The organism is Helicobacter pylori SA213A, assembly GCF_000476275.1.
GTDB classification, from domain to species: domain Bacteria; phylum Campylobacterota; class Campylobacteria; order Campylobacterales; family Helicobacteraceae; genus Helicobacter; species Helicobacter pylori_CL.
On the sequence record NZ_CBOM010000014.1, the window covers coordinates 1 to 42,518 of the forward strand.

Annotated in this window: 37 protein-coding genes, 3 tRNA genes and 1 pseudogene; 14 read left to right on the plus strand and 27 right to left on the minus strand. The window is 39.3% G+C overall.

Annotated elements, in window-relative coordinates; all coding sequences use genetic code 11:
• The first annotated feature begins 91 nt into the window (after nucleotides 1–91).
• Complete coding sequence (gene uvrB / locus QT74_RS05650) at nucleotides 92–2,068, plus strand: excinuclease ABC subunit UvrB (RefSeq protein ID WP_033765346.1); 1,977 nt, start codon at nucleotides 92–94, stop codon at nucleotides 2,066–2,068.
• A gap of 10 nt (nucleotides 2,069–2,078) precedes the next feature.
• Here the strand turns inward: uvrB and QT74_RS05655 are convergent, their stop codons facing one another.
• The 6 genes from QT74_RS05655 to QT74_RS05680 all read right to left on the minus strand — a co-directional run bounded on the left by QT74_RS05655 (nucleotide 2,079) and on the right by QT74_RS05680 (nucleotide 7,568).
• Nucleotides 2,079–2,912, minus strand: coding sequence for an outer membrane protein (locus tag QT74_RS05655; protein WP_033765294.1), 834 nt, complete (start codon nucleotides 2,910–2,912; stop codon nucleotides 2,079–2,081).
• 65 nt (nucleotides 2,913–2,977) lie between these two features.
• Nucleotides 2,978–4,300, minus strand: coding sequence for an adenylosuccinate lyase (purB, locus tag QT74_RS05660; RefSeq protein ID WP_033765296.1), 1,323 nt, complete (start codon nucleotides 4,298–4,300; stop codon nucleotides 2,978–2,980).
• 109 nt (nucleotides 4,301–4,409) lie between these two features.
• On the minus strand, nucleotides 4,410–5,354 hold the full coding sequence (locus tag QT74_RS05665; RefSeq protein ID WP_001922036.1) for a thiamine pyrophosphate-dependent enzyme: 945 nt from the start codon (nucleotides 5,352–5,354) through the stop codon (nucleotides 4,410–4,412).
• A 12-nt stretch (nucleotides 5,355–5,366) separates the two neighbouring features.
• Nucleotides 5,367–6,590 carry a 2-oxoacid:ferredoxin oxidoreductase subunit alpha gene (locus QT74_RS05670; protein ID WP_033765300.1) on the minus strand — a complete coding sequence of 408 codons (1,224 nt, stop codon included), beginning with the start codon at nucleotides 6,588–6,590 and terminating at the stop codon, nucleotides 5,367–5,369.
• A 9-nt stretch (nucleotides 6,591–6,599) separates the two neighbouring features.
• Nucleotides 6,600–6,992 carry a 4Fe-4S dicluster-binding protein gene (locus tag QT74_RS05675; RefSeq protein ID WP_000656174.1) on the minus strand — a complete coding sequence of 131 codons (393 nt, stop codon included), beginning with the start codon at nucleotides 6,990–6,992 and terminating at the stop codon, nucleotides 6,600–6,602.
• Between the two features lie 15 nt (nucleotides 6,993–7,007).
• The gene (locus tag QT74_RS05680) at nucleotides 7,008–7,568 is read right to left on the minus strand and encodes a pyruvate flavodoxin oxidoreductase subunit gamma (protein WP_000486469.1); all 561 of its coding nucleotides are present in this window, start codon (nucleotides 7,566–7,568) and stop codon (nucleotides 7,008–7,010) included.
• A gap of 289 nt (nucleotides 7,569–7,857) precedes the next feature.
• On the opposite strand from QT74_RS05680, the gene QT74_RS05685 reads away from it, so the two are divergent.
• Nucleotides 7,858–8,520 carry an outer membrane protein gene (locus QT74_RS05685; protein WP_033765302.1) on the plus strand — a complete coding sequence of 221 codons (663 nt, stop codon included), beginning with the start codon at nucleotides 7,858–7,860 and terminating at the stop codon, nucleotides 8,518–8,520.
• Nucleotides 8,521–8,526: 6 nt separating this feature from the next.
• Here the strand turns inward: QT74_RS05685 and QT74_RS05690 are convergent, their stop codons facing one another.
• A complete protein-coding gene (locus QT74_RS05690) occupies nucleotides 8,527–9,834 on the minus strand; it encodes a hypothetical protein (RefSeq protein ID WP_033765348.1) in 1,308 nt (435 codons plus the stop codon).
• A 176-nt stretch (nucleotides 9,835–10,010) separates the two neighbouring features.
• Between QT74_RS05690 and QT74_RS05695 the strand changes: the two genes are divergently transcribed.
• Together QT74_RS05695 and QT74_RS05700 are read left to right on the plus strand one after the other, a co-directional pair.
• Nucleotides 10,011–11,201, plus strand: coding sequence for a glycosyltransferase family 8 protein (locus tag QT74_RS05695; RefSeq protein ID WP_033765304.1), 1,191 nt, complete (start codon nucleotides 10,011–10,013; stop codon nucleotides 11,199–11,201).
• A 134-nt stretch (nucleotides 11,202–11,335) separates the two neighbouring features.
• Complete coding sequence (locus QT74_RS05700) at nucleotides 11,336–12,502, plus strand: glycosyltransferase (protein ID WP_033765306.1); 1,167 nt, start codon at nucleotides 11,336–11,338, stop codon at nucleotides 12,500–12,502.
• 11 nt (nucleotides 12,503–12,513) lie between these two features.
• Here the strand turns inward: QT74_RS05700 and QT74_RS05705 are convergent, their stop codons facing one another.
• The 4 genes from QT74_RS05705 to QT74_RS05720 all read right to left on the minus strand — a co-directional run bounded on the left by QT74_RS05705 (nucleotide 12,514) and on the right by QT74_RS05720 (nucleotide 16,691).
• Entirely contained in the window at nucleotides 12,514–13,560 is a 1,047-nt protein-coding gene (locus QT74_RS05705) for an NAD(P)-dependent alcohol dehydrogenase (RefSeq protein ID WP_033765308.1), read from the minus strand.
• 161 nt (nucleotides 13,561–13,721) lie between these two features.
• Nucleotides 13,722–14,732, minus strand: a complete 1,011-nt coding sequence (locus QT74_RS05710) for a glucokinase (RefSeq protein WP_033765310.1) — start codon at nucleotides 14,730–14,732, stop codon at nucleotides 13,722–13,724.
• The gene (gene pgl / locus QT74_RS05715) at nucleotides 14,719–15,402 is read right to left on the minus strand and encodes a 6-phosphogluconolactonase (RefSeq protein WP_033765312.1); all 684 of its coding nucleotides are present in this window, start codon (nucleotides 15,400–15,402) and stop codon (nucleotides 14,719–14,721) included. The genes QT74_RS05710 and pgl overlap by 14 nt, the downstream gene beginning before the upstream one ends.
• 11 nt (nucleotides 15,403–15,413) lie before the next feature.
• The gene (locus tag QT74_RS05720; RefSeq protein WP_033765314.1) at nucleotides 15,414–16,691 is read right to left on the minus strand and encodes a glucose-6-phosphate dehydrogenase; all 1,278 of its coding nucleotides are present in this window, start codon (nucleotides 16,689–16,691) and stop codon (nucleotides 15,414–15,416) included.
• 65 nt (nucleotides 16,692–16,756) lie between these two features.
• On the opposite strand from QT74_RS05720, the gene edd reads away from it, so the two are divergent.
• The 3 genes from edd (at nucleotide 16,757) to hcpC (ending at nucleotide 20,161) form a co-directional block, all read left to right on the plus strand.
• Nucleotides 16,757–18,583, plus strand: coding sequence for a phosphogluconate dehydratase (edd, locus tag QT74_RS05725; RefSeq protein ID WP_033765316.1), 1,827 nt, complete (start codon nucleotides 16,757–16,759; stop codon nucleotides 18,581–18,583).
• A gap of 10 nt (nucleotides 18,584–18,593) precedes the next feature.
• Nucleotides 18,594–19,214, plus strand: a complete 621-nt coding sequence (locus QT74_RS05730; RefSeq protein ID WP_033765318.1) for a bifunctional 4-hydroxy-2-oxoglutarate aldolase/2-dehydro-3-deoxy-phosphogluconate aldolase — start codon at nucleotides 18,594–18,596, stop codon at nucleotides 19,212–19,214.
• Between the two features lie 74 nt (nucleotides 19,215–19,288).
• Nucleotides 19,289–20,161, plus strand: coding sequence for a Sel1-like repeat protein HcpC (hcpC, locus tag QT74_RS05735; protein WP_033765320.1), 873 nt, complete (start codon nucleotides 19,289–19,291; stop codon nucleotides 20,159–20,161).
• A 232-nt stretch (nucleotides 20,162–20,393) separates the two neighbouring features.
• Here hcpC and QT74_RS05740 read toward each other — a convergent pair whose 3' ends face one another.
• The 4 genes from QT74_RS05740 to QT74_RS05755 form a co-directional block, all read right to left on the minus strand.
• A complete protein-coding gene (locus QT74_RS05740) occupies nucleotides 20,394–21,146 on the minus strand; it encodes an SDR family oxidoreductase (protein ID WP_033765321.1) in 753 nt (250 codons plus the stop codon).
• Nucleotides 21,147–21,163: 17 nt separating this feature from the next.
• A complete protein-coding gene (locus tag QT74_RS05745; RefSeq protein ID WP_033765323.1) occupies nucleotides 21,164–22,699 on the minus strand; it encodes a hypothetical protein in 1,536 nt (511 codons plus the stop codon).
• A gap of 432 nt (nucleotides 22,700–23,131) precedes the next feature.
• Nucleotides 23,132–23,207: transfer RNA gene (locus tag QT74_RS05750), tRNA-Ala, on the minus strand.
• A gap of 16 nt (nucleotides 23,208–23,223) precedes the next feature.
• A tRNA-Ile gene (locus tag QT74_RS05755) sits at nucleotides 23,224–23,300 on the minus strand.
• A gap of 118 nt (nucleotides 23,301–23,418) precedes the next feature.
• Here QT74_RS05755 and galE point away from each other — a divergent pair.
• Nucleotides 23,419–24,453 (plus strand): UDP-glucose 4-epimerase GalE, encoded by a 1,035-nt coding sequence (gene galE / locus QT74_RS05760; protein ID WP_033765324.1) that lies wholly within the window; start codon nucleotides 23,419–23,421, stop codon nucleotides 24,451–24,453.
• On the opposite strand, the gene truA is transcribed toward galE, so the two are convergent.
• Genes truA through QT74_RS05780 form a run of 4 tightly spaced genes read right to left on the minus strand, consistent with a single transcriptional unit; the run spans nucleotide 24,447 to nucleotide 27,900 of the window.
• On the minus strand, nucleotides 24,447–25,175 hold the full coding sequence (gene truA, locus QT74_RS05765; RefSeq protein ID WP_033765325.1) for a tRNA pseudouridine(38-40) synthase TruA: 729 nt from the start codon (nucleotides 25,173–25,175) through the stop codon (nucleotides 24,447–24,449). The genes galE and truA overlap by 7 nt on opposite strands.
• Nucleotides 25,176–26,213 carry an LptF/LptG family permease gene (locus tag QT74_RS05770; RefSeq protein WP_033614652.1) on the minus strand — a complete coding sequence of 346 codons (1,038 nt, stop codon included), beginning with the start codon at nucleotides 26,211–26,213 and terminating at the stop codon, nucleotides 25,176–25,178.
• Between the two features lie 22 nt (nucleotides 26,214–26,235).
• Nucleotides 26,236–26,865, minus strand: a complete 630-nt coding sequence (pcm, locus tag QT74_RS05775; RefSeq protein WP_033746188.1) for a protein-L-isoaspartate O-methyltransferase — start codon at nucleotides 26,863–26,865, stop codon at nucleotides 26,236–26,238.
• A 9-nt stretch (nucleotides 26,866–26,874) separates the two neighbouring features.
• Complete coding sequence (locus QT74_RS05780) at nucleotides 26,875–27,900, minus strand: ribonucleotide-diphosphate reductase subunit beta (RefSeq protein ID WP_033765326.1); 1,026 nt, start codon at nucleotides 27,898–27,900, stop codon at nucleotides 26,875–26,877.
• Nucleotides 27,901–28,100: 200 nt separating this feature from the next.
• Here QT74_RS05780 and QT74_RS05785 point away from each other — a divergent pair.
• Nucleotides 28,101–28,185 (plus strand) — tRNA-Leu (locus QT74_RS05785).
• Nucleotides 28,186–28,210: 25 nt separating this feature from the next.
• Here QT74_RS05785 and pseC read toward each other — a convergent pair.
• The 6 genes and pseudogenes from pseC to accB all read right to left on the minus strand — a co-directional run bounded on the left by pseC (nucleotide 28,211) and on the right by accB (nucleotide 33,476).
• The gene (pseC, locus tag QT74_RS05790) at nucleotides 28,211–29,347 is read right to left on the minus strand and encodes a UDP-4-amino-4,6-dideoxy-N-acetyl-beta-L-altrosamine transaminase (RefSeq protein WP_033765327.1); all 1,137 of its coding nucleotides are present in this window, start codon (nucleotides 29,345–29,347) and stop codon (nucleotides 28,211–28,213) included.
• Entirely contained in the window at nucleotides 29,344–29,937 is a 594-nt protein-coding gene (locus tag QT74_RS05795) for a hypothetical protein (RefSeq protein WP_033765350.1), read from the minus strand. Before QT74_RS05795 ends, pseC begins: the two co-directional genes overlap by 4 nt.
• Nucleotides 29,938–30,030: 93 nt before the next feature.
• Nucleotides 30,031–30,578 (minus strand): annotated as a pseudogene (locus QT74_RS05800) (restriction endonuclease).
• A complete protein-coding gene (locus QT74_RS05805) occupies nucleotides 30,578–31,540 on the minus strand; it encodes a restriction endonuclease (RefSeq protein WP_033765330.1) in 963 nt (320 codons plus the stop codon). Before QT74_RS05805 ends, QT74_RS05800 begins: the two are co-directional and overlap by 1 nt.
• A 92-nt stretch (nucleotides 31,541–31,632) precedes the next feature.
• Nucleotides 31,633–33,000, minus strand: a complete 1,368-nt coding sequence (locus QT74_RS05810; RefSeq protein ID WP_033765332.1) for an acetyl-CoA carboxylase biotin carboxylase subunit — start codon at nucleotides 32,998–33,000, stop codon at nucleotides 31,633–31,635.
• A gap of 5 nt (nucleotides 33,001–33,005) precedes the next feature.
• Entirely contained in the window at nucleotides 33,006–33,476 is a 471-nt protein-coding gene (gene accB / locus QT74_RS05815; RefSeq protein ID WP_033765333.1) for an acetyl-CoA carboxylase biotin carboxyl carrier protein, read from the minus strand.
• A gap of 128 nt (nucleotides 33,477–33,604) precedes the next feature.
• On the opposite strand from accB, the gene dcd reads away from it, so the two are divergent.
• Together dcd and QT74_RS05825 are read left to right on the plus strand one after the other, a co-directional pair.
• Complete coding sequence (dcd, locus tag QT74_RS05820) at nucleotides 33,605–34,171, plus strand: dCTP deaminase (RefSeq protein WP_033765334.1); 567 nt, start codon at nucleotides 33,605–33,607, stop codon at nucleotides 34,169–34,171.
• A gap of 158 nt (nucleotides 34,172–34,329) precedes the next feature.
• The gene (locus QT74_RS05825) at nucleotides 34,330–36,438 is read left to right on the plus strand and encodes a porin family protein (protein ID WP_033765336.1); all 2,109 of its coding nucleotides are present in this window, start codon (nucleotides 34,330–34,332) and stop codon (nucleotides 36,436–36,438) included.
• A 103-nt stretch (nucleotides 36,439–36,541) separates the two neighbouring features.
• Here the strand turns inward: QT74_RS05825 and QT74_RS05830 are convergent, their stop codons facing one another.
• Together QT74_RS05830 and QT74_RS05835 are read right to left on the minus strand one after the other, a co-directional pair.
• The gene (locus QT74_RS05830) at nucleotides 36,542–37,222 is read right to left on the minus strand and encodes a 16S rRNA (uracil(1498)-N(3))-methyltransferase (protein WP_033765338.1); all 681 of its coding nucleotides are present in this window, start codon (nucleotides 37,220–37,222) and stop codon (nucleotides 36,542–36,544) included.
• Nucleotides 37,223–37,654 (minus strand): hypothetical protein, encoded by a 432-nt coding sequence (locus QT74_RS05835; RefSeq protein WP_001933780.1) that lies wholly within the window; start codon nucleotides 37,652–37,654, stop codon nucleotides 37,223–37,225. It lies immediately after the preceding gene.
• Nucleotides 37,655–37,709: 55 nt separating this feature from the next.
• Here QT74_RS05835 and hemH point away from each other — a divergent pair, with 55 nt between their 5' ends.
• The 3 genes from hemH (at nucleotide 37,710) to ccsA (ending at nucleotide 42,276) form a co-directional block, all read left to right on the plus strand.
• On the plus strand, nucleotides 37,710–38,717 hold the full coding sequence (hemH, locus tag QT74_RS05840; RefSeq protein WP_033765340.1) for a ferrochelatase: 1,008 nt from the start codon (nucleotides 37,710–37,712) through the stop codon (nucleotides 38,715–38,717).
• Between the two features lie 73 nt (nucleotides 38,718–38,790).
• The gene (locus tag QT74_RS05845) at nucleotides 38,791–39,456 is read left to right on the plus strand and encodes a SoxW family protein (RefSeq protein WP_033765342.1); all 666 of its coding nucleotides are present in this window, start codon (nucleotides 38,791–38,793) and stop codon (nucleotides 39,454–39,456) included.
• A gap of 9 nt (nucleotides 39,457–39,465) precedes the next feature.
• Nucleotides 39,466–42,276, plus strand: a complete 2,811-nt coding sequence (gene ccsA / locus QT74_RS05850) for a cytochrome c biogenesis protein CcsA (RefSeq protein ID WP_033765344.1) — start codon at nucleotides 39,466–39,468, stop codon at nucleotides 42,274–42,276.
• Nucleotides 42,277–42,518 lie beyond the last annotated feature (242 nt).

A 42,518-nucleotide genomic window follows, 5' to 3' on the forward strand; every position in this document is an offset into this window, starting at 1 on the left:
CCAATCATTATCAAAACATTGATTTTTTTGAGATTGAATAAGGCGTGTTAAAAAACCACTATAATACCCCTAAAAAATGCGAGTTTTAAAGATGCCTTTATTTGATTTAAAAAGCCCTTACCCACCAGCAGGCGATCAGCCCCAAGCTATAGAGGCCTTAACGAAAAGCTTGAAAAATAACAACCATTATCAAACTCTAGTGGGGGTTACAGGAAGCGGTAAGACTTACACGATGGCTAATGTCATCGCTCAAACCAATAAACCCACTTTGATCATGAGCCATAATAAGACCTTATGTGCACAGCTTTATAGCGAGTTTAAGGCGTTTTTCCCGCATAATAGGGTGGAGTATTTTATCTCCCACTTTGATTACTACCAGCCTGAAAGCTATATCCCTAGGAGGGATTTATTTATTGAAAAAGACAGCTCTATTAACGATGACTTGGAGCGTTTGAGATTGAGCGCGACCACCTCGCTTTTAGGTTATGATGATGTGATCGTGATAGCGAGCGTTTCGGCTAATTATGGTTTGGGTAACCCTGAAGAATATTTAAAAGTCATGGAAAAAATCAAAGTGGGCGAGAAGCGTGCTTACAAGAGCTTTTTATTAAAGCTAGTGGAAATGGGTTATAGCCGTAATGAAGTGGTGTTTGATAGGGGGAGCTTTAGAGCGACGGGGGAGTGCGTGGATATTTTCCCTGCTTATAATGACGCTGAATTTATTAGGATTGAATTTTTTGGCGATGAGATAGAAAGGATTGCTGTCTTTGACGCTTTAGAAAAAAATGAAATCAAGCGCTTGGATTCTGTCATGCTTTATGCAGCCAGTCAGTTTGCCGTAGGGAGTGAGAGATTAAATATAGCCATTAAAAGCATTGAAGATGAACTCGCTCTAAGATTGAAATTTTTTAAAGAGCAGGATAAAATGCTTGAATACAACCGCCTCAAACAACGCACCGAGCATGATTTAGAAATGATTAGCGCGACCGGTGTGTGTAAGGGCATTGAAAATTACGCGCGCCATTTTACAGGCAAAGCCCCCAATGAAACGCCTTTTTGTTTGTTTGATTATTTAGGGATTTTTGAGCGGGAGTTTTTAGTCATTGTGGATGAAAGCCATGTGAGTTTGCCGCAGTTTGGGGGGATGTATGCAGGGGATATGAGCAGGAAAAGCGTTTTAGTGGAATATGGTTTTAGATTGCCTAGCGCTTTAGACAACCGCCCTTTAAAATTTGATGAATTTATCCATAAAAATTGCCAATTCCTTTTTGTGTCCGCTACGCCCAATAAGCTCGAATTAGAGCTTTCCAAAAAGAATGTCGCTGAGCAAATCATTCGCCCTACAGGGCTTTTAGACCCTAAATTTGAAGTGCGAGACAGCGATAAACAAGTCCAGGATTTATTTGATGAAATCAAGTTAGTGGTGGCCAGAGATGAAAGGGTGCTTATCACCACGCTCACTAAAAAAATGGCAGAAGAATTGTGTAAATATTATGCTGAATGGGGCTTGAAGGTGCGTTACATGCATAGTGAAATTGATGCGATTGAAAGAAATCACATCATCCGCTCTTTAAGGCTTAAGGAATTTGACATTTTAATAGGGATCAATCTTTTAAGAGAAGGGCTGGATTTGCCTGAAGTCTCTTTAGTAGCGATCATGGATGCAGATAAAGAAGGGTTTTTAAGGAGCGAAACAAGTCTCATTCAAACCATGGGGCGAGCCGCTAGAAACGCTAATGGCAAGGTTTTATTATACGCTAAAAAGATCACTCAAAGCATGCAAAAAGCCTTTGAGATCACTAGTTACAGGCGCGCTAAACAAGAAGAGTTTAATAAAATTCATAATATTACTCCCAAAACCGTTACTCGCGCTTTAGAAGAGGAGCTGAAATTAAGAGACGATGAGATTAGAATCGCTAAAGCCTTAAAAAAGGACAAAATCCCTAAAAGCGAAAGGGAAAAAATCATTAAAGAACTGGATAAAAAAATGCGAGAATGCGCAAAAAATTTGGATTTTGAAGAAGCGATGCGTTTGAGAGACGAAATCGCTAAATTAAGAACGCTTTAAAAACTATCGCTTAAAAACTATAGGTGTAGTTGAAATAAACCGAGTAATTGCGCCTGAAATCAACTTGGTATAACAAGCTGTTGATCCCGTATTCTAAAAATCGTAAAACCTTTAGGACATCTTCACTATTATTGCTAATGTTATTCATGGAATAATAATGGTTAAAATAATAAGTGGGGATTTTAATCCCAAAGCCAAACTGGTTGCGCTTATTCCCCAAACGAACCCCTAAATTTACCAAAAATTGGAAACCATTTGGATCCACTTTCCCGCCAAAAGTGTCTAAAAGAAGGGCTTGATACAATAACGCATCGCTCAATTTGCCATACACTCCAGCAAAAGCAATCCCCAGATTGAACCCGGCAAAAAACTTATCCCCATTATAAGCGTTAAGCAATAAATCCATATAAGTGCCGTAAGTGGAAATGATAATAGACTGCGATTCTTTTGGACCATAAAGAGAAGCGCTCAAATCATAAAATAACCCCCACCTGAAGCCAAACCACTTCGTTTCTTCATGCTTACCCACCCATTTATAGCCTACCTGAACGCCAAAACCATTAGACACATACGAATTTTTAAAAACAGGGCTTAAGCCATCGCTAAAAATAATCTGGCTCTTATTGAATTGTTGGGATAAATTCAAGTTGCTGTAGTTGTGCTGAATGCTCCCTAACTGATACCCAAACCCCAAATAAAACGCCGATCTATCCGCATAGCGTTTGATGGGCGAAACCACCTTTTTATTAAAAAAAGTGTAATCCCCTTTAGTCAAAACATCTTTAAAACTATCCGCATGCAAGGCATAAGAAAGCCCTAAAACTAAATATAACGCTCGTTTCAAAAAACCCCTTAAAACTTCAATTTTTTAGCGCTTATTTTATAGTTTTGTTTTTGTAAAAACGCGCCTTATCCAAACACCCTTTTAAAAATCGCCCCCACATTTTTAGTGTAATAGCTGTAATCAAAACATGCTTTGATTTCATCCTCGCTCAAATATTTTTTCAAGCGTTCATCGTTGAGTAGGGCGTTTAAAAACAAATTTTCATCAGCGTTTTTAAAAGCGCCTTGTTGCAAAACCTCCCATATTTTCATCGCATTTTCTTGCACGATAGAATAGCTTTCTTCTCTGCTCAAACCTTTTTTAGGCAATTCCAATAACACCCGTTGCGAAAAGACTAGCCCCCCACTCAAAGCTAAATTTTTAAGCATGTTTTTAGGATAAACTACCAGATTTTCAATCACGCTATTTAGGCGGCTGAGCATAAAATCGCTCGTGATAAACAGATCGGGCAATGCAAAACGCTCCACAGAGCTATGGCTCATGTCCCTTTCATGCCATAAGGCGACATTTTCTAGCATGGGGGTCGTAAAAGAGCGAATCACCCTGCAAAGCCCGGTGATATTCTCGCTCAATATGGGGTTTCTTTTATGGGGCATCGCAGAGCTTCCTTTTTGCCCTGTTGAAAAAGATTCTTCCACTTCATAGACTTCACTGCGTTGCAAATGGCGGATATTGACAGCGATTTTTTCACAACTGCTCGCCAAAAGAGCCAGATCGCATGCAAGCCTAGCGTAGCGGTCTCTTTGAATGACTTGATTGCTGATATTAGCGGTTTTTAAGCCTAAAAACTCGCACGCTAATTCTTCTAATTCTAAGGGGGCGTGCGCGAAATTCCCCATAGCCCCACTGATCGCTCCCACGCTGATAAATTCCATTGTTAAATCTAAGGCTTTTAAATGCCGTTTGATTTCATCAGCAAAAAGGGCTAACACTAAGCCAAAAGTAATGGGTTCGCCAAACACCCCATGGCTTCTGCCCACCATTAGCGTGTCTTTATGCTCTAAAGCCCTGTTTTTAAGGGTTTCATAAAGGTTTTTAACGCCTTTTTGAATGAGCTTTAAGCTTTTGGTCATCAATAACGCCATAGCCGTATCAATGCAATCGCTAGAAGTGATCCCATAATGAAAAAAGCGGGATTCTTCGCCCAAGCTTTCAGCCACGCAAGTAGTGAAAGCGATTAAATCATGCTTATTGGTTTTTTCAATTTCTTTGATGCGCTCAAGATTGAATGCCGCTTTTGTGCAGATTTTTTCACAATCGCTATCTTGGATTTGCCCAAGCTTGTTCCACGCCTTAACGACAGCTTTTTCCACTTCTAGATAGGTTTCAAATTTGGTTTGCTCATTCCATAGGGCTTTCATTTCTTCATTCGCATAGCGTTCTAACACCGACAATCCTTAAAATCAAAATGGGATTTATGTTACTTTAAAGGGGTTTAAAGAATCAAGGGGAAAAATCGCACAAGACGCCAAAAAGCCCCTTGATTTAATGGAAGGGTTATACTTTAGCTTCTTCTCTGCGTTGCAAGTATTCCCAACGATCATTCACATCTTTTTGCAATTCTTCAATGATGTGTTCGTTTTCCTTTTTGAAAAGGTGTTTGAAACGTTTTTGCGCCCCTAAATAATCCCTTACAGGAATGATATTTCTTGGGCGGTAAGTGATTTTCAATTCCCTGCCATTAAAAATTTCAAATAAGGGGAACATCAAGCTATCCACAGCCATATCCGCTAATTCAATGGTTTTATTGGATTCAAATTTCCATTCAGTCGTGCATGGGCTAAGAGCGTTGATGAAGCAAGGCCCTTCAGTGTCTAGCGCGGTTTTAATCTTTTTGTTCATGTCTTTCCATTTGTTAGGCGAGAGTTGCGCCACATAAGGGACTCCATGGCTTGCCATGATATTGACGATGTCTTTTTTCTTTTCTTTTTTACCAAAGCTCACCGATCCTGCTGGCGTGGTAGAAGTGCTAGCCCCTAATGGCGTAGAGCCGCTTCTTTGACCGCCGGTATTGGCGTAGTTTTCATTATCTAAGCAAATGTAAGTCATGTCATGTCCTCTTTCCATGCAACCGCTGATGAATTGAAGACCAATATCATAACTAGCCCCATCGCCTCCAAACGCCACAAATTTTGGTTTTTGACCTTGATAGCGGCCCTTATTCACTAGCGCTTTATACATCGCTTCCACCCCTGAAATCGCTGTAGAGCCATTTTCAAAACCAATATGGATCCAAGGCACATCCCATGAAGTGTGCGGATACACAGCCGAGCATACCTCTAAACAACCGGTAGAGTTACCTAAAACAATAGGCCCATCTACGGCGTTTAGAACTTCGCGCACGATAATGCCATGCCCACAACCTGGGCAAAGCAAGTGCGAGCCTTGGAATTTTTCAGCGCTTTGGCTAAAACCTTTGAGTGTTTTGACTTCTTTTACCATGATATTTCCTTTTTAAAAAAAGCTCATTTTAGGGCCACGCAAGCCTACGAATTGTTGGGTAGGGTGCGTGAGCGTGCCTTTAAGAGCGTCTTCATTGATTTCTTCAAAAATCTCGCATAAATGTGCGATCGTCATATCCCTTTCGCCTAAACCATAGATATAGTTAGACACTACGGGGTGTTTAGTCCCTTGGGTTTGATACACCGCGCTTGTAACTTCATTAAACATCGCCCCCATAGCGCCGGCTGGAGAGCTTTTATCTAAAATCGCTAAAGCTTTAAGATTTTTCAAATCCTGCCCCAATCTTTCATAAGGGAAAGGGCGCAAGGAATGGATGGTCGCCACGCCGGCCTTAATGCCTTTTTTACGCATTTCTTTAGCCGCTACGATGGCGGATTCATAAGTAGTCCCTAACGCAAAAATAGCGATCTCAGCGTCTTCTAGCTGGAAAGTTTTGGTTAAATGGTATTGCCTGCCTGTCAGTTTAGCGAAATCATTAAACACTTCTTCAATCACAGAAGGCGCGCTCATGATCGCATGGTGGAGTTGGGCTTTATGTTCATAATGCCATTCTTCTTCAGCTTGCGCGCCATAGCTTACCGGTTTGTCAAAATCCAAAAGGGAATGTTTGGTTTGGTATTCGCCTACGAATTGATAAGCCACTGCATCGCTCAAAGGGCGGACATTTTGCACGGTGTGTGAGCATAAAAACCCGTCTTGATTGACAATAGTAGGCACGCGCACCTTTTGGTGCTCTGCGATTTTAAACGCCATTAAAGTGAAATCATAAGCTTCTTGAGGGTTGCATGTGCATAAACTGATCCAGCCTGAATCCCTACTCAAATACATATCAGAATGATCGCCATGGATATTCAAAGGGGCTGCTAAAGCGCGATTGACTAAATTCAAAACGATAGGCAAACGCATGCCAGAAGCTTGGTATAAAACCTCTACCATTAGCGCCAAACCTTGAGAGCTAGTTGCAGTGCTGACTCTCCCTCCAGCTGCCGCAGCTCCCACGCATGCGCTCATGGCGGCATGCTCAGATTCCACTAAAACGAATTCGCCATCAACATAGCCATTATCCTTAAACGAGCCATAATTTTGCACAATGGGCGTTGATGGGGTGATAGGATAGGCTGCAATGACATCAATTTGAGCCTGTCTTAAAGCGTTAGAACTAGCGGTATTGCCATCCCACACTTCTATCTCTTGCAATTCAATACTTCTTGCCATATTTTTTCCTTATGATTTTTTCTTTTCTTGTTTTTGCGGCCATTGAGTGAGAGCGGTGGCAGGCTCAATTTGCTCTTCAAACATCCATAGCGATTTAGGGTTGGTGGGGCAGACATCCACGCACACGCCACAGCCTTTACAATGGGAATAATCCACGCCTTTTAACTTGCCCTCTCTTGAAAGAATAGCAGCGTCTGGGCAATAAACCCAACAATTAAAGCAATTGATGCAAATATTATTGTTATGCACAGGCTTGGCCACGCGCCAATGAGCCACTGAAGTGGTGAAGTAGCTTTGCTCGGTGTAATGGCGCTCATCGTTGTGTTTTTCCATTTCGCTTTGTGCGTTTTTTTCAAAAGGGAAGAGCACCGCTCCCATTTCAAATTCATTCCAATCTTTCATCTTTAATCCTTAATGTTATTGAACTTCTTCATAAGCTCTTTGGATAGCGAGCATGTTAGCGTCAATGACTTCTTGCGTGAGTTTTTTGCCTAAAACTTTCTTAAAAGCTTCTTTAAAAGCCTCAATTTCAAGCATGCCAGACACTTTCATTAAAGCCCCTAACATGGGCGTGTTAGGGATGGGGCGTTTTAAGGTTTCCATAGAGATTTTTAAACAATCCACTAAAAACACCTTACGGGTTTTTAATTCAGGTTTTTTTTCAAACAATTCTTCTTTACTGAGATAGCTAGTGATGATATAAGTCGTGTCTTCTTTTTCATTAGCGAAGATGTTTTCAATGAAAACCAAACCAGGGTCAATCACTAGCACATAATCAGGCTGCATGAAGCGTTCATGGTTTAAAATAGGCTCATCATCAACGCGGTTATAAGCCATCATAGCAGCCCCCCTTTTAGCTGAACCATAAGAAGCGAACGCTTGCACTTCTTTGCCTGTTTTTGAAATCACATCAGCCAACCCTTTAGCACCGGTGATGGCGCCTTGACCAGCTCGTGCATGCCATCTAATTTGAAACATGGTAATATGTCTCCTTAATATCGTATAAAATAAATTGAATTTAGCCTAAATATTATACAAGAAAAACTATTAATGTGTCTTATAACAATAATCTTTTTAGGAATTTTTATAGGAAAATGGGGGCATACCTACAAGAATTATGGCTATTTTATGGCCATTTATTCTAAAAAGATAGGCGTTCTTAATAAAAATCACTAATATTTATTTTAAACTTTGTTATTATTAGGGCGTGATTTGATCTTAATCTATTAGGGCAAGTGTGGGGCAGGATAACATAAGGAATTGGGTTATGGATAAAACAATGGTTAAAATATTGATAGGCATGGCGTTATTATCATCGCTTCAAGCCGCGGAGGCAGAGCTTGATGAAAAATCAAAAAAACCTAAATTTGCGGATAGGAATACATTTTATTTAGGGGTTGGGTATCAACTTAGCGCGATCAACACATCTTTTAGCACCGAGTCTGTAGATAAATCGTATTTCATGACCGGCAATGGCTTTGGTGTGGTGTTAGGGGGGAAATTTGTGGCTAAAACGCAAGCTGTAGAGCATGTGGGTTTTCGTTACGGGTTGTTTTATGATCAGACTTTTTCTTCTCACAAATCCTATATTTCTACCTATGGTTTGGAATTTAGCGGTTTGTGGGACGCTTTCAATTCGCCAAAGATGTTTTTAGGGTTAGAGTTTGGCTTAGGCATCGCTGGGGCGACTTACATGCCAGGAGGAGCTATGCATGGGATTATCGCTCAAAATTTAGGCAAAGAAAATTCGCTTTTCCAATTGCTTGTGAAAGTGGGTTTTCGTTTTGGCTTTTTCCACAATGAAATCACTTTCGGGTTGAAATTCCCTTTCATTCCTAACAAAAGAACTGAAATCATTGATGGCTTGAGCGCGACTACTTTATGGCACCGCTTACCGGTAGCTTATTTCAATTATATCTATAATTTTTAGATATGGTTATTTAGAGGTTTTAGATTTGACAAAATCAATTAACTCTCGTGTGTCTATGGTTAGGGTTAAGAATTGCTGATAAGTAGTGATCCACTTGCCCCCTTTCCCATACAAATGATACCCATCGCCCCCACCTAAAAAGTTAAAAAACGCATCCGCTCGCACGCTTATCCATTTATTTTTATAAACATAATAAAGCCCTATCATGTCAAAATTAGGGGCTCTATACCATGGCAACCCGGTATAAAGGGATTGGCCATAAGTGGCATAAAAGTGCATTTGGGGTTTGTTGGAAAAATAATACCTGTTAAAAATCCCAAAGCCTTTGTATTGCACTTGGGCGTAAAATTCCCCCCCAAAGCTGTTATAAAATTGAGCGTTTTTACACTCGCTAGCGTAACGCACGCAATAATGGGTTTGAGACGATTGCGTGCCAAAAGTCATAAAGATGTTATCCATATAAGGCATGAGGTTTTTAAAATCCGCTTTAAGATAAGCGTGGTAATAAACCCTATCCAAAATAGTAGGATTAGAGTATTTCCCTATTTCTCCCCCTTGTGGGTTATCTTTTTGACTGAAATAAGGGTAGCCATTAGGCCATTGTGGGGTTGCATCGCCTGGTTTAAAGTAGGAATTCCCGCCATAAGGGTAATTATCTCCCATGCTGTGAGAGCTAGCGTTATGAAAGATCACAAGTTGTCCCCCTAAACCTAAATACCCTTTAAGAAACTGAAATTCTGAAGAAACAAAATATAAAAACTGGCTGAAGTCGTAATTTTTCTTTTTGGGCTGGTTGTTCCAATTGCGCCCCCCATACCAATCAACAACGCCCTCAAACCACCCATTCCACCAGCGATTAGGATCATAAGCCGGTTTGAATTGGAACGCTCCTCCCCTAAAAGTAGGATCAATAAACCAAAAAAGTTTTTTAAAAGCGCTCAAAGGGTAATGCCCTATTTGGTAGCTTCGTGGCACAATCCCTAAAAAAAATCTCAAATTTTTTCCTATGTATTGGTAATACATCGTAACCCCCCAAGAATAAGGGAAGTAGCTATAATGCGTGTGTAAATTTTGAATGAACCACGCTCCAAACATTAAGGCTTGTCTTTTGTCTAACTGGACGCCAATTTGAGGCATGAGACGGACTTTCATGTTGGTTAGGCTATTCCAATAAGGGTTGTTGTTTGGGGCAACTAAGTTGTAATTAAAGCTCATGAACTTCAAGTCATAGACAAAACTAGCCGCTTTCATTAAAGGCGCTATTAAACAACCTGAAAACAACAACGCGCCAAGAGATTTTTTCAAGAAAATCAAATTAAACACAGCCCCTTTCATCATCTTTTAAAATTGTAGCATTTAAAGATAAAATGCAAAGAGTGAATTTTAGATTAATTTTCATTAAATGGCATAAAAATAAGAGTTAGAGCCTTTCAAATGCGGTTTTTTTTTTTTGGATAAAATAGCTTCAAAAAAGGGGTGTTTCATTTTCTATGACTTCAGATTCAAATCATTCTTTCAAAGAGCAAGATTTTCATATTCCTATCGCTTTTGCATTTGATAAGAATTACCTTATTCCCGCAGGCGCATGCATTTATTCCTTGTTAGAAAGTATCGCTAAAGCCAGTAAAAAAGCGCGTTACACTCTATACGCTTTAGTGGTGGGCTTGAACGAAGAAGATACAGCGAAACTCCACCAAATTGCAGAGCCTTTTAAAGAATTTGCTACTCTGGAAGTGAGGGATATTGAGCCTTTTTTAGACGCTATCCCTAACCCTTTTGATGAGGATTTTACCAAGCGTTTTTCTAAAATGGTGTTAGTGAAGTATTTTTTGGCGGATTTATTCCCCAAATATTCTAAAATGGTGTGGAGCGATGTGGATGTTATCTTTTGCAAAGAATTTAGCGATGATTTTTTAAACATTAAAGAAGATGATGAGAATTATTTTCATGGGGTTTTGGAAGTTGAAAAGAACCACTTAATGGAAGGGTTTTTGTTTTGCAATTTAGATTACCAACGCAAGAAAGATTTTACCTTAAAAATGCATGAGCTTTTAAAAGGGAATAAGGCTAAAGAGGAATTGGATTTTACGAAATGGTGTTGGCCTAACATGAAGGCTTTAGGGATTGAGTATTGCGTTTTCCCTTGGTATTACACGATCAAAGATTTTTCTAATGCATACTTGAACGAGAATTATAAAAAAACCATTTTAGAAGCGCGAAAGAACCCTATCATTATCCACTATGACGCTTGGTGGGGGGCCGTGAAGCCTTGGGATTACCCTTTTGGTTTGAAAGCGGATTTATGGCTGAACGCTTTGGCTAAAACCCCTTTTATGAACGATTACACCAAACAAATACATATTAATGAGAGCTTTTACACCACAAAAATGGCCCAACAACATTATTTTTCTCCAACAAAGTCTTCAAAAGACATTCTGTTTAAAACGCCGTATTTGTTTTTCAAGTCGTATTTGTTTGTTGTGTTTAAAGAAAGAAAAATCCATTCAAGAATTTTTGAATTAATCTGCATTTTAGTGAAAAGATCTTTCAAAAAGCTTGTTTATTGGGTGTTTTTTATGCCTAAAGCGTTAGCTAAAAGGGTGGTTAGTAAGATCCTTAGGATTTTAGGACTCCATGGGATTGTGAAAAAAATCCTAATCAAGCTTTTAAAAAAGGGCTAGGATAAAAGATTTAACACCTTTTTTAAATTAATTTCCATTAAAAACAACATAAAAACCAAAAAACAAAACCCTTTCAAATGCGGTTTTTTTTTTTTGGATAAAATAGCTTCAAAAAAGGGGTGTTTAATTTTATTATGACTTCGGTTTTAAATCATTCTTTCAAAGAGCAAGATTTTCATATTCCTATCGCTTTTGCATTTGATAAGAATTACCTTATTCCCGCAGGTGCATGCATTTATTCCTTGTTAGAAAGTATCGCTAAAGCCAATAAAAAAGCGCGTTACACTCTATACGCTTTAGTGGTGGGCTTGAATGAAGAAGATACAGCGAAACTCCACCAAATTGCAGAGCCTTTTAAAGAATTTGTTGCTTTAGAAGTGAGAAATATTGAGCCTTTTTTAGACGCTATCCCTAACCCTTTTGATGAGGATTTCACCAAGCGTTTTTCTAAAATGGTGTTAGTGAAGTATTTTTTGGCGGATTTATTCCCCAAATATTCTAAAATGGTGTGGAGCGATGTGGATGTTATCTTTTGCAAAGAATTTAGCGATGATTTCTTAAACATTAAAGAAGATGATGAGAATTATTTTCATGGGGTTTATGACAAAATATACCCGTATGAAGGCTTTTTTTATTGCAACTTAACTTACCAGCGAAAAAATCAATTTTGTAAAAAAATATTAGAAATCATACGCACGCAAAAAATAGATAAAGAACCGCAATTGACAGAATTTTGTCGTTCAAAGATCGCGCCATTAAAAATAGAGTATTGCATTTTCCCACACTACTATAGTCTTTCTGAAGAGCATTTAAAGGGTGTGGTCAATGAAATCTATCACAACACCATTAAACAAGCCCTAAGAGAACCTATCGTTATACAATATGACTCTCATCCTTATTTTCAAATAAAACCTTGGACATATCCTTTTGGTTTAAAGGCGGATTTATGGCTAAACGCTTTGGCTAAAACCCCTTTTATGAACGATTGGTCTTATTTGATCACAGGGGGTGGGGAAATAGGTGGAGAAAAATGGCACTACTACCATAGCGTTGTTGCATACCATTACTACTTCCCTTTGTGGAAAGTAGAAGAGCAGATTGCCCACGACGCTCTTAAGACATTTTTAAAACATTATTTTTTGCACATTCATGAAATGCCTAAAAATGCAAAGCGAAGACTATTCAAATATTGTGTTTCAATACCAATCAAGAGCCTTATTAGCAAAACCCTTAAAATTCTAAAACTCCATGCATTAGCAAAAAATACCCTAATCAAACTCAAGCTCTTAAAAAAGAGCTAAAATAAAAGCCTTTAGTCAAACGATTTTTTCATATCAATCACATAGCGGAATTTCGCTTTCCCATGGGTTAGGTTGTGATAAGCCGTGTCAATATCCTTGCCTAAGATCAAATCTATTTCAGGGTAAATATTGTGTTTGATAGAAAAATCCATCATTTCTTGGGTTTCTTTAATGCCCCCAATCAATGAGCCATAAACCTTGCGATTGCCTAAATGGATAAAATCAAAAACGCTAAGCACTGGAGCGACTTCTACAGGGGGGAGCCCCACAAGGGCTAATTCGCCACTATAAGTTAAGAGCTTGAGGTAGTCTTTTAAATCGTAATGGGTAGGAATGGTTGAAATGATAAAATCCAATTCTTCTTTGCATTGTTTGGGGTCCGTGTAGAAATGTTTGACCCCCATGCTTAAAGCGTCCTGCTTTTTGTGTTCGTTTCTTGCAAAAACGCTCACTTCAGCCCCCATAGCCACAGCGTATTTAACCGCCATGCTTCCTAGCCCACCAAACCCAGCGACGCCCACTTTTGTGCCTTTAGTAACCTTAGAAAATTTTAAGGGCGAATAAGTGGTGATGCCCGCGCAAAGCAAGGGGGCTACTTTTTCTAAAGGAGCGTTTTTATCCACGCTAATCACATAGTTTTCATCCACGACAATGTTATTAGAGTATCCGCCCATGTGGGGTTCGTTGTCATGGAAAGAATCCAAACAATCGTAAGTAAATACCACTTTGGTGCAAAATTGCTCTTGGTGTTCTTTACAGGGCTTACACGACTTACATGAATTGACAAAACAGCCCACGCCCACCACATCGCCAACCTTAAATTTCTTAACTTCCTTACCCACTTCTTTGATGACCCCAGCAATTTCATGCCCAGGAACCATAGGATAAATGCCTTCTTTCCATTCGCTATAAGCGCTATGAATATCGCTATGACAAATCCCCGCATAAAGAATGTCAATCAACACATCTTTAGGGCCTACAGCATGGCGGCTAAAATCATGGGGCTTGAAATGCCCGTCTTTAGAAAAAATAGCAAAACCTTTAGATGGAACTCTCATTAAAACTCCTTGTTTGATTAAAATACCGCTATTGTATCGTTTTTATGGTTTGCTTATGTTTCTATAGGTTTAACTAATTTTATAGCTGTTGGTTATATGGTATCGTTGTTTGGCGCGTTTAAACGCACCCCTTAATATAAGCCGCCTCTATCTTAACGCTACTATATCTTATCATGCAGTAAATAATTCTCTAACGCAATGCCTGCCCCATCAAGTCCGGGAGTTTTTTTCATCACGACATGCACAGGGATAGAAGCGAGAAACGCTCCCATGCGCCCTTTCGTTTCAAAACGCGTTCTAAAGGGCGAAGTTTTAAAATAATCAATGAATCGTGGGATAATCCCCCCACACAAATACACGCCCCCTCTAGCCCCCAAAGTGAGAGCCACATCAGCAGCGAGCGTGCCTAGCATGGAGCAAAAAGTGTCCAAGGTCAATCGGCATATAGGGTAATCCCCATTCAAAGCGCGTTCGCTAATGATTTGCGGGGTTAATTCAGCCTTGCTTAACTTCGCCACTTTTTCTAAACCTTTGCGCTTAGACAGGGCTTCATAAATCAACACTAGGCCACTACCGCTTAAAAACCTTTCCGCACTCACATGGTTGAATTTAGAGCGAGCGTATTGCCACACTAAAATTTCTAAATCATCAAAAGGGGCAAAGCTCACATGCCCCCCTTCGCCGGGTAAGACTTTCAAAGAGCCATCGCTATTTTGGATAAGAGTGCTTACCCCAAGCCCGGTTCCTGGCCCTAAAATCGCTTTAGGGGCGTTGATTTCGCACTTAATCCCGCCTATTTGAGCCAAATCGTTTTCTTGCATCGCGCTAATGGCATAGGCTTGCGCGACAAAATCATTGATGACAAGCAATTTTTTTAAAGTCAAACATTGCCGTGTCGTTTCAATAGAAAAAGTCCAATGGTTGTTCGTCATTTGGACAAAATCCCCCATAATAGGCGTAGCCACAGCAAAAGAGCCATAAATAGGGTGCAGTTTAAGGCTTTCTTTGCATTTAGAAAGGTAAAATCGCACCGCATCGCTCAAGCTCTCAAAATCTTCGCACCGCAAGACTTCAATGCATTCAATCTGTCGTGGGGCGACTTCCAAACCAAAGCGCGCGTTCGTGCCGCCAATATCGGCTAATAGTCTTGGGTAAGTTTCAGTTTTTGGCATAAAACACCTCCGTGGTAACTTTTTTAGAATGTAAAATCCGAGCGATCGGCAGAGAATAGGGGGCGTTTTCTTTTAAAGCTTTTTCTAAAACCTCCCTTTTTTCTACCCCGCTAATGCTTAAGAAAAGTTTTTCGCAATTTTCTAAGGCGTTAACAGACATGCTCAAGCGCTCATAAGGAGCGTTAATTGGCTTAGTCAAAACGATATTTTCTTTTTCTTCGTTTAAAAAAGCGCTCGTTTCGGGAAAAAGGCTAGCCGTATGCCCGTCAGTCCCCATGCCCAAAATGGCTAAATGGGGCTGTTTGAAATGCTGGTTAGCAAAATGAAAAAGCGCGTTTGTATCGCTAGAAATCTTTTTGGGCAAAAGCGGGGTGAAAGAAGCTTTTAAGGCGTTATTTTGCAACAAGTAATCATGCAATAATTTAGTGTTGCTATCCTTGTGGCTTGTGTCTATAATGCGTTCATCTACCAAACTGATTAAACACTCATGCCATTTGAGATTCAAGACGCTCAATTTTTGCAACAAACCAATGGGCGAACGGCCCCCAGAAAAAGCGATAGAAACTTGATGATGCTTTTTTAAGGCGTTGTTAAAAAATTCTTTAAAACGCTCTATTAAAGCCTTGTGGCAATCTTCTAAACTTTCAAATTCAAACAATTGATAACCCATGAAAATCCCTTTTACTGATAGAGTGGTTTTAAAAATTCTGATTCGTTGAGATTATGGCTTTCATAGGAATGTAAGGGCGTGGCGTTATTCATAAAACCTTCTATGAGCGTGTCAATAAACACCCATGACGCTTCTAATTCCAATTGGTGGGCGAAATTATTGTGGTTATTTTGTATCGCATCATAGAGCAATTTAGCGTAGGGCTGTAAAAATTCTTGTTTGTTATGGGTTTCTAAAATAAGGGGGTTTTGATTGTCTTTTAGGGTGAGGGTGATTTTATCTTGAGAGAGGAAAAATTCTAGCGTATTAGTGGCATTAAAATGGATTTTCACGCTCGCTTGGTTGCGGGGCATTTTTTTAGCGTGCTTAAGGTAGAAAGGCACGCCTTTAAATTTAGGCGTATCCAAAAAGGCTTTAATAGCGACAAAAGTTTCTGTCTGGCTCTCTTTATTAACCTTATTTTCATCTCTATAGCCTTGATACTGGGCCCGAATAACCTGTTTTTTAAAGTCTTTAGGGGGTTGTAAGGTTTTTAAAACTTTGATTTTTTCTTTTCTCAAATCCTTTAAATCGTTGGGTAAATCTGTAGCGATAAGGGATAAAACTTGCAAGAGGTGGTTTTGAACCATATCCCTTAAAGCCCCGATTTTATCGTAAAATTCGCCCCTTTCTTCCACCCCCAAAGTCTCATACACGCAGATTTCAACCGCGCTGATTTGATCCCATAAAATGTTTAAGATAGGGTTATTCAAGCGCAATTCAAGGATATTTTGAACGCCCTTTTTCCCTAAATAATGATCGATTCTAAAGATTTGTTCTTCTTTAAAAAAAGCGCTAATGCTTTGGAAAATCTCTTGACAAGTCTTTAAATCATGCCCTAAAGGCTTTTCTAAAATCAAGCGAGTGTTGGCGTGATTGAGTGCGTTTTGGGCCAAATTTTGAGCGGTCGTTGCAAAAAAACTAGGCGAGATAGAAAAGTAGAAGATCAAGGGCTTATTTTTTGTAGCGATTTTACTCAATTCTTCAAAGTCTTTAGGGTTATCCAAACGGACGCGCAAATAACTGATATGGGCTAAAAATTCCTCACCCTTTTCTCTTGAATGCAACTGCGTTTTTTCACAAAGGAGCGCTAAAAATTCTTCATTGGATAGTTCCTTACGCCCCGATGCGATAATTCTAGAATCTTTTTTAAAACCATAATGGGTATAAATTTCATAGAGCGAAACGAAGAGCTTTCGCATGGCTAAATCCCCAGTCGCACCAAAAAGAACCAAATCAAAATCCAACATCAATAACCCTTTTAGAGTGTTTTTAAGTTATTATTATATATTAAATCTTAATTGAAGGGGTGTTCATGCCTAAGCATTCTTTAGAACAAATCAAAGAAAAAATTACAGAGCGTAGCAAAAAAACCAGAGAGTTTTATTTAGAAAATATCTTTAACCCTAAAAACCAGCCCAAGATTGAGAGTTTGGGTTGCGCGAATATTGCGCATGTTACTGCGAGCATGCCAGAGCATTTAAAGATGCCTTTAGGTTCGCATAAAAGAAAGCATTTTGCGATTATCACGGCTTATAATGACATGCTTTCAGCCCACCAACCTTTTAAAAATTACCCTGATTTGATTAAAAAAGAGTTGCAAGAGCATAACGCTTATGCGAGCGTCGCTAGTGGCGTGCCAGCGATGTGTGATGGTATCACGCAGGGTTATGATGGCATGGAATTGAGCTTATTCAGTAGAGATGTGATTGCCTTAAGCACCGCCGTGGGGTTAAGCCATAATGTTTTTGACGGGGCGTTTTTTTTAGGCGTGTGCGATAAAATCGTGCCAGGCTTGCTTATAGGAGCGTTAAGTTTTGGGAATTTAGCGAGCGTGTTTGTGCCAAGTGGGCCTATGGTGAGCGGAATAGAAAATTATAAAAAAGCCAAAGCGCGCCAAGATTTTGCACTAGGAAAAATCAACAGAGAAGAGCTTTTAAAAGTGGAAATGCAAAGCTATCATGATGTGGGCACTTGCACTTTTTATGGCACGGCTAATTCCAATCAAATGATGATGGAGTTTATGGGGTTGCATGTGGCTAATTCTAGTTTTATCAACCCTAACAACCCCTTACGAAAGGTTTTAGTAGAAGAGAGCGCGAAAAGATTAGCGAGCGGGAAAGTCCTGCCTTTAGCCAAACTCATTGATGAAAAAAGCATTCTTAACGCTCTTATAGGTTTGATGGCAACAGGAGGTTCTACTAACCACACTTTGCATTTGATCGCTATCGCTAGATCTTGCGGGGTGATTCTCAATTGGGACGATTTTGACGCAGTTTCTAACCTCATACCCCTTTTAGCTAAAGTCTATCCTAACGGATCAGCGGATGTGAACGCTTTTGAAGCCTGTGGGGGATTAGCGTTTGTGATCAAGGAATTGTTAAAAGAGGGGCTTTTATTTGAAGACACTCATACCATCATGGATACAGAAACGCAAAAAGGCATGCAAAATTACACCAAAACCCCCTTTTTAGAAAACGACCACTTGGTGTATAAAGACGCTGTTAATCATAGCCTGAATACGGATATTTTACGCCCTGTTAGCGAGCCTTTCGCCGCTAATGGGGGGCTTAAAATCTTAAAGGGTAATTTAGGGCGGGCCGTGATTAAAATCTCAGCCATTAAAGATGAGCACAGGAAAGTTAAGGCTAGAGCGATTGTTTTTAAAACCCAAAGCGAATTTTTAGAACGCTTTAAAAATAAAGAATTAGAAAGGGACTTTGTGGCGGTCTTGCCTTTCCAAGGGCCTAAATCTAACGGCATGCCAGAATTGCACAAACTCACCACGAATTTAGGGGCTTTGCAGGATATGGGCTATAAGGTCGCACTCGTTACAGATGGGCGCATGAGCGGGGCGAGTGGGAAAGTGCCTAGCGCGATCCATTTAAGCCCTGAGGGAGCGTTGAATGGGGCGATCATTAAGATTAAAGATGGCGATTGGATAGAATTAGACGCTCCTAATAACGCCCTGAATGTGCTTGAAAAGGATTTTGAAAATAGGGGCATCAACCCCTTGTTTTTAGAAACCTTAGAAAATTTAGAAAAGCCTACTTTTGGGCTTGGTAGGGAATTATTTACAAGCTTGAGATTGAATGTTAATACGGCTGAAGAGGGCGGCATGAGTTTTGGTATAAAGGTATAAAGGAGATAAAATGCAAGATAAAATAATAGAGGTTTTACAAATCAGCCCCATTGTCCCTGTGGTGGTGATTGAGGATTTAAACGACGCTGTGCCTTTAGCGCAAAGCCTGATAGAGGGGGGTATTCCAATCATAGAAGTTACTTTGCGATCCAGTTGCGCTTTAGAGGCCATAGAGCTTATCGCTAAGAATGTGCCAGAAATGCACGTGGGTGCTGGCACGATTTTAAATCTTACTCAATTAGAGCAAGCGCAAAATAGAGGGGCAGAGTTTTTGATTAGCCCGGGCCTTACGCCTAGCCTTTTAGAACACGCAAAGAAAAAAGGCATGCCCCTAATACCTGGGGTTTCTAGCAGTAGTGAAGTCATGCAAGCCTTAGAATTGGGCTATAACGCTTTGAAATTTTTCCCGGCAGAGTATTGCGGGGGCGTTAAGCTTTTAAACGCTTTTAACGGCCCTTTTAAAGAGGTGAAATTTTGCCCCACTGGGGGGATTAGTGCAGATAACATGCGTTCTTATTTGAATTTAGAAAATGTTTTGTGCGTGGGGGGGAGCTGGCTTACCCCTAAAGATTTGATTCAAAACAAAGAGTGGGATAAGATCACAGAAATTTGCAAGCGGGCGTTAGCTTAAGATAACAAAGAGATCATGGCATTTTGTATTTGCTTAATAACACTATAATAAAATTTTTAATAAGGAGATACATCATGTTAGAAAATGTCAAAAAGTCCTTTTTTAGGGTTTTGTGCTTGGGTGCGTTGTGTTTAGGGGGGCTAATGGCAGAGCAAGATCCTAAAGAGCTTGTAGGTTTGGGTGCAAAGAGCTACAAAGAGCAAGATTTCACTCAGGCTAAGAAATATTTTGAAAAAGCTTGCGATTTGAAAGAAAATAGCGGGTGCTTTAATTTGGGGGTGCTTTATTATCAAGGGCATGGGGTGGAAAAGAATTTGAAAAAAGCCGCCTCCTTTTACGCTAAGGCTTGCGATTTAAATTACAGCAATGGGTGTCATTTGCTAGGGAATTTATATTACAGCGGGCAAGGCGTGTCTCAGAACACCAATAAAGCCCTACAATACTACTCTAAAGCGTGCGATTTGAAATACGCTGAAGGGTGCGCGAGCTTAGGGGGGATTTATCATGATGGTAAAGTGGTAACTAGGGATTTTAAAAAAGCGGTGGAATATTTCGCTAAAGCGTGCGATTTAAACGATGGCGATGGTTGCACGATATTAGGGAGCTTGTATGATGCAGGCAGAGGCACGCCTAAAGACTTGAAAAAGGCGCTCGCTTCGTATGACAAAGCTTGCGACTTAAAAGACAGCCCAGGGTGCTTTAACGCAGGGAATATGTATCATCATGGCGATGGCGTGGTAAAGAATTTTAAAGAGGCTCTCGCTCGTTATTCTAAGGCATGCGAGTTGGAAAATGGCGGAGGGTGTTTCAATTTAGGGGCTATGCAATACAATGGCGAAGGCGTAACAAGGAATGAAAGACAAGCCATAGAAAACTTTAAAAAAGGCTGTAAATTGGGTGCTAAAGGGGCGTGCGATATCCTCAAGCAGCTTAAGATCAAAGTTTAGTTTGAATAAGGCTTGATCAAACGGCTTTAAAAAGCGAACTTTTGGGGGTTAGGGGATTTAAAAGGAGGTTTTAGAGGAGTAGGGGAGAATAATTTCAAAATACTTCCTATCCCCTTAAGATAATGAGCTTAAAATAAAGCAACCGAAATTCTTTTTTTTAAAACTTAAAGAGTCGTTAAAGTTTAAAAAACCTTAAGTATTTAACTAAAACAAAGCCTTTATTTAAAACCCCTTAAGGGTTTTTATGGGTGGGTAGGGGAGCGAAAGTTTGGCTTGTGGGCATGATTTCTATGCGGTTGATATTGACATGCAAGGGTTGTTCATAAATCCATAGCACGATGTTAGCAATATCTTGTGGTTTGAGGTAAAGGGTGTTTTCATAGACGGATTGGGCTTTGATTTTATCGCCTTTAAAACGCACCATGCTGAATTCGGTTTCGCCGCACAAACCGGGTTCAACATTACTCACTCTGATGTTAGTGCCAGCCAAATCCGCTCGCAAATTTAAAGAAAATTGCTTCACAAACGCCTTGCTCGCTCCATAGACATTCCCGCCAGGATAGGGGTAAGTGCCAGCGATAGAGCCAAGATTGATGATAGTCCCTTGGTCATGCTCTATCATAGAGGGCAAGATCAAACGAGTGAGATGCAACAACCCCTTGATATTCGTGTCTATCATGATTTCCCAATCGTCTAACTCGCATTCATAAGCCTTGTTTAAGCCTAGCGCTAAGCCGGCGTTATTGATTAAAGCGTCAATGCGATCCGTCATGGAGAAAATAGCCTCTAGCGCTCGCTTAGTTTCAAGCTTGTTTTGAAGATCAAAACACAAGGGAATGAAACGCTTGGGGTAAGCGAGTTGTAATTCTTGCAAATTCTCTTTTCGCCTCCCTGTGCCAAAAACCACATGGCTTTTTTGTAAAAACGCTTTAGCGATTTCTAACCCAAACCCTGAAGTCGCCCCGCTAACTAAAATGTGCGCCATTTCTGTCCTTTAAAATTTTAAAAAAGCCCCTTAAGCCCTTTTTCAAGCTTTTCTTTGAGCTTATCATCTTTAAATAAATGATCTAAACCTTTTTTAAGGGTGTCATTTTTTAAGATTTCTTTCAAGCCTTGTTGCAGGTTTTGCTGAATGGCTTTTTCGTTTAAAATGAGGGAAAATTTTGGCTGGTGCATGTTGCCTTGAAGTTTCATTTTAAAGATGAATTTTAAGATTTCCGCATCCATGAGCATGTCCATTTGTTTGGTGTTTAAATCCAACAAGCCGTTATGGATTTTCAATTGGGTTTTGGGGCTTTTTAAACTCAAATCAGAGAGCAGGCGTTGCTGGTTGATTTGGCTTACTAGATTGGCATCGTTATAGATTTCTTTCGTAATATCAAATTTAGAAATGGAGTAGAGGAAATCGCTGAATGCATTTTTGAGGAATCTTGCGTTTTTTAGGTGGGCTTTCAATACGCCTTGCTTGGCGCTAAGGTCATAATCCAAGTTAGCGTCTGCAACGGATTGGAAAAATTTAGGGTAATGGAATAAGTCTAGGACTTTTAAAGTGGAAATATTGGAAAAACGGGCTTTCAAATCTTTATTTAAAAGCGTGAAATCCAGCGCGCCGTCCAGTAAATTTGAATGGCCGCTGACTTTTAAAAGTTTGGGGCTTTGCTCTATAGTGCCTTTTAAAGTCAAGCTCCCTTTTAGGGGGTGGTTAATCATATTTTGGAGTTTGGCTAGATTGGGTATTTCTAAAGTGTAGGGGGCGTTGAGTTTTAAAACAGAGAAAAGATATTCGCTTTTTAGGGCTGTAAAATTAACTAAAGGGCTGGTTAGGGTGGTATCGCTGATGGCTTTGTTTTCTTTAAAATCGCTTGAGTGCGAGAGGTTGAAGATAAGCGTGTCTTTAAGGTTTAAATGAAACATTTGATTGATTAGGGCGTTATTGATTAAAGCGTTATGGGCTGTTAGGATCAAATGCCCCTCTAAGGGCTTTAGAGAGTTAAAATCCGCTTGTAAGGACACTTTTGCGTTCGCATAAGCGGGGCGGTTGATTAAATAAAGCAAATCTTCTAAATTGGCATCTTTTGCATTCAAATTTAAATGAGAAAGCTTGAAATCATCTAAAAGGGCGTTGTAGGCAGTGTGGGATTGAGCGACATTAGAGACGCCTTGAATCACGAGAGCTTTTCTATGCCCTTTAATGTTCCCAGAAGTAATAATAGCCCCCCTTAAAGGGTAGGGTATCAAATCCTTAAAAGAGCGTAAATTTTTAATATCTATATGGTAATTCAAATTTACGCTTTGCTTTAAAAGCGAGAAATCCCCCTTAAGAATGAGCGTGGAATCATCGTTGGCTTGAGCTTTAAAATCTAAAGAGTTGAATCTCAATTTAAAGGTTTTAACGCTCAAGTAACGCTCGTTCGGGTTGATTTTTTTCTCTATATACGAAGCGATGATCTTATTCCCCCATTCTGTAAAAAGGATAAGATAGGTTGTTAAAAGGCCGATTAAAAGAAGCGCGAGTAGGGTATAAAGAAGTTTTTTCATGTTTGTTTGTCCTTGGAGCAAATTGAATAGAATATATTAGCTTGTTTTGTAAGGGTTTCTAACATTTTTTCCACGCTCTAACGAAAGGCTTGAATTGAGCCAATAAAGAAAGAATGAAGTGCTCAAAACCCACAATTTAGTAACAACACGCTTACAATCATTGAAAAACCCAAAACCCTAAAATTTTAAGCCCCCTAGAACAAATATAAGCCGATAAAGCCGCCAAAGATAGAAAGCGAAAAGTTATAAAGCAAAAGAGATTTTGCGCAATATAAAGAACAAAGCAAATAAAAAATCTCAATCCAACTCAATCTTCCATCAAGGAGCTTTAAATTAAAAGACTTGCGGCGTTAAACAAGGACGATCCAATCGTTTAGGATTTCTCAACCAAACATGATGGATAAAAAGAAAAAAATTCAAGGAGAAAAACAATGGTGGAGAATAGCGGGATCGAACCGCTGACCTCCTGCGTGCAAAGCAGGCGCTCTCCCAGCTGAGCTAATTCCCCAAAGATTGTGAAAGAATGGTGGGCTTAGGAGGAGTTGAACCTCCGACCTCACCCTTATCAGGGGTGCGCTCTAACCACCTGAGCTATAAGCCCTTAATAATCAAAACTAAAGATAAGATTATAGATTAAACTTCCTTAAAAAATCCTTAAATGATAAATGGGATTAAGATGTTATAATACTCGTTATTTTTTCATTTCAAAAGGGGTTTTTATGGCATTATTACTCACAGGAGCGTGCGGTTATATAGGCTCGCATACCGCAAGGGCGTTTTTAGAAAAAACCAAAGAAAATATCATTATTGTAGATGACTTAAGCACCGGTTTTTTAGAGCATATCAAAGCGTTAGAGCGTTACTACCCTAATAGGGTTGTGTTTATTCAAGCGAATTTGAATGAAACGCACAAATTAGACGCCTTTTTGAATAAGCAACAGCTAAAAGACCCCATTGAAGCCATTTTGCACTTTGGGGCTAAAATCTCAGTAGAAGAATCCACGCGTTTGCCTTTAGAATACTACACCAACAACACGCTCAACACTTTAGAGCTTGTCAAACTTTGCTTAAAACATGCAATCAAGCGTTTTATTTTTTCTTCCACGGCCGTGGTTTATGGCGAGTCTCATTCAAGCCTGAATGAAGAAAGCCCCCTAAACCCTATTAATCCTTATGGAGCGTCTAAAATGATGAGTGAAAGGATTTTATTAGACGCTTCTAAAGTGGCGGATTTTAACTGCGTTATCTTGCGCTATTTCAATGTGGCTGGGGCATGCATGCACAATGATTATTCCACGCGCTACACTTTGGGTCAGCGCACGCTCAACGCCACGCATTTGATCAAAATCGCATGCGAATGCGCGGTGGGGAAAAGGAAAAAAATGGGGATTTTTGGCACCGATTACCCTACAAGAGATGGCACATGCATTAGGGATTATATCCATGTAGATGATTTGGCTAACGCGCATTTAGCGAGCTATCACACTCTTTTAGAAAAAAATAAGAGCGAAATTTATAATGTCGGCTACAATCAAGGCCATAGCGTGAAAGAAGTGATTAATAAGGTTAAAGAGATCTCAAACAACGATTTTTTAGTGGAAATTTTAGACAAACGACAAGGCGATCCAGCAAGCCTTATTGCCAATAACGCTAAAATCTTGCAAAACACCCCTTTCAAACCCCTTTATAACAACCTAGACACCATCATCAAAAGCGCCCTAGCGTGGGAAGAACACCTTTTAAAATTTCAATAATACACCCTGTGCAAATACAAGCCATTAGCCATTATGGGCGTTCTTATGGCGGCTTGAATGTTATGGATTTGTGCTGTAATTGCAGCGAGCGTGATTTTTTCTAGTGAATATTGAACGCATGTTTGAATGATCAAGCGCACGCTAGATCGTAAAAACGCATCGCCGATGATTTTAAACACCACGCACTCATGCCCCATGATAGAAGTTTGATAAGCAAAAGCGTTAAAAATGATGCGTTTAGGGTTGGTTAGCGCCCCGCCTTCTTTTTTAAACATGGAAAAATCATGCTTGCCTATGAATTGCTTTAAAGCGGTATTTAACAAATCTAATGATCCAAAATCCCCACAAGCGATATAAGGCGCTAAAAAGGGCGTTTTTAAATTCTTCGTTAAAAGGTAGCGATACGCTCTTTTTTGAGCGTCAAAACGAGCATGGAAATTTTTTTCTTCTAATTTTTTTAAGACAATATGCGGGGCGAGTTTAGGGGCTAGATAAGAGAATAACCTATCAGCATTCCAATGTTTTGGAGCGCAAAAAGACAGCACTTGATTGTTGGCATGCACGCCTTTATCCGTGCGCCCAGCTGCAACCACTGCACTTTTAATCCCTAGCAAATTGAGAGCGCTTTCAATTTTATCTTGCACGCCGAGTTTGTTAGGCTGTTTGGCATAGCCTGAAAAATACGCCCCATCATAAGCGATAGTAGCCTTAAAACAACGCATTCAATAACGCTTTAAAATGAATTTTCTAAACAATAAATAAGAGACAAACGCCCAAATAAAAGGGAAGAAAAAGGTCATCAAAAACAAATCCGTAGAAATCACATGCACCATTAAAAAATAAATCCCAACCGCCCCAAGGACATAGAAATAACTCCAATTCGTTTTGAATCGTGGGTTAGCGATGCCAAATAAGGGGATTAAAAACACGCTCGCTAAAGGGAATAAGGAAACCAAAATCGCTTGAGAAAAACGGCGTTTTTGATTTTTATTAGCGTTTTTGCCAAAGGCTTTTTTCCAATAGCCTAAATAATCCGTGCCTTGCAAATAAGCCGCATCATTAGAATTGAAAGACTTGAGCTTGTTGCGCAAATGCAATTCTTCAAAATCAATTTTGCGCATTTTATCGCCTTGAGTGAAATACGCATGACCGCTGTATAAGTTCAATTCAAACACGCCGTTTTTATTGTTAATGTTGCCTTTTTGAGCCAAAATAAAGCTTTCTTGAGAGAGGCTTTTGTTGGAAAAAAGCACTAAATTATCATAAGAATTGTTTTCAGCCTTATCCACATACACGAGCCAATCGCCTAATTTTTGCCCAAATTCACCCGCTCTGATGTTAATATCAATCTTGTCCTTTTTTTGGCGCAAAAACCCGTAATAAGCGCTCTTGGAAGTGGGGATTAAAATGAGCGAAAACACCAATAAAATCGCGCTCACCAAAATACTCAATGGCACAAACGCTTTAGCCATTTTTTTAGGCGAAACCCCTAAAGAAAAAAAGACTAATAATTCATGATCATAGCTAAGCCTTGAAAGCCCCAAAGCGCAAGCCGCAAAAAAAGTGATCGGCAAAATAAAAAAAATCGTTCCTGGCAAAGAATACAAAAAGAGTTGCACTAAATCCAAAAAGCTCACTTTAATCACGAGCGTTACGCTTGCAATACTGATTAAAAGCACGATAGAAGAGATGAAAAACAGCACTAAAAAGAAAGAAAAAAAGACTTGCGAAACCGCCATGAAAAGATAGTGCTTAACCATTTTTTTAATCTTTTTCCACTCTTTATTGCACCCCATCTACAACAGGCACAAACGAGCATTTTTCTAGCACTTTTTGGACGCGCAAGGCGTTATTTTGTTTCACAAAGCGTTTGATCACTTGCTCGTTATTTTCTTGAATGGGTGCAACTAAAATCCCGCCTTCTTCAAGCTGATCAATGAGCGCTTGCGGGATATTTTTAGCGCAAGCAGAGAATAAAATCCTATCATAGGGGGCGTATTGCTCCCAGCCCTTGTTCCCATCAGCAAATTTGACATGAACATTTTCTAAACCCAAATTTTTAAGGCGCAAACGCGCTTCTATATACAGGCTTTCAATCCTTTCAACGCTAAAAACGCGCCTAAAGATTTGAGAAAGCACCGCCGCTTGATAGCCGCTTCCGCAGCCAATTTCTAGCACGCTATCCACATGATCAATTTCTAAATATTGCGTCATTTTGGCCACGGTTAGGGGCGAAGAAATGTATTGTTGCGCTTGCATGGAAAGGGCGTTCAAAGTGTAGGCAAAATGCTTGAAAGGGGCTGGCACAAAAACCTCTCTTTCAATGTTTTCCATGGCCTCTCTCACTTTGGGGTGCAAATGAAAACGCTTATTGATTTCTTCGCACATCAAATGGTTTTTGATACTATTCAAACAAACCCCTTAAAAATCATCAAAACTCACGCTCCCTTTAGCGTAATTGCTCACCCTAGCTTCAAAGAAATTGGAGCGTTGCTCATTGAAACTTGAAAAGCTCTCTACCCATTTAATGGGGTGTTGGACGCCATAAATTTTAGCGATACCCACTTTACTCAAACGGCTATCCGCTAAAAACTGGATGTATTGCTCAATCAAGCTTGAAGTGAGCCCTAAAATCTTGCCTTGCGTGATATAATCCCCCCATGAGGCTTCAATTTCTACCGCTTTTTTAAACATTTCTATGACTTCATCAATCAATTGCGGCGTGAATAAATCCGCTCTTTCATTCCTTAAAGCGTTGATCATGTTTTGGAATAAAATCAAATGCGTTACCTCATCTCTTTGGATAAAACGAATCATTTGCGCCGATCCGAGCATTTTACCGCTCCTAGCTAAAGTGTAAAAATAGCTAAACCCGCTATAAAAATAAATCCCCTCTAAAATCTGGTTAGCAAAAAGCGCTTTGAGAATGTTTTCTTCTGTGGGGTTTTTGGCTAATTCCATATACACTTGCGCGATATAGTCATTCTTGCTTTTTAATTGCATATCGTTACGCCACATGTCATAAATTTCTTCAGTATTCGCGCTAATGCTTTCTACCATCACCGCATACGCATGGCTGTGTAAGGCTTCTTCATAAGCTTGGCGCACCAAGCACAAATTGATTTCGGGGCTGGTGATAAAGGGATTGATATTATCAATTAAATTATTGGTTTGCAAGCTATCCATAAAAATGAGTTGCGCTAAAGCTCTGTCATAGCCGATCTTTTCTTCTGCGCTTAATTTCAAATAATCTCTTTTGTCATCGTTCATGCTCACTTCTTCAGCAAACCAGGTGTTAGCGAGCATTGTTTTCCACAAATGATCCGCCCATTGATACTTGATTTTATTCAAATCAAACATGCTTGTAGGATTACCCCCAAAAATCTTTCTTTCATTCACACTTTCTGTAGAATCGGGGTTGTAAATTTTTTTGCGTGAAACTTCCATTGTGTTCCTTAATTTCCTTAAAACTATCTCAATGATATAGTCTCGTTAGAATACCTTAAAAGAATTTAAAACTCCCTAAAGCCAGAAAAAACTCCAAATTTATAAAAAACTTCAATTTTTCAGTATTTTTAAAGGATTAAACAGCTAAAATACTGCCTCTGTATTTTCTACTCTTATGTGCATGCGATGGCGTGCGGTGCGCGGAAGTGGCGAAATTGGTAGACGCACTAGACTTAGGATCTAGCGCCGCAAGGCATGAAGGTTCGATTCCTTTCTTCCGCACCATTCTTAATGATTAAGACTTGAAGCCCTAAATGGAACTTATTCTATTAAAACCCTCAAAAGTTTTTAAAACGCCATGAGCGATCGCTTTGGCGTTCTCTAAATTTAAATTCGCATGACAAGGCAAGGAAATTTCAGCGTTATAAAAATCCTCCGCACTTTTTAATGGGGCTGTGTTAAAGAGCTGTTGGTATAACTGGTATTGATAAATGGGCTTGTAATGCACTTGGGCTAAAATACCAAGCTTGTGCAAATTTTCTAAAATGGCTCTTTTGTTGGTAAAAAATTTTTGGTGGATTAAAATAGGATAAAGGTGGTTGGAGCTTTGATGTTTTAAAGAAAGGTGCAAGGGGGTGAAATAAGGGTTATCTTTAAAAATCCTATCATAAACTAGAGCGATTTCTTCTCTTTTTTGCATCAAAAGAGAGGCTTTTTTAAGCTGGCTCAAACCCAAAGCGCTCTGGATTTCATTCAAACGGAAGTTATGCCCTACGCTTTTGACTTCGCCTTCAAAAAAATCTTTTTTGAGCATGCCATGAGAGCGAAACAATTTCATTTTTTCATGCAATTCGCTATCGTTAGTAACGACCGCTCCCCCCTCAGCCGTAGTGATAGGCTTAATGGCATGGAAACTAAACACGCTCGCTAACGCAAAGCTCCCTACTTTTTTGTTTTGATATTCGCTCCCTAGAGCATGCGAGCTGTCAGAAAGAAAACTCAAAGAATGTTTTTTGCAAAGCTCTTGAATGCTTCCTATTTCTACGCTTTTACCGGCATAATCCACGCTCACTATGGCTTTGGTTTTTTTAGTAATGAGCTTTTCTAGGGCCAATTCATCTATATTGCCATCGTTTTTGACTCCAGCAAACACGGGTCTATAACCGCTTTCTAAAAGCATGTTAGCCGTCGCTACAAAGCTTATAGGGGTGGTGATTATTTCATTACAATGAGCGTTAAAATCGCTAAAATTCCTATAGAGCGTTAAAAGGGCTGAAGTCGCACTGTTAAACACTAACGCATGCTTAACGCCCAAAAACTCGCACAAAGCTTCTTCAAATAACAGAGAGCGTTTGCCTTGCGTGAGCTGTTTAGAATTTAAAACCTCTAAAACAGCCTTTTTATCTTCTTCGTCTAAACAAGGCTCGCTATAAGCAAACTCTTTCAAGCGAGCAAGTCTTGCAAGCGAGATGGGGTGATCTTGCTTGTGTCATGGACATCTTGGAATTTTTGAGCGTTCAGTCTCGTTTTATCTAAGGTGTTATATTCCTTGTTCAAATGATTCGTTTCAGCGAGCTGTTTTTTCCACTGGTGCAAAGAGTTTTGAATGTTTTCTTTCTCACTTTCTAATGATTTTGAAAATTTTTCCAAAGCCTTCGTGTCGTCAATGTCAATATTGCCAGGGAGTTTCAAACTATCGTTGCCTGATTTTTGATTGAAAGAATCAATCGCTTTGTCCAAACGGCTTTTAAAATGCTCAAAATCGCTTCGATCTTTTTCATTGTTATGAGCGTAAGCTTTAGAAATCCCCACCAATTCCTTAGCGTCTTTATCCATGCCTTTTAAGCTTTTGAGGCGGCTTTCTAAATCCCCTATGGCTAGGTTATCATGCTTAGCTTGTTTGGCCAATTTGATTTTTTCATCATTCTCTGAAAGATTTTGAATTTCCTTATTTTCTTCTTTTCTTGCGTGCGAACCAACCCTGTGGTAATCCCTTACCATCAAAGACGGGTTATAATGATTTGAAATCTTAGACATCTTATCCTCCACTTCATTGGATTTTCTTAAAGACAAGATAAGCAAACTCTATTCCTAAAAACATTTTGATCCACTCAATTCTATCTAAAAATATTAATCTAACTCTAAAATTCTTTCTAACTCTTTGATGAGGCTTGTAATTTCTTTCAATTCTTTAATATTGAGAGTGAGCTTATAATTGACTTGATTATCAGGATTCATTGACACCAATTGCTTTTTAAACTCATTTTGTTTCATAAAGTATTTTCTTTCTTTATGAATGTAATTGATTTCATCCTTTTTAAAAATTCTATAAAGCAATTGGTCTTCGCACACTCCTAAGCAAATCAAAAAATCATAGTTATATCGTGGGTTTATGCCATTGAACTGAAAAGTGTTGTTAGTTCTGCCTTTTCGCGCTGTTTTAACTTCAAAGGACACACCGCTTTTTGTCATAATATCGTATTCATCATGAATAATGCCATCATTGATCACTTCATCTATAGCGTTAAGCACACTTTTTAAAAACTCTTCACCAATTTGCCCTATAGCGTTGGCTTCAAAATCTCTAATTTTTGAAAAAATAGCGTTGTAATCTTGTCCTAAATTCAATTCTTTATGTTTTTTTCAATAATTTTTAAAAAAGTTTGTTCTAAGTCCATCAATTATCCTTTAAACCATCCAAATGATCATATAAGGCTTGAAAAATATGGCTTTTGCCTAAATGATAGCAAGAATTAGTCGCTAAACTTGCGTATTTTGTCCAATCAATCTCTTTGAATAGTTTTTTTAATTTAGCGTTTAAAACCTTGTCAGCACTAGTAAATACCACAGCAATACCAGATTGATACTTAACTTCCTCAAAGTTCTCTACAATTTGTGTGCTTTTATAAAAAGTTGATGAAATGTAAAAAGACGCTTTTTGATTAAAAATCCACTCTTTACCGCATTCTCTGTTTTTAGCTAATGAAACCGTGAAAACCTTGATATATTCGCCAAAGGGTTCTTTATGGCGATTCTTATACCAAGAAAATTCACTTTTTTTATTTTGATACTTTTTGCTCCAAATTTGAAACACGCAATGCACATCCACTTCTTTATTTTTAAAGTCTATAAACGCATTTTTTTCTAAGCGTTCGCTATAAAGCAGATTCAAACCTTTCACACGATACTTAATAGAGCCTTTTCCTTGACTTTCAAAAAACATGGGCAAGATAAAACACACAAAATCACAATTTCTAGCATGGTTGATAAATTCTAACGCCATAACCCCACGATGCCCAAAAGGAGGGTTGCCCAAGCAAATCACTTTTTGATGCGTGGGCAGTTTATAATTTAAAAAATCGCATTGAATAAATTCATCTCTTTTGGGTTCAATGTCTATACCAATGCGTCTATTTTTAGGAAACAAGTCATAAAACACCCCATCGCCTGCACTTGGCTCTAAAAAAATAAAGCCATCTAGATTTTCGTATTTTTTAATCACTTCACAAGCTTTTTGAAAGCACTTTAAAGCCACGCTAGGCTTAGTGAAATACTGATCTAGAACATTGCTAGAATTTTCTTTCATCTCATTGCCATTGACATAGCGTTTAGGGGTAACTTCTTTAAACAAGGTTTGCATGAAAAAACTTTACTATAAAATCATAAAATTTAATGCTGACTTTTTCTGATCGCTTAAAACCCTTAAACTATGCTTAAAAAAATCCTTAAAACTTAAAAATTTTCTTCTAAATACTTCGTGTGGATTTTTGCTTGCCTGAAATCCGCATTTTCAAGCATTTCAAGGTGGAAAGGAATGGTCGTTTTAATGCCTTCTACTTTAAATTCCTTTAAAGCCCTTTTCATCTTAGCGATCGCTCTTTCTCTGTTTTCACCCCACACAATGAGCTTGCCAATCATAGAATCATAGTGCGTAGGCACGACATAATTGGCATGCGCGTGCGAATCAAGGCGCACATTCACCCCACCAGGGGCGATCCATTCGGTGATTTTACCCGGGCTTGGGTAGAATTTTTTAGGATCTTCTGCCGTGATTCGGCATTCTATCGCATGCCCTTTGAGAGAAAAGCTTTCTTGCTTGGGCAATTTTTCGCCTTGAGCGATTCTAATCATCCACTCAATGAGGTTTAACCCGCTCACCATTTCGCTAATGGTGTGTTCCACTTGCAAACGAGTGTTCATCTCCATGAAATAAAAATCTTTCATGTTAGAATCAAGCAAAAATTCAAAAGTCCCAGCCCCCACATAGCCGATATATTTAGCGGCCTTGATCGCTGTTTCTAGCAAACGCTCACGCACACCCTCTTCTAAAACCACCGCCGGGGTTTCTTCAATGAGCTTTTGCTGGCGTCTTTGCACCGAGCAATCCCTTTCGCCCACATGAATGACATTGCCGTGCTTATCGGCTAAAATTTGGACTTCAATGTGCTTAGGCTTGTTGATGAATTTTTCTAAATACACGCTCCCATCGCCAAACGCGCTCAAAGCTTCCGTTTCTGCGGCTAAATAAAGATTTTTTAATTTGGATTTATCTTCTACGACGCGCATGCCTCTCCCGCCCCCACCAGCGGCCGCTTTAATGATGACAGGGTAGCCGATTTTATCAGCGATTTCTTCAGCTTCTTGATAGCTTTTAAGTAGCCCTTCACTGCCCTCAATCACAGGCATGCCGGCTTCTTTCATCACGCTTTTGGCTTTGGATTTATCGCTCATTAAAGCCATGACTTTCGCGCTCGGACCAATAAATTCCAAAGAATGGTGCGAGCAAATCTCTACAAAATTCTGGTTTTCACTCAAAAACCCATACCCGGGGAAAATTGCATCCGCTTCAAACAATTCCGCCGCACTAATGATCGCAGGGATATTCAAGTAACTCTCGCTGGATTTGGCCCCCCCTATACACACTTTTGCACTAGCCGTATTGAGGTAGTGGGCGTCCTTATCAGCGATAGAATAAATGGCTATGGATTCTTTACCCATTTCTTGAATGGTTTGGATCGCTCTTAAAGCGATCTCGCCTCTATTAGCGATCAAAATGCGTGAAAGCTCTTTTTTCTCTACCTTTTTATTTTCTTTATTCATGGGTTTTAAAGCTTTTCCACTTTGATGAGTTTCGTGCCGTATTCTACCGGTTGAGCGTCTCCCACTTCAACAGAAACCACCTTGCAAGGGTATTCCACTTCAATTTCATTCATGATTTTCATCGCTTCTACAATACCCACGATTTGCCCTTTTTTAAGCGTATCGCCGGCTTTGACATAAGGCTCAGCCCCAGGCGAGGGCGCATGATAAAAAGTGCCTACCATAGGCGAAAGCACGAAATCTTCTTTTTTATCCACAATAGGGGTGCATACCATAGGCACAGGGGTTTGGACGCTTGGCATGCTCGCTTCTACCATAATGGGAGCTGGAGAATGGGCGGGATTTAACGCACTTTTTTTCGCATAAGCGGATTCTTTATCCAAAATCAACTCAAAATGCTCATGCTTTAATTTCAAATGCCCTAAATCAGAAGCTTTAAATTCTTTGATCAACTCTTCAATTTCAGAAAGGTTCATAACGATTTATTCCTTATATTGTTTTAAAATATGCCACAAAACATAATCTTACTAACCATAAGCGTTTTTAGCAAAAAATTATTGTTATAATAACATAATTATTAACAAACTTTAAAGGCTTTGTGCGTATGGGATTAAAAGCGGATTCTTGGATTAAAAAAATGAGTTTAGAGCATGGCATGATTAGCCCTTTTTGCGAAAAGCAAGTCGGTAAGAATGTGATCAGCTATGGTTTGAGCAGTTACGGGTATGATATTAGAGTGGGGAGCGAGTTCATGCTCTTTGATAACAAAAACGCTTTGATTGACCCTAAAAACTTTGACCCTAACAACGCAACCAAAATTGATGCGAGTAAAGAAGGTTTTTTTATCTTGCCCGCTAACGCATTCGCCCTAGCCCATACGATAGAGTATTTTAAAATGCCTAAAGACACCTTAGCGATTTGTTTAGGCAAAAGCACTTATGCTAGGTGCGGGATCATTGTGAATGTTACGCCTTTTGAGCCGGAATTTGAAGGCTATATCACGATTGAAATTTCTAACACCACCAACTTACCGGCTAAAGTCTATGCCAATGAGGGGATCGCGCAAGTGGTGTTTTTACAAGGCGATGAAATGTGCGAGCAAAGCTATAAAGACAGAGGCGGTAAGTATCAAGGGCAAGTGGGCATCACTTTACCTAAAATTTTAAGGTGATTTGAAGAAAGATAAAAGCGCTTATCCTTTGGGCGTTGTTTATTTTTTAATACAAACAATACCGCAATTTCTCAAAAATGTATTATAATACGAAACTTCAGTTTGATTGAGTTACACACTCTTTGAGAACAAAACGCTAAATTATTTAGGAAATTACCATGCTAAGATTCGTTAGTAAAACGATTTGCTTGTCTTTAATCGGCTTGTTCAACCCTTTAGAAGCTTTTCAAAAACACCAAAAAGACGGCTTTTTTATAGAAGCCGGGTTTGAAACCGGGTTATTAGAAGGCGTGCAAACTAAAGAAGAAGCAACAGCTCAAAACGCCCAAAAAATCCAAAAAAACCCCCTAACCCACCCACAAACTAACGAACAACCCAAAGAACAAAACAAAAGCGACACGGCCACCCCCCAAAGCGTTTATGGGAGATACTACATACCCCAAAGCACCATTTTAAAAAACGCAACGGCTTTATTCACCACGGACAATATAGAAAATGGCTTAACTTTTTATTCTCAAAACCCTGTGTATGCGAATATGGTTAATGGGAGAGTAACCATACAAAACTTTCTGCCTTATAATTTAAACAATGTTGAACTGAGTTTTAAAGACGCTCAAGGCAAGGTGGTCAATTTAGGCGTGATAGAGACTATCCCCAAAGATTCTCAAATCATTCTGCCTGCAAGCTTGTTTAATGATTCAGAATTTGAACAAGCTGATAGCTTTAATTACCAACAACTTCAAGCCACTGCCACACAATTTTCTGACGCTAACACGCAAAGTTTGTTTGAAAAGCTCAGCAAGATCACAACCAATGTAACGATGAGTTATCAAAACGCCGATACCAACAATTTTAAAGGTAATTGCAATGATTGTGTGTCAGATTTCACCCCACAAACCGCAGAAGAATTGACCAATTTAATGTTAGATATGATTGCGGTGTTTGACTCCAAATCGTGGGAAGAAGCCGTTTTAAACGCTCCTTTCCAATTTTCTAACAGCCCATCAGAGTGCGGTTCTGACTTTCCTAAATGCGTGAATCCTTTCAATAACGGGCGTGTCGCTCCCATCTATGAAAAATACGTGCTAACCCCACAATCCGTTATAGATGCGTTTAGAAGAGCGATCAATCTTGAAGTGAATATCCTAAAATCAGGGTTTGTAGGGCTAGGGTATGAACTTGATGAAGGCGATGGCAATTTAGCGATAATGGCTTCTGCATTAAACCCTGAAAAATTATTTGGCAAGAACTTAGACAAAATTGATCTCAATGAATTAAGAGACATTATCCATGAATTTAGCCACACTAAAGGCTATACGCATAATGGGAACATGACTTATCAAAGGGTGCGCTTGTGTCAAGAAAACGGCGGAGCTACACAAGAATGTGAGGGTGGGAAAGAAGAATTGGTCAATGGAAAAGAAGAACTAAAATTTACAAACGGAAAAGAAGTAAAAGATCAGGATGGTTACACCTATGATGTGTGCTCTCGTTTTGGCGACAAAAATCAGCCCGCTTTCCCTAGCAATTACCCCAACTCCATCTACACCAATTGCGCTCAAGTCCCCGCTGGGCTTATAGGGGTTACTACCGCTGTTTGGCAGCAGCTCATCAATCAAAACGCTCTCCCTATTAATTTCGCTAACCTAAATAGCCAAACTAGCCATTTAAACGCTGGGTTGAATGCGCAAAATTTTGCAACCTCTATGGTCAGTGCGATCACGCAAAATTTTTCCACCACTTCCACCACCACTTACCACTCTTCAAGTAAAAATTTTAGAAGCCCTATTTTAGGGGTCAATGTTAAAATGGGCTACCAACACTATTTCAATGACTACATAGGATTAGCCTATTATGGCATCATCAAATACAACTACGCTAAAGCTAGCGATGAAAAAATCCAACAACTAAGCTATGGTGGGGGAATGGATGTGTTGTTTGATTTCATCACCACTTACACTAACAAAAAGCAAGGCAACCTGATTAAAAAAGTTTTTGCTTCCTCTTTTGGGGTGTTTGGGGGGTTAAGAGGCTTATACAACAGCTACTATGTTTTCAATCAAGTCAAAGGAAGCGGTAATTTAGACATAGTTACCGGGTTTAATTACCGCTACAAGCATTCTAAATATTCTGTAGGCATCAGCGTTCCTTTAATCCAAAGCAATATCCAAATCGCTTCTAATAATGGCATCTATGCAGATTCTGTCATTTTGAATGAAGGGGGCAGTCATTTTAAAGTGTTTTTCAATTACGGGTGGATTTTTTAGGTTTAGAATTTGTTTTATTGGGGGGGGGTTAATGGGGGGTTATAGCAAAAAGTTAAGATCTTAAGGTTTTAAAATCTTGTTTTTAAAACTTTTGCGATACCCCCTAAACTTGCGCGATGCTCGCTACAAACACGCATGCACTCTCGGATTTTAGCACCATATTTAACGGGATGCGATAAATTTCACGCTCTTTAAAATACTCCCTTTCTTGTTCGCTAAAGCCCCCTTCAGGTCCTATGATAATACCCTTTTCAAAATTCGCGCTTGCGGGTAAGGTTTCGCCGTTAAAATCTAAAACGCTCGCTTTAGGGTAGGCGTTTAATACCTCTTTGGTGTTTGAAAACGCTTCCAATTCCATTAAAACGCTGCGGCCACATTGCTCGCAAGAATGGATCAAAATCTTTTGAAAGCGCTCTAATTTGGCTCTATCTATCTTTTCATTACGCTGGCTAAAATCCGCATAGAACAAGCTCAACTTGCTCACGCCTAACTGATTTAAAAAGGGTAGGATTTTTTCAACGCTTTTGATTTCAATCACGCTTAAAATCAAATGCGTTTTTTTATTAGCCATAATCTCTAATTGCCGCACGCCCACTAGCCTTAAAAAGGCGTGTTTTTTAGCGATTTCTGCATGCTCATAGGTGTATAAAAAGCCGTCTTTTAAATTCCTTAAATCCAAACGACTCGCGCTTTTGATACGTCTTGAGCGGTATAAATGGATATAACTCTCGCCTTCTATTTTTAAAGTAGGCTCTTTGGCTAAAGGGTGGTAGACAAAACGCATTCAAATGCCCATTAACACAACAATAAGAATCGTTTCTAAAAAATACAGGATTTTAGCTTTTTTGATATAGGCTTCCATCCTTTCTTTTTTAGTGATAGCGAATTTCACGCTTTTATGGCGTTTGATTTCTGCTATCAGCATCAACAATAACCCTAAAAGCATGATAACAGCGCTAAAAGAAAATTCAAATTGTTGCATCGCCCAAATAAAAACCCCACTCAAAAGAGCGATGCTTAAAAGAATGTAAATCGCTGGCATGACAAGATAGATTTTTCGGTTCAATTGGATGAAATTCTTTTCTTTAAAAAGGGTGTAAAGATTGATCATAAACGCTAGGGCGAGCAAGGCGGCAAAAAAGGCATGGATCAGCAAGGATTGAGCCATCACAGAAGAATCTTGTGTATTTAATGCTTGCAAACTCATCTCTAACATTAACTTCTTTCTAACGATTTATTTTTTATTAATCGTTTTATTTTAGCATGTGCCAATGAATTTGATCAATGAAAAGCTTAATAATTTAGAAAATAACGCCGCAAAATCCCCTAAAGAAGCGGTTGTTCTTTTGAATATGGGAGGGCCTAACAGCCTTTATGAAGTGGGGGTGTTTTTAAAAAACATGTTTGATGACCCCTTTATCCTTACCATTAAAAATAATTTCATGCGTAAAATGGTGGGTAAAATGATCGTCAATAGCCGTATAGAAAAATCCAAAAAAATCTATGAAAAATTAGGAGGCAAATCCCCTTTAACGCCTATCACATTCGCCCTTACAGAGCGTTTGAACGAATTGGATCCTTCTCGTTTTTACACTTATGCGATGCGTTATACCCCCCCTTATGCGTCTATGGTTTTGCAAGATTTAGCCTTAAAAGAAATAGAAAGCTTGGTGTTTTTTTCCATGTATCCGCAATATTCTAGCACCACCACGCTTTCTAGTTTCAATGACGCTTTTAGCGCTCTCAAATCCTTAGAAACTTTCCGCCCTAAAGTGCGAGTGATAGAGCGTTTTTATGCGAGCGAAAAACTTAATGAAATCATTTTAAACACGATTTTAAGCACCCTAAACAACCACAAAAGCCAAGATTTTGTCCTAATCTTTTCCGTCCATGGTTTGCCTAAAAGCATTATTGATGCCGGCGATACTTACCAGCAAGAATGCGAGCATCATGTGAGTTTGTTAAAAGATTTGATGCAACAAAAAAATATCCCTTTTAAAGAGGTTTTACTCTCTTACCAATCCAAGCTAGGGCCTATGAAATGGCTAGAGCCAAGCACTGAGGAATTGATAGAAAAGCACCGCAAGTCTAACATCATCATCTACCCTTTGGCTTTCACGATTGACAATTCTGAAACGCTCTATGAATTAGAAATACAATACCGCTTGATGGCAGAGCGATTAGCGATTAAAGAGTATTTAGTTTGCCCGTGTTTAAACGATTCTATAGAGTTTGCAAAGTTCATTATTGAATGGGTTAAAAATCTCAAAGACGGATAAAATATGCATCAAAAAGCGATTATTGTAGTAAGATACTGAGTTTTCAAACCCATTAAAAGATAAAGGTTATTGCATGTTTTCATTCTCTTATGTTTCCAAGAAATTTTTAAGCGTTTTGCTATTGATTTCGTTAGTTTTAAGCGCTTGCAAGTCCAACAATAAGGACAAATTAGACGAAAATCTTTTAAGCTCCGGCTCTCAAAGCTCCAAAGAATTAAACGATGAGCGAGACAACATAGACAAAAAGAGTTACGCTGGTTTAGAAGATGTTTTTCTAAACAATAAGTCCATTAGCCCTAATAATAAATACATGCTTTTAGTTTTTGGCCGTAATGGTTGCGCTTATTGTGAAAGGCTGAAAAACGATCTCAAAAATGTCAAAGAATTGCGCGACTATATTAAAGAGCATTTTAGCGCTTACTATGTTAATATCAGCTACTCTAAAGAGCATAATTTTAAGGTCGGCGATAAAAGTAATGAAAAAGAAATCAAGATGTCTACTGAAGAATTAGAGCAAATTTATGCCGTCCAATCCACCCCTACGATTGTTTTATCTGACAAAACCGGTAAAACCATCTATGAATTGCCCGGTTACATGCCTTCTGTGCAATTTTTAGCCGTGCTAGAATTTATCGGCGATGGGAAGTATCAAGACACGAAAAACGACGAGGATCTCACTAAAAAATTAAAAGCTTACATCAAGTATAGAACCAACCTTTCTAAAAGCAAGTCTAACTAGGAAAGTCTAATGAAAAATCTCAAAAGCCTGCTTTCTTTTTTGCTGGCTTCTTTTTGGGTCGCTATCCCTTTAATCGCCCTTTACGCTTTGGCATGCGCGATAGCCACTTTTATAGAAAACGACTACGGCACGAGCGCGAGTAAGGCTATTGTGTATAACACCCCATGGTTTAATTTCTTGCATGCGTATTTGCTGGTGGTTTTAATAGGCGCATTCATTAAATCTAAAGCTTTGGAACGCAAAAGGTATGCGAGCCTTTTTTTCCACAGCTCCTTGATTTTAATCATTTTAGGGGCAGCGATCACGCGCTTTTTTGGCGTGGAAGGCCTTATGCATGTGCGAGAAAATAGCGTTCAAAGCTCTTTTGAAAGCGCGGACACTTACCTTAATATCGCTTTGAATGACACCACTAAACTTTCTTTAAAAGCGCCCTTAACCTTTTATCATTCCAAACGATTAAGGCCCATTCATGCCACTTTAGATCACAAGCCTTTAATTTTAGAACCTTTAGAGATTTACAAACAAAACGCCATTAAAAAAGATGACGCTACTATTTTAGCGCTAAAAGCGACTTATAATGGCGTGAGCCACAAATTCAACCTCATTAAAACCAACAGGAATGAAGGCATAGAAGAGAGCGAAATGTTTAAAGACGACAAGCTTTCTTTAAGCTTTGGATCGGCTGATATTGAATTGCCTTTCCAAATCAAATTGAAGCGTTTTGAATTAGAGCGCTACGCTGGCTCTATGAGCCCTTCATCTTACGCTTCAGAAGTGGAAGTGTTGAAACTGGATAACACCTTAATCAAACCTTATAGGATTTTTATGAACCATGTCTTAGATTATGAAGGTTATCGCTTTTTCCAATCTTCCTATGACATGGATGAAAAAGGTACGATCCTTTCTGTCAATAAAGACCCGGGCAAAATCCCCACTTATTTAGGGTATGCGATGCTTATTTTAGGGGCTTTGTGGTTGCTTATGGATAAAAACGGGCGTTTTTTAAAGCTTTCACGCTTTTTAAAATCCCAACAAATGGCCAGTTTCTTACTCGCTTTTGTTGTGATCAGCCCCTTAACCCATTCATTCGCTAATGAGAGCCAAATTGATATGCATGGGGGCAAAAGCACTCAAATAGAACGACAAAGCGTAGAAAATCCCACTAGTAAAGAAAACTCTAAAAGCGCTATTTTAGAGCGTTTGAGGCATTTAAGAGAGTATTCCAAAGACCATTTGAAAGCCTTTCAAAGGCTTCAAGTCCAAGATTTTGATGGGCGTATCAAGCCCCTTGACACGATTAGCATTGAATACATTCATAAAATTTTAAGAAAAGATGATTTTCAAGGGCTAAACGCCATGCAAGCGCTTTTAGGGATCATGTTTTTCCCTGATGATTGGCGCAGCGTTAAGATGATTTACACTTCCACTAAAACCTTAAGAAAGCTTATTGGCACGCCTTTAGATGAAAGCCGTATCGCTTTTAGAGATGTGTTTGATAGCCGTGGGTATAAATTGAAAAATTTAGTTGAAGAAGTCAATCAAAAATCCCCCAACGAACGCAATGAGTTGGATAAAGATGTCTTAAAAGTAGATGAGCGCATCAATTTGGTTTATACGCTTTTTAGCGCCCAATTTTTACGCATTTTCCCTAGCGATAAAACCAGCGCTTGGCTCTCGCCCATTGAAGCGATCAACAGCCCTAATAAAGAAATTTCAAGCGTGGCAACGGATTTTTTAAAAAATATGTTTAGCGGGTTTGATGACGCTTTGAAAACCAACCAATGGGATAAAGTAGAAAAAACCCTAAAAGATTTGAGTGTCTATCAGCAAGAGCATGCCAAAAACCTCTATCTATCTTCTTCAAAAGTGGATTCTGAAATTTTCTTAAACCACACGAATTTTTTTAACAGCCTGACCTTGCCTTATATTTTTCTTGGGCTATTGCTTTTTATCGTTGTGATCAGTTCTCTTGTTAAAAACACCCCCCCTAATATTTGGCTCACTAGGATCCTTTATACGGCTATTTTGCTTTGCGCTCTCGCTCATTCTATGGGGCTATTTTTGCGCTGGTATGTGAGCGGGCATTCGCCTTGGAGTAACGCTTATGAATCCATGCTCTATATCGCATGGGCTTCTGTGATCGCAGGGTTTATTTTACGCTCCAAACTCGCCCTATCCGCTTCTAGCTTTCTAGCCGGTATTGCGCTCTTTGTGGCTCATTTAGGCTTTATGGATCCGCAAATTGGCCATTTAGTGCCGGTGTTGAAATCCTATTGGCTCAATATCCATGTTTCTGTCATCACCGCTAGTTATGGCTTTTTGGGCTTGTGTTTTGTGCTAGGGATTTTAAGTTTGGTTTTGTTTATCTTGCGCAAACAAGGGCGTTTCAATTTGGACAAAACCATTCTTTCCATTAGCGCTATTAATGAAATGAGCATGATTTTAGGCCTGTTCATGCTCACAGCCGGGAATTTCTTAGGCGGGGTGTGGGCGAATGAATCTTGGGGGCGCTATTGGGGGTGGGACCCTAAAGAAACCTGGGCATTGATTTCTATTTGCGTCTATGCTTTAATCTTGCATTTGCGTTTTTTAGGCTCTCACAATTGGCCCTTTATTTTAGCGAGCAGTAGCGTGCTAGGGTTTTATTCGGTTTTAATGACTTATTTTGGCGTGAATTACTACCTTTCTGGCTTGCACAGCTATGCCGCAGGCGATCCCTTGCCGATCCCTACTTTCTTATACTTTTTGGTAGCGATACCTTTCGCTCTCGTGATCTTGGCGTATTTCAAACGCCATTTGAGTTTGCCGAAATTGGTTTAAGGGATAAAAATGTTCCAACCCCTACTAGACGCTTTTGTAGAAAGCGCTTCAATTAAAAAAAAATTGCATATAAGTTCCCCCCCCCCCCCTAAAAATCGCTGTGGCGAATTGGTGGGGAGGCGCTAAAGAATTTAAAAAGAGCGTTCTTTATTTCATTCTCAGTCGGTGCTATAAAATTGCTCTTCATGAAAACCCCAACAAACCCGCAGATTTAGTCTTTGGCAGTCCTGTTGGGGAAGCCA

Bases quoted from the DNA above. Each gene is read 5' to 3' on its own strand.
- uvrB (WP_033765346.1), top strand. From the start codon at position 92: ATGCCTTTATTTGATTTAAAAAGCCCTTACCCACCAGCAGGCGATCAG.
- QT74_RS05665 (WP_001922036.1), bottom strand. From the start codon at position 5,354: ATGGTAAAAGAAGTCAAAACACTCAAAGGTTTTAGCCAAAGCGCTGAA.
- QT74_RS05670 (WP_033765300.1), bottom strand. From the start codon at position 6,590: ATGGCAAGAAGTATTGAATTGCAAGAGATAGAAGTGTGGGATGGCAAT.
- QT74_RS05675 (WP_000656174.1), bottom strand. From the start codon at position 6,992: ATGAAAGATTGGAATGAATTTGAAATGGGAGCGGTGCTCTTCCCTTTT.
- QT74_RS05680 (WP_000486469.1), bottom strand. From the start codon at position 7,568: ATGTTTCAAATTAGATGGCATGCACGAGCTGGTCAAGGCGCCATCACC.
- QT74_RS05685 (WP_033765302.1), top strand. From the start codon at position 7,858: ATGGATAAAACAATGGTTAAAATATTGATAGGCATGGCGTTATTATCA.
- QT74_RS05695 (WP_033765304.1), top strand. From the start codon at position 10,011: ATGACTTCAGATTCAAATCATTCTTTCAAAGAGCAAGATTTTCATATT.
- QT74_RS05700 (WP_033765306.1), top strand. From the start codon at position 11,336: ATGACTTCGGTTTTAAATCATTCTTTCAAAGAGCAAGATTTTCATATT.
- QT74_RS05705 (WP_033765308.1), bottom strand. From the start codon at position 13,560: ATGAGAGTTCCATCTAAAGGTTTTGCTATTTTTTCTAAAGACGGGCAT.
- QT74_RS05710 (WP_033765310.1), bottom strand. From the start codon at position 14,732: ATGCCAAAAACTGAAACTTACCCAAGACTATTAGCCGATATTGGCGGC.
- pgl (WP_033765312.1), bottom strand. From the start codon at position 15,402: ATGGGTTATCAATTGTTTGAATTTGAAAGTTTAGAAGATTGCCACAAG.
- QT74_RS05720 (WP_033765314.1), bottom strand. From the start codon at position 16,691: ATGTTGGATTTTGATTTGGTTCTTTTTGGTGCGACTGGGGATTTAGCC.
- edd (WP_033765316.1), top strand. From the start codon at position 16,757: ATGCCTAAGCATTCTTTAGAACAAATCAAAGAAAAAATTACAGAGCGT.
- QT74_RS05730 (WP_033765318.1), top strand. From the start codon at position 18,594: ATGCAAGATAAAATAATAGAGGTTTTACAAATCAGCCCCATTGTCCCT.
- hcpC (WP_033765320.1), top strand. From the start codon at position 19,289: ATGTTAGAAAATGTCAAAAAGTCCTTTTTTAGGGTTTTGTGCTTGGGT.
- QT74_RS05740 (WP_033765321.1), bottom strand. From the start codon at position 21,146: ATGGCGCACATTTTAGTTAGCGGGGCGACTTCAGGGTTTGGGTTAGAA.
- QT74_RS05745 (WP_033765323.1), bottom strand. From the start codon at position 22,699: ATGAAAAAACTTCTTTATACCCTACTCGCGCTTCTTTTAATCGGCCTT.
- galE (WP_033765324.1), top strand. From the start codon at position 23,419: ATGGCATTATTACTCACAGGAGCGTGCGGTTATATAGGCTCGCATACC.
- truA (WP_033765325.1), bottom strand. From the start codon at position 25,175: ATGCGTTGTTTTAAGGCTACTATCGCTTATGATGGGGCGTATTTTTCA.
- QT74_RS05770 (WP_033614652.1), bottom strand. From the start codon at position 26,213: ATGGTTAAGCACTATCTTTTCATGGCGGTTTCGCAAGTCTTTTTTTCT.
- QT74_RS05780 (WP_033765326.1), bottom strand. From the start codon at position 27,900: ATGGAAGTTTCACGCAAAAAAATTTACAACCCCGATTCTACAGAAAGT.
- QT74_RS05795 (WP_033765350.1), bottom strand. From the start codon at position 29,937: ATGTCTAAGATTTCAAATCATTATAACCCGTCTTTGATGGTAAGGGAT.
- QT74_RS05805 (WP_033765330.1), bottom strand. From the start codon at position 31,540: ATGCAAACCTTGTTTAAAGAAGTTACCCCTAAACGCTATGTCAATGGC.
- QT74_RS05810 (WP_033765332.1), bottom strand. From the start codon at position 33,000: ATGAATAAAGAAAATAAAAAGGTAGAGAAAAAAGAGCTTTCACGCATT.
- accB (WP_033765333.1), bottom strand. From the start codon at position 33,476: ATGAACCTTTCTGAAATTGAAGAGTTGATCAAAGAATTTAAAGCTTCT.
- dcd (WP_033765334.1), top strand. From the start codon at position 33,605: ATGGGATTAAAAGCGGATTCTTGGATTAAAAAAATGAGTTTAGAGCAT.
- QT74_RS05825 (WP_033765336.1), top strand. From the start codon at position 34,330: ATGCTAAGATTCGTTAGTAAAACGATTTGCTTGTCTTTAATCGGCTTG.
- QT74_RS05830 (WP_033765338.1), bottom strand. From the start codon at position 37,222: ATGCGTTTTGTCTACCACCCTTTAGCCAAAGAGCCTACTTTAAAAATA.
- QT74_RS05835 (WP_001933780.1), bottom strand. From the start codon at position 37,654: ATGTTAGAGATGAGTTTGCAAGCATTAAATACACAAGATTCTTCTGTG.
- hemH (WP_033765340.1), top strand. From the start codon at position 37,710: ATGAATTTGATCAATGAAAAGCTTAATAATTTAGAAAATAACGCCGCA.
- QT74_RS05845 (WP_033765342.1), top strand. From the start codon at position 38,791: ATGTTTTCATTCTCTTATGTTTCCAAGAAATTTTTAAGCGTTTTGCTA.
- ccsA (WP_033765344.1), top strand. From the start codon at position 39,466: ATGAAAAATCTCAAAAGCCTGCTTTCTTTTTTGCTGGCTTCTTTTTGG.